We start from the raw sequence: 57,671 nt of genomic DNA on the forward strand, positions 1-57,671 counted from the left end.
CTCAGCAGTCAAGTGCCGCAGCGTCGCCGGATCATGGCGGCCGACCGGGTAGAGCACATCGGCACCGGCCGCCGCGGCCTCTTTCAGCCGCGCCACCGCCCGCTCGACGCGATCGGATTCGTCACCGTCTTGCCGCAGGAACAGATCGGTGCGGGCGTTGATCACCACATGCACGTCGGCCGCATCGGCAGCCGCGCGCAGTGCACCGACCAGCTCGGCGTGTTCACCGGCGGACCGCAGCCGCTTGCCCTCGCTGTGTACGGAGTCCTCGATGTTCAGGCCCACCCCGCCCGCACCGAGCAGCCCTTCGATGAGCCGCGACGGCGACAGCCCGTAACCCGATTCGATATCCACCGAAACCGGGACGTCCACCGCAGCGGTGATCTGCGCGACCCGGCCGAGCAGGTTGTCGAACGACATGCCTTCGTTGTCCGATTTGCCGACCGAATCGGCGACGGGATGGCTGCCGACGGTCAGCGCGGCGAATCCCGCTTCGGTGGCCAACCGCGCCGACCAGGCATCCCACACCGTCGGCAGAATCACTGGGTTGCCGGGCTGGTGCAGTGCCAGTAACACGTTCGCCCGATCGACCGGTGTGCTGTCTGCTGGCATCTGTGCTGAGCCTCTCGTCGAGGACGTGACCTGTCTCACGCCGGCTGTGTGCGGTGGATAGTATCGAGGCACGTACTGTGATCCATGACACCTCGGCCCAGGGAGCTCCGTTGTCGACCACTACTGAACTCGCCGAATTGCACGACCTGATCGGTGGCCTGCGCCGGTGCGTGACGTCGTTGAGGTCGCGATACGCCGACACCCCGGCGATGCGGCGCATTGTCAACGACGCCGAGCGGATCCTCAACGATGTCGAGTTGCTCGACATCGACGCCGGCGAGCTGGAGCTGGCCGGTCCGCTGCCGCATCCGGGCGAGAAGATCTCCATCCCCGACACCCAATACGACGCCGAGTTCTGGCGTGACGTGGACGACGAGGGTGTCGGCGGCCATAGTCGGTCCTGACCACCCCCGCGGTCCGGGTGCAGCTGTGTGACTTAGTACTCTCCAACGAGCCCCACGCGAAGAGGATCACATCAGATGAGCGCACCCACGGCGAACCGTCCTGCCACCGGCGTCTTCTCAGCCACCCGCGCCAACGTGCCGCAGTCGAACCTGCGCACCGACAAGTGGTGGTTTCCGCCGCTGATGACCGACATCGGTTTGGCCGCGTTCATCATCTACGCGACCATCCGGGCGTTCTGGGGTAGCGCCTACTGGGTGGACAAATACCACTACCTGACGCCGTTCTACTCGCCGTGCATCAGCAAGTCATGTGTCCCGCACGCCAGCCATCTGGGCGTCTGGCTGCCGGAATTTCCCCGCTGGATTCCACTGGGAATGCTGGTATTACCGTTCCTGCTCGCATTCCGCATCACTTGCTACTACTACCGCAAGGCCTACTACCGCTCGGTGTGGTTGTCTCCGGCGGGCTGCGCTGTACCCGAGCCGCGCGCCGGATACACCGGTGAGACGCGGCTGCCGCTGATCTTTCAGAACAGCCACCGTTACTTCTTCTACGCCGCGTCGCTGCTGGCGCTGCTCAACACCTACGACGCCGTCGTCGCCTTCCATTCCCCGTCCGGGTTCGGATTCGGTTTGGGCAACGTCATTTTGGTGGTCAACGTGATCTTGCTGTGGGCCTACACCGGCGGATGCCACTCCTGCCGGCACCTCACCGGCGGACGGCTCAAGCACTTCTCCAAGCACCCGGTGCGGTACTGGATCTGGACCCAGGTGACGAAGCTGAACACCAGGCACATGCAGTTCGCGTGGGTCACGCTGGCCAGCCTGGCGCTCACCGACTTCTACATCATGCTGGTGGCCAGCGGCACCATTACGGACCTGAGATTCATCGGCTGACAAGCAGATTCAGTCGGGACAATCAGCAAGAGTTGAGTGAGGTTTCATGGTTGAGGTCGAACGGCACGCGTACGACGTCGTCGTAATCGGTGCCGGCGGCGCGGGGCTGCGCGCAGTCATCGAGGCACGCGAGCGTGGCTTGAAAGTTGCGGTGGTATCTAAATCCCTGTTCGGCAAAGCCCACACGGTGATGGCCGAAGGTGGCTGCGCCGCGTCGATGGGCAACGCCAATCCCAAAGACAACTGGCAGGTCCATTACCGCGACACCATGCGCGGCGGGAAGTTCCTGAACAACTGGCGAATGGCTGAACTGCACGCCAAAGAGGCGCCCGACCGGGTCTGGGAATTGGAGACCTACGGCGCACTGTTCGACCGCACCAAAGACGGCAAGATCAGCCAGCGCAACTTCGGTGGCCATACCTACGCGCGGCTGGCGCACGTCGGTGACCGCACCGGCCTCGAATTGATCCGCACCATGCAGCAGAAGATCGTCTCGCTGCAGCAGGAGGATTACGCCGAATCCGGCGACTACGAAGCGCGGATCAAGGTGTTCGCCGAGTGCACGATCACCGAGCTGCTCAAGGACGGCGACGCGATCGCCGGTGCGTTCGGGTACTGGCGGGAGAGCGGCCGGTTCGTGCTGTTCGAAGCCCCCGCGGTGGTAATGGCCACCGGCGGCATCGGCAAGTCGTTCAAGGTGACCTCCAACTCGTGGGAGTACACCGGCGACGGCCACGCGCTGGCGCTGCGCGCCGGGGCGACGCTGATCAACATGGAGTTCGTCCAGTTCCACCCGACGGGCATGGTGTGGCCGCCCAGCGTGAAGGGGATCCTGGTCACCGAGGGTGTCCGCGGTGACGGCGGTGTATTGAAAAACTCCGAGGACACCCGGTTCATGTTCGACTACATCCCACCGGTGTTCAAAGGGCAGTACGCCGAGACCGCGCAAGAGGCCGACCAGTGGCTCAAAGACAACGACTCGGCCCGTCGCACCCCTGACCTGCTGCCCCGTGACGAGGTGGCTCGCGCGATCAACTCGGAGGTCAAGGCCGGCCGTGGCACCCCGCACGGCGGGGTCTACCTGGATATCGCGTCGCGGCTGACGCCCGCGGAGATCAAGCGGCGGCTGCCGTCGATGTATCACCAGTTCATGGAGCTGGCCGGAGTCGACATCACCAAGGAGCCGATGGAAGTCGGGCCGACCTGTCACTACGTGATGGGCGGTATCGAGGTCGACCCGGACACCGGTGCGGCGACGGTACCGGGGCTCTTCGCCGCCGGCGAGTGCTCCGGCGGAATGCACGGTTCCAACCGGCTGGGCGGCAACTCGCTGTCGGATCTGCTGGTGTTCGGCCGGCGCGCCGGTCTCGGCGCCGCGGATTACGTGCGGGCCCTACCCAGCCGTCCGGCGGTTTCCCAGGAGGCCGTCGACGCCGCAGCGAAAATGGCGCTGGCGCCGTTCGACGGGCCCGAAGACGGTTCGGCAGCGGAGAATCCCTACAAACTGCAGATCGACTTGCAGGACGCGATGAACGAGTTGGTCGGGATCATCCGCAAGTCCGACGAGATCTCCGAGGCGCTGTCGCGCTTGGAGGACCTTCGGACCCGGTTCACCAAGGTGCAGGTCGAAGGACACCGCCAGTACAACCCGGGGTGGAACCTCGCCATCGACCTGCGCAACATGCTGATGGTCAGCGAATGCGTGGCCCGGGCGGCGTTGGAGCGCACCGAGAGCCGCGGCGGCCATACCCGCGACGACCATCCCGCCATGGAAGCCGATTGGCGGAATACGTTGTTGGTCTGCCGGGCCGACAGTGGGGCCGGCCACGTCAACGTTCCGCACATCAGTGTCAGCCGCCAGGAGCAGGTCCCGATGCGGGCCGACTTGCTGGAGCTCTTCGAGATCTCCGAGCTGGAGAAGTACTACACCGACGGAGAGCTGGCCGACCACCCAGGACGGAGAAGCTAGATGACGTACAAGGGCACCATGCGGGTGTGGCGCGGCGACACCGACGGCGGCGGCCTGGAGGACTTCACCGTCGAGGTCAACGAGGGTGAGGTGGTGCTCGACGTCATCCACCGGTTGCAGCAGACCCAGACGCCCGACCTCGCGGTGCGGTGGAACTGCAAGGCCGGCAAGTGCGGATCGTGTTCGGCGGAAATCAACGGCCGGCCCCGGCTGATGTGCATGACCCGGATGTCGACCTTCGCCGAGGACGAGGTCGTCACCGTGACACCGCTGCGGACGTTCCCGGTGATCCGCGATCTGGTCACCGACGTGTCGTTCAACTACGAAAAGGCGCGTGAGATCCCGTCGTTCACCCCGCCCAAGGATCTGCAGCCCGGCGAATACCGGATGGCACAGGTCGACGTTGCGCGCTCACAGGAATTCCGCAAGTGCATCGAATGCTTCCTGTGCCAAAACGTCTGCCACGTGATTCGCGACCACGAAGAAAACAAGGAGGCGTTCGCCGGTCCGCGCTTTTTCATCCGCCTCGCCGAGCTGGAAATGCATCCACTCGACACCGCTGACCGGCGCGACCTCGCCCAAGAGGAAGCCGGCCTCGGGCTGTGCAACATCACCAAGTGCTGCACCGAAGTCTGTCCCGAAGGCATCAAGATCACCGACAACGCCATCATCCCGATGAAGGAGCGTGTCGCGGGTCGCAAATACGACCCGGTGGTCTGGCTGGGCAACAAGCTGTTCCGCCGATAGATCGCCGGGTCGAGCTTTAGCTCCCGTCCGGCGCGGGTACTCCAAGCAGAGCCGAACCCGACGGGAAAGGCGGCAGCGATGGCAATCCGAGAACCTGCCAGCCCCAACGACATTCGAACCGCGATCCGCGAGTTGTCCACGCGTGCCGACATCGCCCACAAGGAGGGCAGGCACTACGAGGCCACCGAGATCGAGCAACGTATCCAGGGGTACCGCGACGAGCTCGGCGAACGTCCGTAAGCCGGCGAGCTAATCAGACGCCGAGGCGACGAAAAACGCTGCGATGAAACACGATCGGAGCCACTTCAGGATCCACCTGGACGTCGATCACGCGCAGCACGACGATGGTGTGGTCTCCCGCCGCTACCAGTTGCTCGACGGCGCTTTCCAACCACACGCTGGTGCCCTTGATGAAGACGGCTCCGCTGCCGTTGGATACCGTTTCGAGGCCGGCGAACCTATCTCCGGTCTTGGCGGCCAGGGTGCGAACTGCCTCGTCGTGAGCCTCTCCCAGCACGCTGATGCCCAGCGACGGCACATCTTTGAGTTTCGGCCAGGTCGCCGACGTGTTCTGCACGCAGAACGAGACCAACGGCGGATCCAGCGACACCGGGACAAAGGTGCTGGCCGCCAGCCCCTCCCGGACACCGCCGACTTCAGCGGCAATGGCGATGACGCCGGACGGGAAATGACCGAAGGCTTCGCGCAGAGACGACGGCGTCAGCTTGTCGGGTGAGTTCACCGGGCTTCATTCGGATCGACGGATTTTCGCATCTCTGACCCTACTCGGCGGGCCGGGTGACCTCAGCGGTGCCCGAGGATGTATGCGCAGGGGCCCGCGGATGTTCGCAGAGCTCGAGCAGGGGAAGTCGGTGACGCTGGACACAAAACGCGTCCATTCATTATCGCCGCAGGTCACAGCACCGAGAACACGCGGCCCAACCGGTTGGTTGCTTAGGTTATGAAATTTAGCTCACAGTCGCTTGCGTTGCAGTTACCGAACCGTTAAGTTTGGCGCTGTTACTGGTGGGTAACTTAGCCCTAGTACCCAACCACGAGTGGCATTCTCATCGAGGAGGAGCACGTGAGCCACTACAAGAGCAACGTCCGCGACCAGGTATTCAACCTTTTCGAGGTCTTAGGCGTGGACAAGGCGTTCGGGGAAGGCGACTTCAGCGATCTGGATGTCGACACCGCCCGCGAGATGCTGGACGAGATCAGCCGGTTGGCCGCGGGGCCGATCGCCGACTCGTTCGTCGAGGGGGACCGTAATCCGCCGACCTTCGACCCGGAAACGCATTCCGTGACCTTGCCCGAGTCGTTCAAGAAATCGGTGCGCGCGGTTACCGAGGCCGGTTGGGACCGAGTTGGACTCGACGAGGCACTGGGCGGTATGCCGATGCCCAAGGCGATGATGTGGGCGCTGCACGAGCACCTGCTGGGCGCCAACCCAGCGGTGTGGATGTACGCAGGCGGCGCAGGTTTCGCCAACATCCTCTACCACCTGGGCACCGAGGAGCAGAAGAAGTGGGCCGTGCTGGCCGCCGAGCGCGGCTGGGGCTCGACCATGGTGTTGACCGAGCCGGACGCCGGCTCAGATGTGGGCGCTGCCCGCACCAAGGCCGTGCAGCAGGACGACGGCTCCTGGCACATCGACGGGGTCAAGCGGTTCATCACCTCCGCCGACTCCGGTGACCTGTTCGAGAACATCTTCCACCTGGTGCTGGCCCGCCCCGAGGGCGCTGGCCCCGGCACCAAGGGCCTGTCGCTGTTTTTCGTGCCGAAGTTCCACTTCGACCCTGAGACGGGTGAACCGGGCGAGCGCAACGGCGTATTCGTGACCAACGTCGAGCACAAGATGGGTCTGAAGGTCTCGGCGACCTGTGAGCTGTCTTTCGGTCAGCACGACGTGCCGGCCAAGGGCTGGTTGGTCGGCGAGGTGCACAACGGCATCGCGCAGATGTTCGACGTCATCGAGCAGGCGCGGATGATGGTCGGCACCAAGGCCATTGCGACGCTGTCGACTGGTTACCTGAACGCGCTGGCGTACGCCAAGGAGCGGGTGCAGGGCGCCGATCTGACCCAGATGACTGACAAGACCGCACCGCGGGTGTCGATCACTCACCACCCCGATGTGCGTCGTTCCCTGATGACCCAGAAGGCCTACGCCGAGGGTCTGCGTGCGCTTTACCTCTACACCGCGACCTACCAGGACGCCGGGGTGGCCAAGGCGGTGCACGATGTGGACGCCGATCTGGCAGTCAAGGTCAACGACCTGATGCTGCCGGTGGTCAAAGGAGTGGGCTCTGAGCAGGCTTACGCCAAGCTCACCGAGAGCCTGCAGACCCTCGGTGGGTCCGGCTTCCTGCAGGATTACCCGATCGAGCAATACATCCGCGACGCCAAGATCGATTCGCTGTACGAAGGCACCACCGCCATCCAGGCGCAGGACTTCTTCTTCCGCAAGATCGTCCGGGACAAAGGTGTGGCGCTGGCCCACGTGGCAGGCCAGATCGAGCAATTCGTCAAGAACGAGTCCGGCAACGGCAGGCTGAAGGCCGAGCGCGCGCTGCTGGCCACCGCGTTGACCGACGTGCAGGCCATGGCAGCCGCGCTGACCGGCTACCTGATGGCCGCGCAGGAGGACATCTCCAGCATCTACCGGGTGGGCCTGGGTTCGGTGCGCTTCCTGATGAGCGTCGGCGACCTGGTGATCGGCTGGTTGTTGCTGCGTCAGGCCGCGGTGGCCGTCGAGGCGCTCGACGCCGGGGCCAGCGACAGCGATCGGGCCTTCTACGAGGGCAAGATCGCGGTGGCGTCGTTCTTCGCGAAGAACTTCCTGCCGCTGCTGACCAGCACTCGCCAGGTGGTCGAAACGATCGACAACGACATCATGGAGCTTGACGAAGCCGCCTTCTGATGATCAGGCGTTAAGACGCAACAGTCCCCCGTTTCGCTGCCGCGAAACGGGGGACTCTGCGATTGCGAGCCACCCCGAACTGAAATGACCGCCGCTAAGTCCCCTCATCCCCACGGCGTGCCTCGTTAATTCAGGGAAGCTCCGCATTGCCATCGGGTCGGGGGGTCGGACGACAACGCGGAGCTATCCGGCACGTCGCATACCCGCGCCCCAGTGTTACAAAACAATCCGAGGCAGAAATTCTCCGCCGCCCGATCAAGCCTCCAGAATTGCGGCGACGCCTTGGCCGCCGGCCGCGCAAATCGAGATCAGGGCGCGCAACGGCTTGCCGCCGCTTCCCTTCTGCTCGGCCTTCTTTTCCGCCAGCTGCTTGGCAGTCTGTGCGAGGATCCGTCCGCCGGTGGCGGCGAACGGATGACCGGCAGCCAGCGACGAGCCATTGACATTGAGCTTGGTCCGGTCGATCGGTCCCAGCGCGGCATCCAGGCCAAGCCGTTCCTTGCAGTACTCCTCGGACTCCAAGGCCTGCAGATGGGCGAGCACCACCGACGCGAAGGCCTCGTGGATCTCGTAGAAATCAAAATCTTGCAGTCCCAGTCCGTTTCTCGCCAGCAGCCGCGGTATCGCATACGTCGGCGCCATCAGGAGGCCGTCGGCACCGTTGACGTAGTCCACGGCTGCGGTCTCGGCGTCGACGAAGTAGGCCAACGGAGTCAGCGAATGTTCGGCGGCCCATTCTTCACTGGACAGCAGCGCGACCGAGGCGCCGTCGGTCAGCGGCGTCGAATTGCCCGCCGTCATCGTGGCGTCGCCGGCTTTGACGCCGAACACCGGCTTGAGTTTGGCCAGCTTCTCCACCGACGCGTCCGGCCGCAGGTTGTCGTCCCGGTACAGCCCTAGAAACGGTGTGACCAGGTCGTCGAAGAAGCCCCGGTCGTAGGCGGCCGCCATGTTGCGGTGGCTGGCAACAGCCAACTCGTCCTGGTCGACTCGCTTGATGCCCATCTGCTTGGCGGTGATGGCCTGGTGTTCGCCCATAGACAGTCCGGTGCGCGGTTCGCTGTTCACCGGAATCTCCACCCCGAGGCTGGCCGGCAGTTTGCCCACCAACTTCAGCCGCTGGACATTGGACTTCGACCGGCGCAGCCCGAGCAAGGTGCGGCGCAGGTTGTCGCCCAGGCCGATCGGCGCATCGGACGTGGTGTCCACCCCGCCGGCGGCGGCGACCGCGTAACGGCCCGCGGCGATGCCGTCGGCCGCCGCGATCGCCGCTTGCAGCCCGGTGCCACAGGCTTGCTGCATGTCGAAGGCCGGCGTGTAGGACGACAGCGCCGACCCCAGCACGCATTCACGCATCAGGTTGAAGTCGCGGCTGTGCTTGAGCACGGCGCCGCCGATCACCGCCCCCAGCCGCTCACCGGACAGGCCGAACCGGTCGACCAGGCCGCCCAGGGCTGCGGTGAACATGTCCTGGTTGGATGCCTCGGCGTACGCGCGGTCGGAACGCCCGAAGGGGATGCGGTTGCCGCCCAACACGGCAACACGCCGTCGGGACTGCGTCGCCTCCTTCGAGGGCTGCTCGCCGATCTTGGAACTTGCAGAGGAATTTGCAGGGGCCACGTTTGTCTCCGTCAGTAGGGGTTATCCGCGGTTAAGGTCATAGTACCCACGGTTCTTACTCTGGAGTAAGTTCGATCTCGTTACGGTTGTCGATAGATGGCACGCTCGATATGGAAGGCAACTTCAGTGGCCCCCACGGATCTATTCTCTCAGGTCGTCAACTCCGGCCCCGGGTCGTTTCTGGCCAAACAACTCGGAGTCCCCCAGCCCGAGCCGCTGCGCCGCTACCGCGCCAGCGATCCGCCACTGGCCGGGTCGCTCTTGATCGGTGGCGAGGGCCGGGTGGTGGAACCGCTACGTGCAGCATTGGACAAGGACTACGACGTGGTCGGGGCCAACCTCGGCGGTCGCTGGGTCGACTCGTTCGGCGGATTGGTCTTCGACGCCACGGCAATCACCAGTCCGGCCGGCCTGACGGCGCTGCATGAATTCTTCACTCCACTGCTACGCAACCTCGGTCCCTCCGGCCGCATCGTCGTGGTAGGGACTACTCCCGAGGCAGCCGGCAGCACCGACGAGCGGATTGCGCAGCGCGCGCTGGAGGGCTTCACCCGCTCACTGGGCAAGGAGTTGCGCCGGGGAGCCACCGTCGCGCTGGTCTACCTGGCTCCCGACGCCAAACCCGCGGCCACCGGACTTGAGTCGACGATGCGCTTCATCCTGTCGGCCAAATCCGCCTATGTCGACGGCCAGGTGTTTTATGTCGGGGCCGAGGATTCCACCCCGCCGGCCGACTGGGACCGGCCGCTGGACGGCAAGGTCGCCATCGTGACCGGCGCCGCACGGGGTATCGGCGCGACCATCGCCGAGGTGTTCGCCCGTGACGGCGCCCGGGTGGTGGCGATCGACGTCGAAGGCGCCCGCGAGGCACTCGGCGAGACGGCCACCAAGGTCGGCGGCACTGCGCTGACCCTCGACGTCACCGCCGACGATGCCGTCGACAAGATCACCGAGCACCTGCGTGAGCACTACGACGGACGGGCCGACGTGCTGGTCAACAACGCCGGCATCACCCGCGACAAGCTGCTGGCCAACATGGACGACGACCGCTGGAACGCGGTCCTGGCCGTCAATCTGCTTGCGCCGAAACGACTTACCGAAGGATTGGTCGGTAACGGCAGCATCGGCGAAGGGGGCCGCGTGATTGGCCTCTCCTCGATGGCCGGTATCGCCGGCAACCGCGGGCAGACCAATTACGCCGCCACCAAGGCCGGCATGATCGGGCTGACTCAGGCGCTGGCGCCGGAACTGGCTAAGAAGGGCATCACGATCAACGCGGTCGCGCCGGGATTCATCGAAACCCAGATGACCGCCGCGATCCCGCTGGCCACTCGCGAGGTGGGCCGACGGCTGAACTCGCTGTATCAGGGCGGCCAGCCGGTCGATGTGGCCGAAACCATCGCCTACTTCGCCAGCCCCGCGTCGAACGCCGTGACGGGCAACGTGATTCGCGTCTGCGGCCAAGCGATGTTAGGGGCGTAACCGGTGACCCAACCCAGTGGCCTGAAGAACCTGGTCCGCGCCGCAGCCGGGGCGTTGCCGTTCGTACCGCGCAGCGATCATCTGTCCAACCGGACGGTGACGGTGCAGGACGTGCCCATCGACCGTACGAATGTCGCCGCTTACGCCGGGGTCACCGGACTGATCTACGGCGACAACGTGCCGCTGACCTACCCGTTCGCGCTGACCTTCCCGACCATGATGTCGTTGGTAACCGCCTTCGACTTTCCGTTTCCCGCAATGGGTTCGGTTCACATCGAAAACCACATCACGCAGTACCGGCCGATCAAAGTGACCGATACCGTGGGCATCGCGGTGCACGCAGAAAACATCCGCGAACACCGTAAGGGTCTGCTGGTAGACCTGGTGACCGATGTCAGCGTCGGCAACGACACCGCGTGGCATCAAGTGACGACCTTCCTACATCAGCAGCGCACCAGCCTCTCGGACGAGCCCAAGTCGCCGCCGCAGAAGCAGCCCAAGCTGCCTCCCCCGAATGCTGTCCTGCCGATCAGCGCCGGGCAGATTCGCCGCTACGCCGCCATCGGCGGCGATCACAACCCGATTCACACCAATCCCATCGGCGCCAAATTGTTCGGGTTCCCGACGGTTATCGCGCATGGGATGTTCAGCGCAGCAGCGGTATTGGTCAACCTCGAGGGCCGTCTGCCCGACGCGGTGAAGTATTCGGTGCGGTTCGGCAAGCCACTGGTACTGCCTGCCAAGGCCGGGCTCTACGTTGACCAGGTTAATGACGGCTGGGATCTGAGCCTACGCAATATCGCCAAGGGCTACCCGTATCTCACGGGCACGCTGCGGGCGGCGTAGGACGATTCGACTGTGCATCGTTGGATTTCAGTGTGAATCCTGGGCGGGAAAATCGCCGGAATCCCGCCCGGTGTTCACACTCGAAGCCAAGGTTTCACGCTCAACGGTCGTGAGGGTGGGTGTCGCGTCGCTGGGCGCCCCTTTCAAGCCGCGCCAGAACAGGTTGATCATCAGCTCGGCGGCTTCGTCGACGTCGGTGTCACCGGTGCTGAGTCGCGTGGCCACCGCCTCGCCCGCCCCCACCAGGGCCACGGCCATCATGTCGAAGTTGGTGCCGGGCTCGGGGTTTCGGGTGCCGGACCGAAGCAGGCGCGCCACCAGCTCGATAATTCGCTCGCGGCCCTCACGCAGCGTGTGAGCGAATGCCTGCGAGCTGGTGGCCTGCGTATACATCACGATCCACGACGCCCGGTTCGTATCGATGTAGCGCATGAAAGACACGATGGTGTTGCGCAGCAAGTCTTTCGGACTCTGCTGAAGCTCGATGTCTTCACGTACGCCGTCGATGAAGCGGGACAGCTCGCGGTTCAGACACGCGCCGAAGAGTTCTTCCTTGGAGCCGTAGTACAGGTACAGCATCGGTTTGGAGATCTCTGCTTTGGCTGCGATCGCATCCATCGAGGTTTCGTGGTAGCCGTTGATCGAGAACATCTCGACGGCGGCGTCGAGCATCTGCTGCTCGCGGACGGCACGCGGCAGCCGCTTGGTACCACCTGCCATCGTCTGCCCTTCGTCTGCAGCCAGATATCTGACTCCAGAGTAGGCAATGTGCGTTTAGCGCACACCCGCTATCGACCGCACCCCGCTGGCCGGCCCTTCACCGCTGCCATTCGCAGTACCGAGGCGTCCACCGCCGGCTGCGCCAACTCCCCTGCGGCCAGCGCCTTCTCCAGCCGGTCGAGCACCGCGGGCACCTCGTCGGTGGTGACCCACAGCGCGATGTCGCTGCCCGCCTGCAGCGCGCGTAGCACCGCCTCGGGCACCCCGTAGCGCTCGTTGATCGCGGCCATGCTGGACAGGTCGTCGCTGAACACCGGGCCGTCGAACGGCGGCCCGCCGTAGCCGTCGCCGGTGCGCAGCAAGTGCACAGCCGCCGGGCTCAGGCTGGCCGGCTGGTCGTTCGTCAGGCCGGGAACCTGCAAATGACCGATCATCACCCCGACCGGCGTCGCACTCACCAGCGTCCGGTAGGGCACCAAGTCGTCGTGCTGCAACTGGTCCAGCGGTGGCGTGGCCACACCGCCGGTGTGTGAGTCGCCCGAACCGTGTCCGTGGCCGGGGAAATGCTTGAGCACCGGCAGCAGCCCGGCATCACGCAGGCCGCGGGCATAGGCTCCGGCGTATTCGGTGACCACCCCGGGATCCGCGCCGAACGAGCGGTCGCCGATGACCGTGTCGTCGGCGGCGTCGGTGACATCGACGACCGGTGCGAAGTCGACGGTGATACCCAGCCCACGCATCTTGTGGCCACGGTCCAACGCGGTCGCGTAAACGTCGTCGACACTAAGCGTCTGCGCCAGCGTCCGCGCCGACGGCGCCGATCCGATCAGCGACGAAAGCCGCGATACCCGGCCGCCCTCCTCATCGACGCTGACTGCCAGCGGCAGCCGTCCCGCGCTACCGGCGATGCCGCGCAGTGAACCATCAGTCAACATCGATAGCTCGGTCCAGCTGCCGATGAAGATGCCACCGACGTGGTGGTCGGCCACGACCGCTCGCGCGTCGTCGGCATTGCGTACCCCCACCATCAGCAACTGAGCCAGCTTGTCGCGGCCCGACATTGCCGCCAGCATGGCCGTCCCTTCACCGCAAGCCGGCTGACGGGGTGCGGGCGACGATGCGCTCGGAGATTCCGGCGGCTTGGCAGTGGTGCCACATGACGCGATCAGCGCTGACACCGCAGCAAGCACGGCCAGGACGCGTAAGAGGGCCATCGGCCCATGCTGTCACGGGACGCATCAGCGACGGCGCCGCCCCGCCCGGTCGTAGTGCTAGGTTGGGCGACTAGGTCCGGCAATCACCAGTCCGCACTCTCAAGGAGCCCCCCGATGAACCGGTTCGTTGCGCCCGCCGCAGCCAGCATCGTGGTCGGTCTGCTGCTGGGTGCCGCCGCCATCTTCGGGATCACCCTGATGGTGCAGCAGGACACCAAGCCGCCGCTGCCCGGCGGCGACCCGCAGTCCTCGGTACTCAACCGGGTTGAGTACGGCAACCGCACCTGAGCCGAGTACGTCGACGCCGGCCGCCTCACAGGAGGCGGCGTCTTTGACGGTGGTGGGCCTGTCGCGGCGGTGGCTGTGGTTGGTCGCGGCGCTGGCGCTGACATTGACCTTCGCCCAGTCGCCCGGGCAGATCTCCCCCGACACCAAGCTCGACCTCACCGCCAACCCGCTGCGGTTCCTGGTGCGGGCAACCAACCTGTGGAACAGCGAACTGCCGTTCGGACAGGCACAGAATCAGGCCTACGGCTACCTCTTTCCGCACGGCACGTTTTTCCTGGCCGGCCACCTGCTGGGGCTGCCCGGTTGGGTGACTCAGCGGCTGTGGTGGGCGCTACTGCTCACCGTCGGCTTCTGGGGACTGCTGCGGGTGGCCGAGGCGCTGGGCATCGGAAGCCCGGCGTCGCGGGTGATCGCCGCGGCGGCGTTTGCGCTGTCGCCGCGGGTGCTGACCACGCTCGGGTCGATCTCCTCGGAAATGCTGCCGATCATGTTGGCGCCGTGGGTGCTACTGCCCACCATCCTGGCGCTGCGCGGCGATGCAGGCCGGTCCGTGCGCAGACTGGCCGGGCAGGCCGGGCTGGCGGTGGCGTTGATGGGGGCAGTCAACGCCATCGCGACGCTGGCTGGCTGCTTGCCGGCGGTGATCTGGTGGGCATGTCATCGGCCCAACCGGTTGTGGTGGCGCTACACCGCGTGGTGGCTGCTGGCGCTGATCCTGGCGATGTCGTGGTGGATGGTGGCATTGATTCTGATGGCCCGGATCAGTCCGCCGTTCTTGGATTTCATCGAATCCTCCGGTGTCACCACGCGATGGTCGTCGCTGGTGGAGGTACTGCGCGGCACCGACAGCTGGACGCCGTTCGTGGCGCCCGACGCCACCGCGGGTGCTCCGCTGGTCACCGGGTCGGTGATGATCCTGGCCACCTGCCTGGTTGCCGCGGCGGGTCTGGCCGGCCTCGCCATGCGCGGCATGCCGGTACGCGGGCGGCTGGTGACGATGCTGCTGGTTGGGGTGACCCTGATCGCCGTCGGCTACTCCGGCGGGCTCGGCTCGCCGGTGGCGCACCAAGTGCAGGCCTTCTTGGATGCCGGCGGGGCGCCGCTGCGCAACGTGCACAAGCTGGAGTCGCTGATCCGGATCCCGCTGGTGCTGGGTTTGGCCCAGCTGCTGGGTCGGGTGCCACTCCCGGGCAGCACACCGGCGCCGGCGTGGGTTCGCGCGCTAGCCCACCCCGAACGCGACAAACGCATGGCAACCGGGATCGTGGTGTTGACCGCGCTGATGGTCGCCACCTCGCTGGCCTGGACCGGTCGGATGACTCCGCCCGGCGCATTCCGCGCGATACCTCAGTATTGGCACGACGCCGCCGACTGGCTGACCGAGCACAACACGGGTACGCCGACGCCGGGGCGCGTGTTGGTGGTCCCAGGTGCCCCGTTCGCCACTCAGGTGTGGGGCACCAGCCACGACGAGCCGCTGCAGGTGCTCGGCGACAGCCCGTGGGGGGTGCGGGACTCGATTCCGCTGACCCCACCGCAAACCATCCGCGCGCTGGACTCGGTACAACGGCTGATCGCGGCCGGCCGCCCGTCGGCCGGTCTCGCCGATACCCTGGCCCGCCAAGGTATTTCCTATGTGGTGCTGCGCAACGACCTCGATCCGGACACGTCACGCTCGGCCCGGCCGATCCTGGTGCACCGGGCTATCGCGGGTTCGCCGCGGCTGCAGAAGGTGGCCCAGTTCGGCGCGCCGATCGGCCCCGGGCCGGTGTCGGGGTTCATCAGCGACAGCGGCCTGCGGCCGCGGTATCCCGCCGTGGAGATCTACCGGGTCGCGTCCGGCGAGGGCGACCCGGCTGCTCCCTACTTCGCCGACACCGACCAGTTGACCCGGGTCGACGGCGGCCCCGAGGTGCTGTTGCGCCTCGATGAACGCCGTCGCCTCCTGGGGCGGCCGGCACTGGGACCGGTGCTGATGACCGCCGACGCCCAGCGTGCAAGGCTGCCGATACCCGCTGGGCAAGGGGTCACCGTCACCGACACTCCGGCTGCCCGGGAGACCGACTACGGCCGGGTCGATGATCACTCGTCGGCGATCCGGGCCGTTGGCGACGCCCGGCACACCCACAACCGGGTGCCGGACTACCCCACGCCGGGCGCGGAAACTGTCTACGGCGGCTGGACAGCCGGTCGGCTCACCGCATCGAGCTCCTCGTCGGATGCCACCGCCTTGCCCGACGTCGCGCCGGCGACCTCTCCGGCCGCCGCAGTCGACGGCGACCCGGGGACGGCATGGGTGTCCAACGGACTGCAGTCGGCGGTCGGCCAATGGCTGCAGGTGGATTTCGACCATCCGGTGACCAACAGCGTGATCACCTTGACGCCCAGCCCGACTGCGGTCGGCGCCCAGGTCCGCCGGATCCAGATCGAAACCGTCAACGGCACGACCACGTTGCGGTTCGACGAAGCCGGTAAGCCGCTCACCGCGGCGCTGCCCTACGGCGAAACCCCGTGGGTGCGCGTCACCGCGATCGGCACCGACGACGGGTCCGGCGGTGTGCAGTTCGGCATCACCGATCTGTCCATCACCCAGTACGACGCCAACGGCTTCGCCCACCCGATCGACCTACGGCATACCGTGCGAGTGCCCGGCCCGCCGCCGGGCTCAGCGGTGGCCCGTTGGGATCTGGGGTCGGAGCTGCTGGGCCGGCCCGGCTGCGCCGAAGGTCCGCAGGACATGCGCTGCGCGGCGTCGATGGCGTTGGCCCCGGAAGTGCCAACCACCCTGAGCCGCACGTTGAGCGTGCCGCAGCAGGTGTCGGTCACTCCCGCGGTGTGGGTGCGGTCCCGGCAGGGCCCCAAACTGGCCGATCTGATCGCCGAACCGCACACCACCCGCGCCCGCGGCGACTCCGATCTCCTCGATGTCTCCGGCTCGGCATATGCGGTCACCGACGGTGATCCGGCCACCGCGTGGACGGCGCCGCAACGGGTTGTGCAGCACAAGACGCCGCCGACGCTGACATTGACGCTGCCCCGGCCAGCTGAGGTGACCGGATTGCGGCTCACCGCCGGACGGTCGGCCGTGCCCACGCATCCAACCCTGGTCGCCGTGGATCTCGGCGACGGCCCACAGATCCGGGAACTGAACGCGGACGCCGACGGCGGAGCGCAGCTCGTCGCGCTGAAACCGCGGCTGACCGACAGCGTCATCGTCAGCCTGCTCGACTGGGACGACGTCATCGACCGCACTGCGCTGGGATTTGATCAACTAAAACCACCGGGCCTGGCCGAGATTACGGTGATCGGCGCCGACGGCAATCCGGTGGCGGCCGCTGACGCCGCCCGCAACCGCTCGCGCGAGGTCACCGTCGACTGCAGCCGCGGCCCGATCGTCGCGATCGCCGGCCGCTTTGTGCACACCACGATCACCACCACAGTGGGTGCGCTGCTGGACGGCGAGCCGGTGGCCGCCCAGCCGTGCGAGCGCCAGCCGATCGCGCTACCGGCCGGTCAGCAGGAGCTGCTGATCAGTCCCGGTGAGCAGTTCAGCGTCGACGGCGTTCAGCTATCGGGTCCCCTCGCTGACCAATTAGCCAGCGCGACAACGATTCCCGCCGTCACTGGAATGTGGCGCGCGGCGCACCGCGAAGTACGGGCGCCTGAGGCGGCGGTCTCGCGGGTGCTTGTTGTGCCGGAAAGCATCAATCGCGGTTGGCGGGCGCACACCGCTGCCGGGGCGCTGCTGGATCCGGTGGCCGTCAACGGGTGGCAGCAGGGCTGGATAGTGCCGGCGGGGACGTCGGGCACTCTGACGCTGACCTTTGCGCCGAACTCGGCCTACCGCGCCGGGCTGGGTGGCGGATTGGCGTTGCTGCCGCTGCTGGTTTTGCTGGTTGCGTGGCCGGCCCGCCGCAACCCGGGCCGCCGCGATCCGCCTGCCCGTCCGTGGGCTCCCGGGCCGTCGGCGGCGGTGGCGCTGCTGGGGGCCGGCGGGCTGGTCGCGGGTCCGGCGGGGATCGCGGTGTTCGCCGCCGCGCTGGGACTGCAGTGGGCGCTGCGCGATCGACACCGGTGGCGGGATGCGGTCACCATCAACGCGAGTGCCGGCGGTTTGATTCTGGCCGGTGCCATGCTGTCCCGGCATCCGTGGCGTTCGGTCGACGGTTATGCCGGACATTCCGCGGGCGTGCAACTGTTGGCGCTGGTTTCGCTGGCAGTGCTGGCGGCCTCGGTGGTTGCGCTGCGACGCGAGCCGTTTCGCCGCTGACTGGCGGGGTAAGCGGGACAATAAGCATCCACCGTCCGAGAGGCAGCGGGGATGGGATGGTTCAGCGCACCTGAATACTGGTTGGGCCGGCTGGTGCTGGAGCGCGGGATTGCCATTGTCTACCTGCTGGCGTTCGTCGCCGCCGCGCAACAGTCCCGGGCGCTGATCGGGGAAGACGGGATGCTGCCGGTGCCCCGGTATCTGGCTGCCGTGTCGTTCCGGCGGGTGCCAAGCATTTTCCACATCCACTATTCCGATCGGTTCTTCGCCGCGGTTGCCTGGTTCGGCGCCGCGCTGTCGGCTGCAATCGCCGCCGGACTAGCCGGCCTGGTGCCGCTGTGGGCGGCCATGCTGATGTGGCTGCTGCTGTGGGTTCTCTACCTGTCGATCGTCAACGTCGGGCAGACCTGGTACTCGTTCGGCTGGGAGTCGTTGCTGCTCGAAACCGGCTTTCTGGCGATCTTTCTCGGCAACGACGATATTGCGCCGCCAGTGCTGACGATGTGGCTGGCGCGCCTGCTGCTGTTCCGGCTCGAGTTCGGGGCCGGGCTGATCAAACTGCGCGGCGACCGGTGCTGGCGCGACCTGACCTGCCTGTACTACCACCACGAGACGCAGCCGATGCCCGGCCCGCTCAGCTGGTTCTTTCACCACCTGCCCAAGCCGTTGCACCGAGTTGAGGTGGCCGGCAACCATTTCGCGCAACTCGTCGTGCCGTTCGGATTGTTCGCGCCGCAGCCGATAGCCAGTGTGGCAGCAGCGATTATCGTCATCACCCAGCTGTGGCTGGTGGCCTCCGGAAACTTCGCCTGGCTCAACTGGTTGACGATCCTGTTGGGCTGCAGCGCGATCGACACGTCATCGGCGGCTGCGGTGCTGCCGGTTCCGCAGCCGCCCGCCTTGGCCGAACCACCGATCTGGTTCGCGGCGCTGGTGATCATATTCGCGGGAGCCACATTGCTTTTGAGCTACTGGCCGATACGCAACATGATCTCGCGACGTCAGCGGATGAACATGTCGTTCAACCCCTTTCATTTGATCAATACCTACGGCGCGTTCGGCAGCGTCGGACGAACCCGCCGGGAGGTGGTGATCGAGGGCACTAGCGACTCCACGATCACCGATGAAACGGTATGGGAAGAGTACGAATTCAAAGGCAAGCCGGGCGCAGTTCGCAGCCTGCCACGGCAATGGGCGCCCTACCATTTGCGGTTGGATTGGTTGATGTGGTTCGCTGCCATATCCCCGAACTACGCATATCCGTGGCTGCGAGAATTTCTGCTGCGGCTGCTGCAAAACGATCGACCGACGCTGCGGCTGCTGCGGCGCAATCCCTTCCCCGAGCGCCCACCCCAGTATGTGCGCGTCCAGCTCTACCGATACCGCTTCACCACATGGCAGGAACTGCGCCACGAGCGGGCCTGGTGGCATCGCACGCTGGAAGGACAGTACGTCCCGCCGATCGCGTTGGAGGAGATGACATTCCCTTCGCGCAAAGCCACCCGGAGCGAGGAGTAGCGACTAGCGTTCAGCGGCGCGGAGGGTCCAGCTGGCACAGGACCAGCGCGGTGACGAGGCCGTAACCGAGGTGCGGAACGACATCGGCAATCCAGCCGGCGGCACCCCAGGTAAGCGGGTTGGTCACTCCGAGGGCGATCATCGGTCCGTTGGTGCCGATCAGAGCACCGGCGGTGGCGACGACTGTGGTGAGTACTTTGCCGGGACGCCAGCCGAGCGAGCGCAGTAGTCCGAGCAGCGCGCCGATGCCGATACCAGCAGCGATACCCATCAGAGCGCCGACGCCGGCGATACGGTTCGGTTGGGTGTCGAGGCCGCCGGGCATCGTCCAGTGCAGCAGCCGCACCAATGCTTTTACGGTTTCTTCGGGCGTCGTGCTTGCGGGCCGACCCCGCAACGCCATATCGAGGTAACCGAGAATATTCAGCGCAGTGGTGCCCGCCGCGCCGGCCGCGGCGCCGACCCAGAGCCCCCACCCGATCCGCAGCGCACGGGCTCTGCTCTGCATTTGGCAATGCTCCTTGGTGCTCGCGCGAGGTTTACATCGCGGCCCGTCGACGCCGGCAGCGGACCGCGACACCCAACACCCAACCATGCGCGGCAGGACTCCGAATAGTTAGTGGCCTGCGACGTCGCGGGGCGGGCTGGGAGGGAGTCGGCAATTCACCAGACACACTGGCGCAACCTGACCCGGGCCCACGAATGAGCGGGACTAGTGGGCTAGGAGTTTCCCGGCCGAGCCTGCTGGTAGGGCTCACCGCGGTGAGTATCGGCCTGATTTCCGGCTATGACGTCTCCAGCGTGGGCGGAGCGTTGCTGTTCATCACCGATGAGTTCCATTTGACCGCAGGCCACCAGGAATTGGTGACGACAGCGCTGGCGGTTGGTGACATGGCCGGAGCAATCGGTGCCGGCGCCCTCGCCAACGCGATTGGACGGCGAAAGTCGCTGATGCTAGTGGTCGCGACCTACGCCGGCTTTGCGGTGCTCGGTGCGGTATCGGGTTCGTTTTCGGTCCTCATCGCGGCGCGACTGTTGGCAGGCTTGTCCATCGGAGCGTCGTATGTGGTGGTTCCGGTGTTTGTGGCCGAGTCAACGCCGGCCGGCGTGCGGGGTTCCTTGCTGGTCGCATATCAGGCTGCCAACGTAACCGGCATGGTCGTCGGCTATCTCGCCGCCTATCTGCTGGCTGGTACGCAAAGCTGGCGGTGGGCGCTCGGGTTGGCTGCCGTTCCAGCCGTGTCGGTGTTGGTGCTGTTGCGGCACGTGAACGACACCCCTCGGTGGTACCTGGTCAAGGGCCGCATTGCCGAGGCGCGGCGCGCCCTGCAGCAGGCGGAGCCTTATGCAGACGTCGCCGCTGGTCTCGCCAGAATCGGCCGGGCACTCGGCGACGAGAAGGCAGAGCGGCGCGCTCATTGAGATGTCGCGAGCACCGTACTTACGGGCGACCGTCTTCGTCATCACTCTCGGGTTCCTGGTTCAGATCACTGGCATCAACGCGATCGTCTCGTACAGCCCGCGTCTCTTCGAGGCGATGGGCATGCGCGGCAATTTCGCCCTGCTGGGTTTGCCCGCGCTCGTCCAAATCTTCGCCTTGGCTGCGGTATTCGTTTCGATGGTGCTCGTCGACCGGGTTGGCCGACGGCCGCTTCTGTTATCTGGAATCGGCATGATGATCGCTGCCAACCTCCTGCTGATCGGCTTTTTCGCACTGGGCGACGGCTCTAGCGGCGCTCTTGCGGTAGTTGGGTTTTTCGGCGTGCTGCTTTTCACGCTGGGCTTCAATGTCGGCTTTGGCCCGTTGGCATGTGTGTATGCCGGTGAGAGTTTGCCGGCGCGGCTGCGGTCGATTGGGTCGGCGGCGATGCACACCGCGAATCTTGGGGCCAATGCGATAGTCGTCGCCGTCTTCCTCACACTGTTGACTTCGCTCGGCGGCGCAGCCACGTTCGCTATCTTTGGCGTCCTGGCGCAATTGAGCTTCGTCTTCGTTTACCGGTTTGCTCCCGAGACCAAAGGCAGGCAACTGGAGGACATCCGGCATTTCTGGGCCAACCGAGGCCAAAGCTTGCCTGCCCTCGGTGCGGTCGACGCGGCGTGACCGCTCGATTACGGTGCGGCTTCCAGCTTTTCGACCTGAGCGTTGAACAGCTTCACCACATTGCTCGCCGCATCGGGGTCGATCGAGGCGCCGCCCGTCGACCGGGGATTGAGCGCGTTGTAGGCAGCGACGACGAATACGCCACGGTAATAGCCTGAAACGGTGGCGGCCGCCATCGTCATGGTGCCGGGGATGCCGGCAGTAGCCGCGGTGGAGCTTTTCATCACCGCGCCAACCGCCCAGCGCGGCACGCCCGACGCGTCAAGAGGGTCGACCTGGGTCTCCAGAGTGATGGTGTGCCCCGGTGCCTCGAACGACGCCGTAAACGTCCGGCATTTCTGCAGAAAATCCTTCAAACTCAGTTTGTCCGCAGTGATGGCCAGGTGCACTTCGACCATGCGCATACCGCTGGGTCCTGCACCGGCGAGCGTCGCGGCCGCGGCTTGGGTGGCTGATTGCGGGTTGCCGTACAAGTTCGCACATTCCCGGGGGTTGATCGTCAGATCCGACGGACCGGACCGCTTCGGCCCGGTGTCGCTGAGTCCGCTGCGCCAGGTAGCGGGACCTCCGGGATCGGGAAACGCCGATTTCCCGAGCAGAAGATCTTGGGTCAGTTGGGTGATATCGGACTTCTTGGACGGTTTCTCACCGCCGGCGGAGGTTGCTCCGCCGCCCGGGCCAAAAACGACTACCGCAACAACCCCGATGGCCACCACAGCGACCGCGGCCACCGACGCCCAGAGCACAATGCGCGCTTTGGGCCTGGCTGCCGGCGGGGGCGGCCATTGCGGCGGGTACATGGGCGGGAATTGGGCTGGATAGTCAACAGCGAACTGCGGCGGATACTGCGGCGCCGCATCGTCGACCCACAATGGCCAGCCGGGCGGCGGTGGCGGCAACGACGGATCCGGGACCCAGTTGCTGTCCGGCGCCCAGCCCGGCGGAACCGGCGGCCAGTTGGGTGGCGGGTTGAAGCGCATCTGGTGTGTCCCCTGCTAAGTCACGCCGTTACAGCGTGGTATCCAATTGGCCGAGCCGGTCGGTCAATCGCAAATTCTCCGAGTAATCGACTGGGCAGGAGATCAGCGACACGCCGTCGTCGTCGAGGGCGGTTTTCAGCGTCGGCAACAACTCGTCGGCACTGCTGATGCGATAACCCTTTGCGCCGAAGCTTTCCGCGTAACTCACCACATCGGGATTGCCGAACTTGACGTAGTAGTGGTCGCCGAGTTCGAGGTCCATCTTCCACTCGATGAGCCCGTAGCCGCCGTCGTCCCAGATCAGCACCACCAGCGGTATCCGCTCCCGCACGGCGGTCTCGATCTCCTGAGAGTTCATCAAAAAGGCGCCGTCCCCGACGACAGCCAGCACCTTGGACTCCGGCCGCGCCAGCTTGACTCCGAGAGCGCCAGGCAAGGCAAAGGACATGGTCGACAACCCATTCGAGATCAGACAGGTATTCCGTTGGTAAGTCGGGTACAGGCGGGCCATCCACATCTTGGTGGCGCCGGTGTCCACCAGCACGATGTCGCTGCGGCCCAGCGCCGCACGGGTATCGGCGACCACCCGCTGCGGCGACAGCGGAAACCGCGAATCCTGTTGTCCGCGAGCGAATTCCTCCGTCAGGAGGTGGCACCCCGGCGCGGTGCCGTCGGTGGCGAAGCGCTGCCCCGCCAGTGCGTCGGTCAGCGCGTTCACCGACGCGCTGATGTCCCCGATGATCCCGACGTCAACCGAATAGTGCACGTCGACCTCGGCGGGGAAGCGATGCACATGGATGATTTTCTTGTCGGCGCTGGGGTTGATCTGGACGGGATCGAACTCCTGCAGCTCGTAGCCGACCGCGATGACGACGTCGGCGTTGTCGAAGCCGAAGTTGACGTAGTCATGGGCCATGAAACCCATGGTCCCGATGGCGTTGGGATGGTCATCGGGCATCACACCCTTGCCGTGGAAAGTGTTGGCAACCGGGATGGCCAGCTCGTCGGAGAACCGGACCAGCGCCGCGGTGGCGTCATTGCGCGCAGCTCCGTGGCCGGCCAGCACCACTGGCCGCCGCGCGGTGCGCAGGATCTCGACCGCGCGCTCGATTTGACCGGCGGCCGGCGCATCGGCGCGCACCACGTTGCGGGGCAGCGGCGTCAAGTCGTAGTCGGTCTCGTCGACGTCGATGTGTTCGGGCACCGCCAGGTAAACGGCGGCCGGGCGCTCGGTCTGGGCGACCTTGAACGCCTTGCGGAACATCTCCGGTATTGCGCGCGCGGTGGGAACGCTGTCGGCCCAGCGGGTGATCGGGGTGAACATCGAGACCAGGTCGACGTACTGGTGGGACTCTTTGTACTGGCGGTCTTGGCCGACCTGGGCTGAAATCGCGACCATAGGCGTGCTGTTGGTGGTGGCGTCGGCCACCCCGAGTTGCATGTTGATCGCACCGGGCCCCAGTGTGGCCGACACCACGGCCGCGCGGCCGGTGACCCGACCGTACATCTCGGCCATGAATGCCGCCGCCTGCTCGTGGCGGGTGAGCACATAGCGGATGTCGGATCCGGCGAGAGCTCGGACGAACCGGATGTTCTCCTCGCCGGGCAGCCCGAAGACCACCGACACACCCTCGTTTTCCAGGCACTTCACCATCAACTCAGCGGCTGTACTCACAGCCGCCACTGTAGTGGCAGGCTGGATGGTGAACATTCCGCCAGACCAGCCAGCAGAGGAAGTCAGCGTGTCCATCGCCACGATCAACCCGGCCACCGGAGAGACAGTCAAAACCTTCACGCCCGCCACCGCCGAGGAGATCGACGCCGCGATCGCCCGTGCCCATGACCGCTTTGTCGACTACCGCCGCACCAGCTACGCACAGCGCGTCGAGTGGACGAATGCGACTGCCGATTTACTGGAGGCTGAGGCCGACGAGGTCGCGGCGATGATGACCCTGGAGATGGGCAAGACGCTGTCGTCGGCGAAGGCTGAAGTGCTCAAGTGCGCCAAGGGCTTTCGGTTCTACGCTGAGCATGCCGAGCGGCTTTTGGCCGACGAGCCGGCCGATGCGGCGGCGGTGAAAGCGGCCAAGGCTTACACCCGGTATCAGCCGCTCGGGGTGGTGCTGGCCGTGATGCCGTGGAACTTTCCGCTGTGGCAGGCCGTGCGGTTCGCTGCGCCGGCGTTGATGGCCGGCAACGTCGGCATCCTCAAGCACGCGTCCAACGTGCCGCAAACCGCGCTCTACCTCTCCGACGTGATCGCGCGCGGCGGGTTCCCGGACGGCTGTTTCCAGACGCTGCTGGTCCCGTCGAGCGCGGTGGAAGACATTCTGCGCGACCCGCGGGTTGCGGCGGCCACCCTGACCGGCAGCGAACCGGCCGGCCAGTCGGTTGCCGCCATCGCCGGCGACGAGATCAAGCCCACGGTGCTGGAACTCGGCGGCAGCGACCCGTTCATCGTGATGCCGTCGGCCGATCTCGACGCGGCGGTCAGCACCGCGGTCACCGCGCGGGTGCAGAACAACGGCCAATCCTGCATCGCTGCGAAACGCTTCATTGCGCACGCCGACATCTACGACGAGTTCGTGGACAAGTTCGTCGAAAAGATGGCCGCGCTGCGAGTGGGTGACCCGACCGACCCGGACACCGACGTCGGCCCGCTGGCCACCGAGTCCGGCCGCGCTGACGTCGAAAAGCTGGTCGACGAGGCGGCCGCCGCCGGTGCAGTGATCCGGTGCGGCGGGAAGCGGGTCGACGGGCCCGGTTGGTTCTACCCGCCGACGGTGATCACCGACATCAGCCGCGATATGCCGCTCTTCTCCGAGGAGGTGTTCGGGCCGGTGGCGTCGGTGTATCGCGCCGCGGATATCGATGAGGCGATCGAGATTGCCAACGCCACTACCTTCGGGCTGGGGTCCAACGCGTGGACCAGCGACGAGGCCGAGCAACAGCGTTTCATCGACGACATCGAAGCCGGCCAGGTCTTCATCAACGGGATGACGGTGTCCTATCCCGAGCTGCCGTTCGGTGGTGTCAAGCGGTCTGGCTACGGGCGCGAACTCGCGGGCATGGGCATCCGCGAATTCTGCAACGCCAAAACCGTGTGGGTCGGATAGTTAGCTCCTACACGCGCCGAGATCGACGTTAGAGCGCAAATCGGCGAGTTTTTCCGCGCTGGCGTCAATCTCGGCGACGGTGCTCGCGTCGCTAGACCGCCGCGAGCGCCTTCCTGTCCTCGTCGGCGAAGCTGTCCTCCAGGTCCACCGGCGAGTAGTCCAGGTCGATTTCTTCGACGGGCCGGCCGCGGGCGCTGCTGATGGTGCCGAACCGTCGCATCCCCTTGTCGCTGGCGTAGGCCACGAACTCGGCGGGATTCAGCCCGAAGGGCACGTCGTCGCCGTAGATCGCAAAACCCTCTTCGGTGAGCCGTAGGGCCAGCGGCATGAGCTCGTTCATCCGTGTTTCGAACACCGTCCAGTTGGCGTCGTCGGCGGCGACGTGGCGCCGGCAGGTGAAGGTGCCCCATGCCATGTGGCGTCGCTCGTCGTCGCCGATGTGCCGGACCAGCGCCTGCATGCCGGGCAAGATGCCACGCTCCACGCAGATCTTGTGCCAAGCGTGATAGCCGGTCAGCGCCAACATGCCCTCGACGATGTGGTTGTACGTCACCGAGGCCCGCACCTGGGCCGCCGGTGAGGCATCGCTCGATAACGTGGCCAGCGACGCGGGCAGTTCGTCGTTGAACATCTGCCCATACGCCGGAAGTTCGTCGAGGAAACTGTGCAGGTCGTCTTCGATGCCGACGGCGTCGAGCCACATGCGGAACACCTGGGTGTGTTTGGCTTCTTCGAACGCGAACTGGGTCAGGTACATCTCGTCGCCCAACCGGCCTTCGCTGCGCATTGCGGCCATGAACGGCTGGATGTCTTGAGTGACCGCTTCCTCGCCCGCAATGAATTGGGCGCACAGCCGGGTGGCTTGATCGCGTTCTCGGTCGGTCAACGCTTCCCAGTCCGCACGGTCGCGGGAGAAGTCGATATCGGCGGGGTTCCAGAACTTCGCGTTGCCGCCGGCGAAAAGCTTGAGCGGCAGACTGCTCCAGTTGAGCCCGCCCGCACCGAGCGAGCCGTAGCGGGTCCGTGTCATGAGTTGACCTCCTTCAGGTCATTCCGGTGGGCTTGCGGCAGCCCGGAGAATGCGGCCGCCAACACGGCAACGAGCCGGCGCACAGCCAGGGCGGGCTGTTCGGGCGTGGGTTCGTCGAGCCCGAGGATCGGATCCATCCCGCGCACATAGGGGGCCAGCGCCAGGTGCGGAAAGATCAGCAGCAGCAGCGACAACAACGCCTCGGTATCGGAATCGGGACGCAGATCGCCACGGGCCTGCGCATCGCGCACTAGCGGCCTCAGCACCTCCAAGTAGTGGCGGTGGATCACGGATCGCACGCTGATGCGGGCGTCGGTGTCAACCTCCAAGCTCGCCGCAGCATGCAGCGAACGCTCCCGGGGATGATCGGCGAAATACCTGACCCAGTCGTCGAGCAGATCAGTGAGAAAGTCGAAGAACGGTCTGCTGGCGTTCAATTCACGGATGCGGTCCTCCATGTAGGCACGCACTCGCTGGCTGCCGACGTCGGCGATGAACGCATAGAGGTCGCGCTTGTCGGCGAAGTACTGGAACAGGCTGCCTTTGGCGACCCCGGCGCGCCGGGCGATGACGTTGAGGCTGCCGCGGGAGAACCCGTGCGCGCCGAACTCGGCCTCGGCGGCTTCTATCACCGCGGCCCGGCGAGCCGGGTCGACGCGGGCCCACGTCACCGTTGGCATTGGCCCTCCTCACGTCGATGACCACTGGTCACTTTACTGTGAGGCGCGTCACTCCTCAAGGGGAAGAGTGACTACTGACCAGTGGGCCGCGTGCCAGGCCGTCTATTGATTCGGCTGCAGGCCACCGGGCGAATACGGTCCGACGATCATCGACGGGCATGGTTGATAGATGCTGCCCCACTGGCCGGTGTCCGGGCAGTAATGCACGTCTCCCGCACCGCACTGCTCCGCAACCCGCGCCCAATTGCATTGGCCGGGGGCCGCGTCAACCGGCGGAGCTGCCACCGATACGGCGGCGATCGCCGCGGCTAACCCCGTCACGATTCGTACAGCTTTCACTTGAATTCCTTCAGCTTGGTCCGTGCATATTCGCACGGGCCACCGACAGGTCGACCCGACCGCGCGATTCGCCCGACGGCAACGCGCCACCGCCCTAGCATCGATGGCGTGTCGCAACTGAATACCGCACGAGGATCGATCGATACCGCCGACCTTGGTGTCACGCTCATGCACGAGCACGTGTTCATCATGACCACCGAGATAGCGCTGAACTATCCCGAAGCCTGGGGTGACGAAGAACAGCGGGTGGCCGACGCCATCAGCCGGCTCAACGAGCTGAAAGCCCGCGGCGTGGACGCCATCGTGGACCTGACCGTGATTGGGCTGGGCCGCTATATTCCGCGGATCGCGCGGGTGGCCGCCGCCACCGAGCTGAACATCGTTGTCGCAACCGGGCTTTACACCTACAACGATGTGCCGTTTCGTTTTCACTACGAGGGCCCGGGCGGCATGCTCGACGGCCCCGAGATCATGACCGAGATGTTCGTCCGCGACATCGAACAGGGCATCGCCGACACCGGTATCAAAGCCGGCATTCTCAAATGCGCCACCGACGAACCCGGCATCACCCCGGGTGTGGAGCGGGTGCTGCGCGCGGTTGCCCAGGCGCACAAACGCACCGGGGTGCCGATCTCCACGCACACCCATGCCGGGCTGCGCCGCGGGCTCGAGCAGCAACGCATCTTCGAAGAGGAAGGCGTCGATCTGAGCCGGGTGGTCATCGGGCACTCGGGCGACAGCACCGACGTCGGCTACCTCGAGGAGCTCATCTCCGCGGGCTCATACCTGGGCATGGACCGCTTCGGCATCGACGTGATCCTGCCCTTCGAGGAGCGCGTCAAGATCGTGGCGACGATGTGCGAGCGCGGGCACGCCGACAAGATGGTGCTATCGCACGACGCCAACTGCTACTTCGACGCGCTGCCCGAAGCCCTCATGCCACAGATGGCGCCGAATTGGCACTACCTGCATATCCACAACGACGTGATCCCTGCGCTCAAGCAGCGCGGCGTCACCGACGAACAGTTGCACACCATGCTCGTCGACAATCCGCGCCGCATCTTCGAACGGCAGGGCGGCTATGAGTGAGGCTGGGATGACCCCAGAGTTGGTCCCGCCGATCGGCACCCAGATCTCACAGCTGGCCCAGTTGGCCCCTGACGCGCCGGCCGTTACCTGCGACGGGCGCACGATTACCCGCGCCGAACTCGACACATCGACCAACCGGCTGGCCCGCGCGTATGCCGAGCGCGGCGTCGGCCTCGGCGACTACGTGACGATCGTGCTACCCAACTCGATCGAATGGATCCAGGCCACGGTGGCGTGCTGGAAGCTGGGCGCCGTGCCGCAACCGCTGTCCGCCCGGTTGCCGGCCGCGGAGTTGCAGGGCCTGCTGGACTTGCGACCGCCCGCCTTGCTGGTGGGTCGCGACCATCCCGATTTGCCTAGTGTGCCAGCAGATTTCATTCCGGACCCGGCATTGTCTGACGCCGCATTGCCCGAGGCGGTCTCGCCGGTGTGGAAAGCAATGGGTTCGGGCGGCAGCACCGGTCGACCCAAGCTCATCGAAGCCGGCGGCGACAGCCGGATACCGGCCATCATCGGCTATCCACTCGGTGCGCAAGAAGGCGATACCACGCTGGTGGCCATACCGCTGAGCCACAACACCGGCTTCACCACCGCGACAATCGCTTTGCTGATGCGCCATCACCTGGTGCTGATGAGCCGATTCGAGCCGCATGAATATCTGCGGTTGCTGACCGATCACCGGGTGAGCTTCCTGACCACCGTGCCCACCATCATGCAGCGGCTGCTGCCGATCTACCGCGCCGACCCGGACGCCTACGACCTGACCTCGATCCGGCGGTTCTGGCATTTAGGCGCGCCGTGCCCGCCGGCGATCAAACAGGCCTGGATCGACATCCTCGGCCCCGAGGTGATCTGGGAACTGTACGGCGGCACCGAACTTCAAGCGCTGACTTTCATCTCCGGCGATCAGTGGCTGACCCATCCGGGATCCGTCGGCGTCGTCGTGGCCGGCGAGATGAAGGTGCTCGACGACACCGGCCAGCCGTGCCCGCCCGGCGTGGAAGGCGAGATCTACATGCGTCCCAGCCCGGGCACCCCGCCGACCTACCGCTACGTCGGCGTCACCGCGAAATCGCGCGACGGCTGGGACTCGCTGGGCGATCTGGGTTACTTCGATGAGGACGGGTTCCTCTATCTGTCCGACCGTCGCGTCGACATGTTCACCGTCGGCGGGCGCAACGTCTATCCGGCCGAAATCGAGGGGGCGCTGTCGGCACATCCAGATGTGTTGTCCTGCTTGGTGGTCGGCATACCTCATGAAGATCTGGGTCAGGTGCCGCACGCCCTGGTGCAGACGACCGCCGGCTCGGCGCTCGACGAGGACGGCGTGCGCGCGTTTCTGGCCGAACGCATCGCGTCCTACAAAGTGCCGCGCAGCGTGGAACTGGTCGACACCCCACTGCGCGACGACGCGGGCAAGGCTCGTCGCACGGCGGTGCGCGACGCCGTCATGGCGCGCCTCCTCATCGCTTCGCTCTGCATCGTCGGCTGCGCGGTCATGGCGCGATTGCGTCCTCTTGGCGCGAGCTGACCGCATCGCGTCGCCGGATTTCCCACTGCCGCAAGGCTTCCCGGCATGGTGATTCGACCAGCGCGTAGCTCACCGCCGCGATCGCGATCGCAAAGATCAGCGTCAGCGCCAGCACCAGCGGCATGTGGCCCCGGAACGAGAACTCGCCGATCACCGGGAACACCATGGTCAGCGCGGCCAAATGCCAGATAAATATCCCGTAGGACCAGCGTCCCAACGTCACCATGGGCGCGGTTGCCAGGATCCGGTGGCTGGCATCGGGCCGATCGAGCACCAACGGCGCGACCAGCGCGGCCGCCAGCAGCGCGCCCATCGCGGTCTTCACCGCGAATTGGCCGGCGGTGCTCGGTGTCAGCCCCGCGGGGCCGGCCAGCGGAGAGGCGGCCACCAGATAAGCCGTCACCGCGACGAGGGCCATCAGGACCCGACGCCGCGCCAACCGATGCGGCAGTGCGGTCGGGCTGTAGACCCACTCGGCCAGCAGCATGCCGGCGGCGAACCAGGAGAAGAAGGCCGGCGGCCAGTTCAACGGGTTGAGCCCGGCGGGGGCGTGGAACGGAATCCATCCCCAGAACCAGCTGGCGATCCCCAGACCCGCGATCACCGGCACCCGCGCCCGGACCGGTATCCGGCCGGCCAGCAGCGCAAGGATCGGCAATGCCAGGTAGAAGGTGACTTCCACGGACAGACTCCACATTTGGGTCAGCCCGGCGGTCAGCGTCAGCGGCACGTAAACCTGAGTGAGTGAGAGATTGGCCAGCCACACGGTAAGGCTGGGATGGTCGGCGTCGGGCAGCAAGGTCAGGATGACGACGACCGCCACCACATAGGCGGGCATGATGCGGACCACGCGTGATCGCAGATAGTGACCGGTCGACGGGCTGGATCCCAGGCCGCGGGCCGCCGCGGCGTGCCCGCGCCACAGCAAGAATCCGGACAACGCAAAGAACACCGCCACCGCCAGGTCGAAGCGTCCGAACAGCCGGCCGTCGACACCGCTGGAGTGCCCGGTCTGGAACGCGACATGGGTGACAAGGACACCGATGGCCGCGCATGCCCGCATGCCCTCGACGGCGGGCAGGAACCGGCGCGTGCCGCCCACCGCGTCGCTCTGGTCCATCAGGACAGTCTGCCGTGAGGCATTGCGCAGCGAAGTGGGTACATCCAGAAGGGCGCCGCCAGAGCGCATAAACCTGAGCCTTGAATCGTGCTGTTAGGGTCAACTGGGTTTTGCGTCGCCACCAGGCCGGGGCCCGATCGTTCCAGAAGGAGGTCACGGCGAGTGAACCGAGCAGTGATGTTGCGGATCGCCGCGTGCGGAATCATGGGTCTCGGCGCCGCCCTGCTGATCGCCGCGCTGCTGTTGTGGACCTATACGGCCAGCAGGGTCAGCAAAATCCCCCTCGATCTCGACACCACCCTGGTCAGCGACGGCAGCGGAGCTGCCCTCGACTCGGGATCATTGTCCAGCGAGCGCGTCGTCGTCGACCAGAATGTTCCGCTGGTGTCTCAGCAGCAGATCAGCGTCGAATCGCCGGCCAACGCCGATGTGGTCACCCTGCAGGTGGGCACCTCGGTTCGGCGCACCGACAGGCAAAAGGACAGCGGACTGCTGCTGGCGATCGTCGACACCGTCACCATGAACCGCAAAACCGCGGAGGCCGTCTCCGACGAGACCCATCCGGGTGGCGCGGTGCAGAAGCCCCGCAGCGTCAATGACGAAAGCCCGCCCACCAACATCGCGTTGCCGCACGAGGGGCTGTCCTACCGGTTCCCGTTTAACACCGAAAAGCAGACCTACCCCTTCTTCGATCCGATCGCGCAGAAGGCGTTCGACGCCAACTACTCCGGTGAGGAAGACGTCAACGGGCTGACCACCTACCGGTTCACCCAGAACGTCGGCTACGACGCGGACGGCAAGTTGGTCGACCCGGTCAAGTACCCCTCGCTCTACGCCCACGACGAGGACAGCAAAGCTGCCGAAACCGCCGGCAGGTGGGGAATTGAAGGCGACCCGGAGGAGAAGGTCAGCATGACCCGCTATTACGCGGCGCAGCGGACCTTCTGGGTGGACCCCGAATCGGGCATCATCGTCAAGGAAAAAGAGCGCGCCAATCACTACTTCGCCCGCGACGCGCTGAAGCCGGAAAAGGCGGTGGCCGACTACACGGTCACCTTCACCGAAGAGACGATCGAGGCGCAGGTCAACGCCGCTCGCAACGAGCGCGATCGGCTCGCGTTGTGGTCGCGGGTGCTGCCGATCACGTTCACCGCGACCGGCTTGGTCGCACTGATCGGCGGGGTGCTGCTGGGCATGTTCAGCCTGCGGACCGAGGCGGCGTTGCTCGACCCCGGTCTGGACACCGCCGACCACGGTTTCTTCGGCCGTGGCGGACCGCCACGCGAACCGGTGCCCGGCGCCGAGGCCGAGACCGAGAAGCTGCCCACGCCGCCCCCTGACTTACAGGGCGGCACTGGCCCGCCTAATCCGCCCGGCTCGGGCCCGCCGCCCGCAGGTCCGCCCGACCGCCCCTGATCGCTCGAGTGGCCGGGACAGGCCGCTGGGTCCTGCAATGGTGCCGCCCCGGGTACGCACTGGCGTTGGCGCTGCTGGTGACCGCGCCGCTGCTGGCCCCCGGTTATCTGCTGCTGCGTGATGCGGTCTCCACTCCGCGGTCCTATCTGACCGACAGTGCGCTCGGACTGATGTCCGCGCCGCGGGCGGTGCCGCAAGATTTCGCGGTGGCATTGGCCGCACGCGGCATCGATGGAGGCGTCGTGGTGAAGGCGCTGCTTATCGCCGCGCTGTGGCTGGCAGGTTGGGGTGCTGCCCGACTGGTCGCGACGGTGCTTCCGCAGGCGGGGGCAAGCGGCCAGTTCGTCGCGATCACGCTGGCGATCTGGAATCCCTATGTCGCGGAACGGTTATTGCAGGGCCATTGGAGCCTGCTGGTCGGCTACGGCTGCCTGCCCTGGGTGGCGACGACGATGCTGATGCTGCGGTCGGAGACAACGCCGGCCCGGTCGCGGTATTTCGCGCTGGCGTGGTGGATCGCGTTGGCCGGGCTGACGCCGACCGGGCTGATGCTGGCGGCGACGGTGGCGCTGGTCTGTGTGGCAGCGCCGGGTGCGGGGCGCCCGCGTTGGCTGTGTGCCGCCGTCGCGCTGGCCGCTGCCGTGGTGGCGGCGCTGCCGTGGTTGACGGCCTCGGCGCTGAGCTCCACGCTGCCTGCACAACAGGATTCGGCGGTCAGCGCGTTCGCGGCGCGTGCCGAACCCGGGCTGGGGACGCTCGGCAGCCTGGCCGGCCTGGGTGGAATCTGGAATGCCGAGGCGGTGCCGGATTCCCGCACAACGCTTTTCGCGGCGCTGGGCACCGCGGTGTTGCTCGGCGTGGTTGTCACCGGGCTGCCGGTCTTGCGGCAACACCGGGCGGCGCTGCCGCTGATCGTCGTGGCAGCGGTGGCGGTGCTGGTGCCCGCGGGCCTGGCCACCGGTCCGGGGCTGGCCGTGCTGCGCGCCGTGGTCGATGCCGCGCCCGGGCTTGGTGTCGTGCGCGACGCGCAGAAATGGGTGGCGCTGGCGATGCCCGGGTACGCGCTGGCCGGCGCGGCTGCGGTGCAGACATTACGGCGGTGGGTGCATCCGGCGGTGACAGCGCTGATCTGCTGCACGGCACTGATATTGGTGCTACCCGACCTGGCGTGGGGCGGCTGGGACAAAGTCGAACCGGTGCATTACCCGTCAGAGTGGCGTGCGGTGGCCGCAGCGATCAACGCCGACGCCGGGCCGGTGGCGGTGTTGCCGGCCGGCACCATGCGCCGCTTCGCCTGGTCGGGTCCGCAACCGGTGCTGGATCCACTGCCGCGATGGTTGCGCGCCGACGTGCTGACCACCGGTGACCTGACCGTTTCCGGGGTTACCGTTCCAGGCGAAGGCCGCCGGGCCCGGGCCGTCGAGCAGCTACTGCTGTCGGGAGCCGACCGCGATGCGCTGGCCCGAGCGGGCGTGCGGTGGCTGGTTGTCGAAGGCCGAACTCCCGGCGAACTAGGCGCGGCCGCAAGGGTTTTCGAACAACTGCCTACCGTCTACCGGGATGGCGACCTGGCGTTATACAGCGTCGGCGGCGACGCTCCCGGCGCCTCTACGGGCCGCCGGTCGGCCGTGCTGATCGCGCATCTGGCTTGGCTGGCGATGCTGGGTGTCGGAGCCGTCGGTATGGCGGCTGCGGGATGGCGCCGGCACGGACCGATCACCCTGGCCGGGCCAACGATGCGCCGCCGCTAGAACGCCAAGGTCTGGTGCGTGCTCTGACGGCGTTTACCGCCGCCGTCAGTGATCCCGCCTACCTCGACGTTGACTCGTAGGGGTTGGCACGGCGGCGGTCAATCCTGCCGCGCGATCGTGCACGGACAGAACCTTAAGGCGTGCCGATTGACGAGTCGATAAGTTGTATCTCTGCGTCATGCCCGTGGGATTGTGCGAGTCGCCCGTCGCAGGTGATGAGCGGCGCAGCAAGGCCCTCAGCGAGCGCAACGTACACGCCGTCGGCTACGGTGTGGGTACTGCGCAGGTGGTAGGCGCGCTGGACGAAAGGCTTTGTAGGCCAACGCCGGAGCGGTAGGCTCTGGAAGTCGGCAACAGCCACGAGCCCCTCATGATCGCTGATTAACTGGCGCACGACCGCTCGACGGATGGCACCAATCACCTCGACGTCGAAGTGAGCAGGGGCATGCACTGTTTCGCCCCGCAAGCGCCGAGCCACCGCCGCCCCCGGCGGCGTCGCGAGGACGAGTTCGACAGCCGCCGAGGCGTCCAACACGATCACTCGGACCGAGCTTCGTCAAGTAGTTCAGCCGCGGTCACGCCGAGTTCCCGGCGCGGCAACGCGGCGAGGCGATCGAGAACTTCGTCGAGGGTCGGTTCTTCAGCGATTTCGCCCAGTCGGGCAAGCAGGAAATCGCTGAGGCTCATCCGGTGCGCTGCGGCCCGGGCCTTCAACTCGTGGACAAGTCCATCAGGTACGTTCCGAATCTGAACCATTGTTGACATGCTACAAACATAGCTCGCATGCGCCTAACATGCATTCTCCATCTACAGATTTCGCCCAGACCCAGGTCGAATTCGTCACACTTCGGCTCGGCTAACGGTCAGGTCCTTACCGGTTAGAGTCGGCGCCGTCTGCGTTGGGTTCATCGGTCTCAGCACCCCAACTGCTCGGCATCATCGGCATGGTCGGTCTGCTACCGGATGGGTCACCGGCCATCGTGGTCAGTCCCGCCGCCGGCCGGGCACCGGCCTTGTCGGCGGTTCCGGCGAACCCCAGCGGGCCCGCGCCCTGATCCGAGGGCGCTATCGCGGCAACCCGCTCCGCGGGGCCCGGTGATCCGTCGGAGTCCGCGTCCAGGAATTCGTAGCGATGCCCGCGGTCGATCACTCCCGCCCGTTGCCGTCGGCGCCGGACCAGTTCGCCCGTGGTCGCAGCGGCTGCCGCCGCGGCGGTGTCGGGGGCCGTCGCCGTCTGCTTGGCGCTGGCGCTGACGCTCATCGCCGCGCCGAATCCAATCCCGGGCGGACCGACCACGTAGGGGTAGGCAAAACCTTCGCCGCCAGTGGCGTGCGCCAGCGGCGCTGCGGTGCCGGCTACCGCCGGTGCGGTTGGGGCGGGCACGGGCGCGGGTGCGGGCGCAGGGGCGGCAGCGGGCGCGGCCAGCGCCGGTGCCATCGCGGCGACCGGTGGCGTGCTGGGCGCGGTTGGGACGGGTGCCGGCTCCACGGTGGGAATCGACTCGGGTTGGGGCAGGCCGGCCAGCCCGGCCAGGCCGAGGAAGCCGGTCAGCGCTCCTGCGGGGGAGATGGCGGGGGCGATCAGGCTGAATGAGCTCTGCGTCAATTGCGGCGCTTGGGGAAAGAATGCGTTGTAAGCCTCGCCCAACCAGTGCGGGACCTCGGACCAGGCCTGCGGGTTGGTCATCACTTCGTGTATTCGAGTTGTCCACCAGCTCAGCTGGTGTGGGTTGCCCTCGTCTTGGTTTCCGCCGCCGGACTCGTTGGCTTTCTGGATCTGCGGCGCCGGGGTGGTTTGCGGTGTCGACGCCACCGCGGCGCTGGCCGCGACTTGATAAGTCGTCATTGTGGTGGCCGCCTGCAGCCACATCCGCGCATAGTCGGCTTCGTTGAGCGCGATCGGAATAGCGTTGATCCCAAAGAAATTCGTTGCCACCAATACCGCGTGAGTGGCATGGTTGGCCGCCAGTTCGGCCAGGGTCGGCATGGCCGCCAGCGCCGCGGTATAGGCGGTGGCCACCACCTCATGGCTGGCGGCCGCCGCCGCGCTGTCCGCGCTGGCCTGCATCAGCCATGCGAGGTACGGAACATGCGCGGCCACATACGATTCCGCGCTGGGGCCTTGCCAGACACCTGTCTGCACCGCCGCCAGTAGTGCGCTGAGTTCTTCTGCCACGGAGACGTATTCGGCGCTGAGTGAGTTCCACGCCGCCGCCGCAGCCAGCAACGAACCCGGCCCGGGTCCACTGCTCAACAGCGCCGAGTGCACTTCCGGCGGAGAGGCAAACCAGATTGGCGCCGTCACCGTCAACCGCCCGTGAGCGGATACACCGCTGTACTGGCCGGGGCAGAACCATCGAACACGACGTACACCGCCATTGTGAAACTCCTCTTGTGCGGTGATTTTTCGCGCGTGCGTCCGCAATGTCAACAAACTTCCCCTGTGAATGTCCTGGTATGAGGAAACAGCCCCGCTGTCGGCGGGGGTCGGTGCCTGGCAGGATTTCCGGCGGCGCTTACGAGTGGTCGGCGAGCCGGTTAAGGAACCCCGTCGCGATCAGCGTTCGCACTAGCTTCGTCTGCTGCGCTGCGCTGAGTCCAGGTAAGTCGCCTACGCGAAACGGCTCGGTACACCCCGACAGGAACCGCATCGCGGCTTCATGGTCGGGCTCTGCGTTTATCGACAGTTGCGCGAACTCCAACACAACGTCAGCGCCGACGTGCGTCACTCTCGAATAGAGCGGGTGATGCTTGACCACCAACGTTTGTTCGTCGACGCCGACGGTGTTTGTGACCGGTCCGACGGGCGGGCATCGGCCGCGCCGGACCAACACCTCCGCCATGGTGTCCAAGCCGTCGGCGATGACGCTCGGGTCGTCGATGGTTCTGACGATGTCGCGCAGCAGGGCGCTCACGCTCGCGTGTGTGGAGGCGTCGTCGAGATGCCGCGGTGGCAGCCGAGTATGGGCGCGGTCATCTCGCAAACTCAACGATCGGAGGGCGTGGGTGATCAGGGTGAGCACGGTGGGCGCGTGGATCCCGACGGTCAAGTGGATCGATGGCTCCGAGTGTGTTCGGGCCGCGTGAACGTGGCCGCGCGGCAGGTAAAGCACGTCGCCGACGTCCAAGCGCAGCTCGGTCGGCAACGAGAACCCGTCGGCAGCCCCTTGCTGGCGCTGCATCTCGTGCGGCGGTATAGCGGCGGCATCGGCCAAATGCCAGGTCTTGGATCCCTGCATCTGCACGATCAAGACGTCATGAGGGTCGTAATGCGGGACGAAGCCGGTCGATTCGGGCGGCGTGACGTAGCCGTTGACTCGGGTCGGGAAGTTCAACTCGACTTCGATGGAGTGGGACAACGCAGCGATCTCGCGCACGTACCGCTCGAGCCCATTCAGGACGATGGTGTAGCCGTCAGCAAAGGCCTCGCGGACGCTGGCGGGATCGAGACTGCCGTCAGCGAGCCGAAAACTGTCAGCATCCTTGCTCTCACCGCCCCGTACCAGACGCACCGCCGACGGCTCTGGCGCAACATGCTCCAACAGCTGGTCGACCGCCGACGGTCCGGGCAGGAGACGATCGAAATAGCCCACGTCGCACCGCTTGACGTGGTGGTGCGTCGCGCCCCAAATTTCGTCAAGAAAGGTCTGCACCGTAAGCGGTTGAAGCAACCAGGCTAGCGAGGACTCGACGGCATCCATAGTTAGACCACGCCGCTGACCAGCTCCCCGGCCAGCACGGACTCGAGTACGGTGCGCATCGCGTCAGCGCTTTGCCGCCAAGAGAATTCAGTGCTGCGCGCCTGCGCCTTGGCGCCGAGCTGCTCGCGCAGTACCGGATCGTCGAGAAGCTGCTGGAGCCGGCTCACCAGTTGGGGCCGGTCGTCAACCAGAACGCCGGTAACCCCGTCGATGATCGAATCGGCCAGGCCACCCGAGGACCGGTAGCCAATGGTGGGCACCGCGTGTTGCGCCGCCTCGACCACAGCCAAACCCCAGCCCTCCTTGCGGGACGGCAACAAATGAACCCAAGACTGTTGCATCACATGGTGTTTGGTGACGTCATCGACGTGGCCGTGAAACGTCACCGCGTCGCTGATGCCGAGTTGCGCCGCGTGCTCGACCAACCGCTGCTGCCACCAGCCGCCGCCGACGATGTCGAGGTGTAAGCCCGGTACCCGCGTCCGCAGCAGCGCGACAGCGTCCAGCGCGTCCTCAATCTGCTTGTGCGGCACCAGACGCGACAACACCACCACCCGCGGCGCAGCCGCCCGGGGGCCGTGCAGCGATGGGGCGGGTGCCTCATCCAAGCCGTTGCGCACCACGGCAATTCGTTCATTACCCACACCCAGAGCCACCAGATCGCGAGCCGACGGCAGCGACACCGTCACATATTGGTTGCGCCGGTGCAGCCGCGGCGACAAACGCGACTCGACGAACCAACCGAACCGACCGAGTACCGGGCCGGCCACCGGCCACTGCTCGCGGTGGCAGTGGTGCACCAACACCGCGACTCGCCGGCCGTACAGCAATCGGGCCAGAAACGGCAGGCCGTTCTGGGTGTCGACGACCACGTCGGGTCGCACCCGTCGCAGCGGGCCCAGCCCCAGCCGGGCCGCGGCCATCGCCAATAGCGCCCACACGTACACCGAATACCGGCCACCGGCGCGGTTGATCCGCACGCCGTCGACCACCTCGTGCCGCGGCGCGCCGGGATAGCGGGCGGTGCGCAGGGTGACGGCAATCCCGGACTGCGCAAGCTGTGCCCCGAGGCGCTGCAAATAGGTTTCGCTGCCGCCGCCCTGGGGGTGGCCGGTGTCGCGCCAGCACAGCAGCAATACCGCGCCGAGACCCCCAGAGTGCTGATCCGTGGGCTGAGTATGCGCGGCAGACATTGCGGTCCAGCCTAATGGCTCACCGTAGGGTGAGGTCGATGGCGGTCACCGATGCGTTCGCGCGTCGGGCGACGCTGTCTCGCTCGCTGCGGCTGTTGTCGGAGTTCCGCTACGAGCAGTCCGATCCCGACCGGTTCTACGGAGCACTGGCCAACGACACCACGCAGCTGGTCGGCGATTTGTGGCGCGGCATTCATGGCACCGGCCCGGCCGGGTGCACGCTGCTCGACGTCGGCGGTGGCCCCGGCTATTTCGCGACGGCTTTTGCCGACGCCGGAATCCGCTACATCGGAGTTGAACCGGATCCGAGCGAGATGCACGCGGCGACGCCGACGAATGCACGTGTGGCGGGCCCATTTGTCCGCGCATCGGGTATGGCGCTGCCGTTCGCCGATGACTCGGTGGACATCTGCCTGTCATCCAATGTCGCCGAGCATGTTCGGCGTCCATGGCAGCTGGGCGGCGAGATGCTGCGGGTGACCCGCCCGGGTGGGCTGGTAGTCCTGTCGTACACGGTGTGGCTGGGCCCGTTCGGCGGACATGAGATGGGCCTCTCCCACTATCTGGGCGGTGCCCGCGCCGCGGCGCGCTACGCCCGCAAACACGGCCATCGGGCGAAGAACGACTACGGGTCGTCGTTGTTTGCGGTGTCAGCGGCCGACGGACTGGACTGGGCGGTCAGTACCGGCGCCCTGGCGGCCGCATTCCCGCGCTACCACCCCCGATGGGCGTGGCGGCTGACGTCGGTCCCGGTGCTGCGCGAGTTCCTGGTGAGCAACTTGGTGCTGGTGCTACGACCGCCGCTCCGCAACGGTGGCACTTGACTGAAACGTGTTCTCGTTTTGCCTGTCGCTGGGTAGGGTGACGCCATGACCATGACCGACAGCCAGACGACCGAATACGACAAGCTGTTCATCGGCGGAAAATGGACCGAACCGTCGACCTCCGACGTCATCGAAGTGCACTGCCCGGCCACCGGCGAATATGTCGGCAAGGTGCCGCTGGCGGCAGCAGCCGACGTCGACGCCGCGGTCGGCGCTGCCCGCGCGGCGTTCGACAGCGGCCCCTGGCCGACCACACCGCCGAAGGAGCGCGCGGCAGTGATCGCCAACGCGCTCACGTTGATGGAGGAGCGCAAGGACCTGTTCACCCAGCTCCTCGCGAACGAGACCGGTCAGCCGCAAATGACCATTGAAACGATGCACTGGATGAGCTCGATGGGTGCGCTGAACTTCTTCGCCGGCCCCGCTGTCGACCAGGTCAAGTGGAAAGAGACCCGCAACGGCGGATACGGGCAGAGCATCGTCCATCGCGAGCCGGTCGGCGTCGTTGGCGCGATCATCGCCTGGAACGTCCCGCTGTTCCTGGCCGTCAACAAGCTGGGTCCGGCGCTGCTGGCCGGCTGCACCGTGGTGCTCAAGCCGGCCGCCGAAACCCCGTTGAGCGCAAACGCTTTGGCGGAAGTGTTCGCCGAAGCCGGTTTGCCTGAGGGTGTGCTGTCGATAGTGCCGGGCGGAATCGAGACCGGGCAGGCGCTGACGTCCAACCGCGACGTCGACATCTTCACCTTCACCGGCAGCTCGGGAGTCGGCAAGGAGATCGGTCGACGTGCGGCGGACCTGCTCAAGCCGTGCACATTGGAGCTCGGCGGGAAGTCAGCGGCGATCGTCCTCGATGATGTCGACCTCGCCTCGGCCATCCCGATGTTGGTGTTCTCCGGGATCATGAACACCGGGCAGGCCTGCGTAGCCCAGACCCGCATCCTGGCTCCGCGCTCGCGATACGACGAAATCGTGGATGCTGTAAGCGCTTTCGTACAAGCACTGCCCGTGGGGCTGCCGTCGGACCCCTCGGCCCAGATCGGTTCGCTGATCTCAGAAAAGCAGCGTGCCCGGGTGGAGGGCTACATCGCCAAGGGCATCGAGGAGGGCGCCCGGCTGGTGTGTGGCGGCGGCCGCCCGCACGATCTGGACACCGGCTTCTTCGTGCAACCCACGGTGTTCGCCGACGTCAACAACGAGATGACGATCGCCCAGGAGGAGATCTTCGGGCCGGTGCTGAGCATCATTCCCTACGACACCGAGGAAGACGCGATCAAGATCGCCAACGACTCGGTGTATGGCCTGGCCGGCAGCGTGTGGACCGCCAATGTGCCGCGCGGCATCGAGATCTCGGAGAAGATCCGCACCGGGACGTACGCCATCAACTGGTATGCGTTCGATCCCTGCTGTCCGTTCGGCGGCTACAAGAACTCGGGCATCGGGCGCGAAAACGGGCCGGAGGGTGTGGAGCACTTCACCCAGCAGAAGAGTGTGCTGATGCCGATGGGTTATACCTCCGACAGTTAGCAGCCGCCCTCGAGCATGAAGCTGGCTCAGCGGCCTTCGAAGCGCGCCTGCCGGCGCTCGACGAACGACTGCACGCCCTCGGCGGCATCCGCGGTGGCGAACAACTCGACCACCGTGGGCCGCAGTCGCTCGATGGCGGCGGCTTCGCCTTCCGTGCGAGCCAGGTGCGCTGACGCGAGCGTGGCCCGCACACCCAGCGGCGCAGCACGATCCGCGATCGTGTGCGCGATCTCGCGAGCCCGAGCCAGTGCCGTCGTCGCGTCGCCGGCCACCTCTTGAACCAGCCCGATGCGGTGCGCCTCGGCGGCGTCGAACTCGTCACCGGTAAGCAGCCAGCGCATGGCATTGCCCCAGCCCGCCTCGCGCGGTAGCCGGATCGTCGCGCCGCCGAATGGATAGATCCCCCGCTGCACCTCAAGCTGCGTGAATCTCGTTCCGGCAGCGGCGATTCGGATGTCGGCGGCCAGTAGCAATTCGATGCCTAATGTCATGCACCAGCCCTGCGCGACCGCGACCAGCGGTGTGGTCCAGGTACCGTCGAGGCGGAAAGGGTCTGCGCCGTCATCGGGAAACGGGCTCTGTCCGGTTGCGATGCCCGGGCCCACGTCGACGAGGTCCAGGCCGCCGGTGAAGTGGTCGCCGTGTGCGAACAGCACGCCGGCGCGGACGCCGGGGTCGGACTCCAGCACACCGTAGGCGCGGGACAGATCGGCCAGCATCGTCCGGTTGAAGGCGTTGCGCTTGTCCGGCCGGTTCAGGCCGATCAGCAGGACGTGGCCGTCGCGTTCGAGCGACACGGTCTCCAGGGTTGGGAGCGAGGTGTCAGACATTGGCCAAGTACACCCCAACGCTAGGTAATATGCAATACAGCATAATATTTCGCAGGCATTAGCGGGAGCCTGGACACCAATGTGGGCCGCTGAAATGGGGTTTTGCCGTGAAGCGCCTATCGTTCTTGTGTCAAAGAAACCGCTTGTTATATGCTGACCGGCATAATCATGAGCCGGTGAGCCGGCGCATGAGGCAGGAGAAGATCATGTGGATCGTCGAGCTCAACATCGCCGGCTATCGGTTCACCCGCCAGATTCCCGACTTGCGTAGCGCATCGTTGCGCTCGGTACGGCTGCAACCGCCTAGCCTGCACCGGCGGGTCCCGCAGCCGCCTTCCCCGCACGCTGCCTAGGTATCGCGATGACCCCAATGGCCACCAGTGCCAAGCGCGGTAAAACCCGCACCAAGATGCTGATCAGCGCCGCCGAGGTGATGCGTGAACGCGGCGCCGCCGGGGTGACCATCGACGAGGTGCTCACCCGCAGCGGTGCGCCGCGGGGATCGGTCTACTACCACTTTCCCGACGGCCGTAACCAGATCCTGACCGAAGCGCTGCGCTACGCCGGCGATGCGATCACGGCCACTATCGATGATTCCATCGAGCTGGGCGCGATGGCGCTGTTGCGCGACTTCGTCGAGTTCTGGGAACGCCTGTTGGACGGCAGCGACTTCAACGCCGGCTGCCCGGTGGTGGCGGCAGCGATCGGCTCGGCCGACGAGGAACCGCAGTTGACCGCCGAGGCCGGACAGATCTTCGGCCGTTGGTGTACCGCCCTGTCGCGGGCGTTCGTTGCCGACGGCTTTCCCGAGTCGGACGCGGCCTCGCTGGCGGTGATGTCGATCGCCACACTGGAGGGCGCGGTGGTGCTATGCCGCTCGACGCGCAGCGCCGAGCCGCTGCGCGAGGTCCACAATCAACTCGAATTCTTGATCAAGGCAAGGGAATTCGTTCGCCGTAACGGTCTTCCCGAGCGTTAGTCGCTGGCCGGCAGCGGCTTGGCTTCCTTGAGGCTCAGCGCGGTCTGGCCGATCGCCAGTGTCCCTGCGCCGGCTTTGGTCACCAGCACCTCGGCGCCGGTCTCGTCGACGTAGCGCTTGCCCATCACGTTGCCGTCGGCGAACGCCGGGTCCAGGTCTCCGGAACGCTCGGCGTCCAACGCCACCATCGGCGCGCCGCCGCAGCGCAGATCGTCGAGACTGTCGGCGCTGCGCACGACGATGACCTGGGTGTCGCACACCTGGCTGGCCAGACGGGTTCCGTTCTTGATCATGATTTCGATCCTAATGTTCCTAGGGTTGCAAGGGATTCGACGATCTCGCGACGAAGCACCTTGCCGGTCGCGTTGGTGGGCAGCTCGTCGCGGAACACGACGCGGTCGGGGGTACGCGAGCCGCGCAAGCTCTTGCGGACATGCTCGCGGAGCTCATCGGGGTCCGGCTCGGCGCCGGGAGCGGGCACCACCACCGCGACGATGGCCTGGCCCCACTGCGGGTCGTCGACGCCGACCACCGCGACATCACGCACGTGGGCATGTTCGATCAGCACATCTTCCAACTCGGCGGGTGCGATATTCTCCCCGCCGCGGATGATGGTGTCGTCGCTGCGCCCGCCGATGAACAGGTAGCCGCCTTCGTCGAGCGTGGCGATGTCGCGGGTCGGGAACCACCCTTGGTCGTCGAGCACCGACCCGATCCCGGTGTAGCGGCCAGAAACCTGCTCACCGCGGACGAACAGCTCACCGGTTTGTCCCGCCGGCAGCAGCACGCCGTTCTCGTCGCGGATCTGCACCTCGATGCTGGGCACCGGTTGACCCACCGAAGCCAGGCGTTTGATGACGGCGGGGTCCGACGCCGACTGGGCGGCGCGGTGGTCTTCCGGAGTCAGCACAGCGATGGTCGAACTCGTCTCGGTCAGTCCATAGGCGTTGACAAACCCCACGTCGGGCAACAACTCCAGCGCCCGGCGCACCAGCGGTAACCCCACCTTCGAGCCGCCGTAGGCCAGGCTGCGCAGCGACGCCAGCTCGTGGCGGCCGCTCTCCAGTACGGTGACGATCCGGTCGAGCATGGTCGGGACCACCGTCGCCGTGGTGACGTGCTCGGCGTTGATCAGGCGCACCCACTCCTCGGCGTCGAAGACCGGCAGGTACACCATCGTTCGGCCCGCATACAGATTCGACAGCGCCGCGCTGACACCGGCAATGTGGTAGGGCGGCACACAGATCAGCGCCGCATCGGTCGGCTCGGCCAACCCGAACTCCACGGTTCCGGTGATGTAGCTAGTCAGGTTGTTGTGTGACAACTCGACGGCCTTGGGCTGCGACGTGGTGCCCGAGGTGAACAGGACGATCGCGGTCGACTCCGGGTCGGCGAACTCCGCGGCGGGTTCCGCGGTGCCGGCGCTGGCCAGAAACTCCTCGGAGCCGATCACCTGCTTACCGGTGTCCCCGACCATCTCCCGGTAACGGCTGTCGACGATCACCAGCGGATCGGGCAACCGGCGGATCAGGGTCTGGATGCCTTCGGTCGAAAGCCGGTAGTTGATCGGGGTGAATGTCACTCCCGCGCGCGCCGACGCGAAGATCAGCAGCGGCAACATCGCCCCGCCGGTGCCGACGTAGGCGACATGCTGCGCGTTCGAGCCCGCGATGACGCCCGCGCCACCGTCGGCGAGGTCGCTGAGCTGCTGGGTTGTCAATCGGGTGTCGCCGGAGACAACGGCGGTTCGGTCAGGGTTGCTCGACACAGCCATCTCGAGCAGTAACGAAATGCTCAATCGTCGAACTTTCTGTGGTGCCAGCGCGTTACAAAGACCGTCAAAAGTGTCATGCCTGGCTGTAGTTTAGATCAACTAGTTGTCGAGAACCTCGGCGACCCGAGCCTCCACATCGCCGAGACCCGACACGTCGATGCCGAACCGATTGGCCAGCGCGTCGAGCACCTGTCCGGCGTCGTCGAACCGAATCCGCTCGGTGCCCCCGTCGGAGTGGATGGCGAGGTTGCGGCCGCGCAGGTTCCATCGCGCCTCGTCGGTGACCAGCGCAGCGCTGAGCCCGACGACGAAGGTCGACGCCGGATGCGTCGACACGTACCAACTTCCGACTTCCATATCGATCAGCGGACGCGGATCTGCGCCGAAGGTGTACAGCGGCTGCCATTCACCCCGGACCAGCGCCTCCAAGACGTAGTCGCGACCGTGGGTGCGCAACCGGTACGGCTCGTGACGGGTCTGCTGGACCGGCCCGACGGTGAGCCGAATCGGCGACGACAGCGTCTGCCCACCGAACCCGACGTCGACCAGATACGGTTCGTCGACGCCGGGAATGCGTACCGCGAGCGCTTGATGTGTCTCGGCGTGCGGTGGCCCATCCAGCCCGGCCGGATTCATCCACACCACCCGGCCGGCCAGCCGGTCGCTCTCGAACCCTAGATCGGCGAGCACGTATCGCATCAGGTTGTTGTGCTCGTAGCAGTAGCCGCCCCGGTGGCGATCCACCAGCTTGTCGGTCAGCGCAGCTGGGCTCAGGTCCGCCACCGGCACACCCAGCAGCGGGTCGAGGTTCTCGAACGGAATGTGGCGGGTATGGGCGGCCACCACACCGGCCAACGTCTCCAGCGTCGGCGCTGTCGATCCGGTGTAGCCGATGCGGGCGAAATACGCCGGGAGATCCATTAGCGGTGACCCGCTGCGACTCAGCTGCCCGTCCAGCGCGGGGGTCGCTTCTCGGCGAACGCGATCGCGCCTTCCTTGGCGTCGTTGGAGGCAAAGACCGGCATCAGAATCTTCAGCTGCTCGCCGAACATGGCCTCCGGGCTCCAACCGCGGGATTCGACGATGATCCGCTTGGTGGCGGCCACCGCCAGCGGACCGTTGGCGGTGATCTTCTCGGCCAGCGCGATGGCCGCGTCCAGCGCCGTCCCGGGTTCCGCCAGCACATTGACCAGCCCCAGCGCGTGCGCTCGCTCGGCGGACAGGTTGTCGCCGGTCAGAGCGAGTTCCATCGCGATGGCGTAGGGGATGCGGTGCGGCAGCCGCAGCAACCCCCCACCGCCGGCAACCAACCCGCGTTTGACTTCGGGGATACCGAAGGCCGACTCCTTGGACGCCACGATCAGGTCGGTGGCCAGCGCCAGTTCGGTGCCGCCGGCCAACGCGTAGCCCTCGACGGCGGCGATCAGCGGCTTGGTCGGTGGGCGTTCGGTGAAGCCCATCCCGCGACCTTCGACGACGACGTTCTCGCCCCGCGCGAATGCCTTGAGATCCATGCCCGCGCAAAAGGATCCGCCGGCACCGGTCAGAATTGCCACCGACAAGCCCGCGTCGCTGTCGAGCCGGTCCATCGCATCGGCCAGGCCCTTGCTGACCGCGGCGTTCACCGCGTTCTTGGCCTTGGGCCGGTTGATCGTGATGATCAGGATCCGGTCGCGCTGTTCGACCAGAACTTCGGGTTCGGTGTTGCCGGCATCTTCGCTCACGACGCTGTGTGCTCCTTCGAATGTCAGTGACATCTGTCGAGGAGATCGTAACGACCTTGTCCGAGTGGCTTCGGCCGGAAGGCGCTGGGCTAGCATCACAGCCAAATCGGCACAAAATCCCAGGGGGACCGTTGACCGCCACCGATATCGAACCAACCGAAATATCGAAGTGGGATCCCGGCCTCACCGAACGCGTGATCGGATGGCTCCGTCCACTGATCAAGGGCTACCACCGCGCGGAGGTCCGCGGGCTGGAGACCTTCCCGTCGGGCGGCGCCCTGGTGGTGTCCAACCACTCGGGTGGGCTGTTCCCGATGGATGTTCCGGTTTTCGCCACCGGGTTCTACGAAAAGTTCGGCTATGACCGGCCGGTCTACACGCTGAGCCACGACGTCTTACACACCGGTCCCACCGCCGACTTCTTCATCCGGGCCGGCTTCATCCGCGCCAACCACGAGAACGCCGACGAGGCGCTGCGGTCCGGTGGCGTGGTGGTGGTGTTCCCCGGCGGTGACTACGACGTCTACCGGCCCACCCTGTCGGAGAACACCATCGATTTCGACGGGCGCACCGGGTATGTGCGCGCGGCGATCAACGCCGGGGTGCCGATCGTTCCCGCGGTGGCCGTCGGCGGACAGGAAAGCCAGCTTTACCTGTCGCGTGGCACGTGGCTGGCCAAGGCGCTGCGGTTGGACAAGCTGATGCGAGTGAAGATCCTGCCGATCTCGGTCGGCTTTCCGTTCGGGCTTTCCGCAGTGGTGCCACCCAACCTGCCGCTGCCGACCAAGATCGTCATGCAGGTGCTCGAGCCGATCCACATAACCGCCCAGTTCGGTGAGGAGCCCGACGTCGACGAGGTCGACGCCCACGTCCGCCATGTCATGCAAAAGGCGCTCGACAAGTTGGCCAAAGCGCGCCGCCTCCCGATCATCGGCTAGTACCGGTGGCACCGTTCGGCCTGTTGGCCAGCATGGTCCGCGCAGGAATCATCGCACCCCTGCGACCTGACAAGTACCTGCGAATCACCGCAGCTGTCGCCCGCGAAGGCCTCACCGTCACAAGCGGATTCGCGATGTCGGCGCAGCGCTGTCCCAACCGCGCCGCCTTGATCGACGAGTTGGGGACGCTGACCTACCGCGAGCTCGACCGGCGCGGCGACGCGTTGGCGGCGGCCTTGCAGGCGCTGCCCGCCGGGCCGCCGGCGGTAGTCGGGATCATGTGCCGCAACCACCGCGGCTTTGTCGAGACGTTGGTGGCGGCCAACCGGATCGGCGCCGACGTGTTGCTGCTCAACACCTCGTTCGCCGGGCCGGCGCTGGCCGAGGTGGTCGACCGCGAGGGCGTGGACGCGGTGATCTACGACGAGGAGTTCACCGATTCGGTGGACCGCGCACTGCTCGACCGACCCAACACCGTCCGCATCGTCGCCTGGACCGAGCAACCACACGACCTCACCGTTGAGAAGCTCATCGCCACCCACGCCGGCCGCCGCCCCACCAAGCCGGGACGCAAGGGCAAGCTGATTCTGCTGACCTCCGGGACCACCGGAAACCCCAAGGGCGCCAAGCATTCCGGCGGCGGTGCCAACGAACTGAAGGCGATCCTGGATCGGGTGCCGTGGCACACCGAGGAGACGATCGTGGTGGTCGCGCCGATGTTTCACGCCTGGGGCTTTTCCCAGTTGGTGTTCGCCGCCTCACTGGGCTGCACGGTGGTGACGCGGCGCAAATTCGACCCCGAAGCCACTCTCGAACTCATCGACCGTCACCAGGCCGCCGGCTTGTCCGTGGTGCCGGTGATGTTCGACCGGATCATGGACTTGCCCGACGACGTGCGGCGGAAGTACAGCGGACGCTCGCTGCGATTCGCCACCGCGTCGGGCTCACGGATGCGCCCCGACGTGGTCACCCGATTCATGGACGAATTCGGCGACGTGATCTACAACAACTACAACGCCACCGAGGCGGGCATGATCGCCACCGCCACCCCCGAGGACCTACGGGCCGCCCCCGACACCGCCGGCAAGCCCGCCGTCGGAACCGAGATCCGCATCCTCGACAGCGAATTCCGCGAGGTGCCCACCGGCGAGGTCGGCCAGATTTTCGTGCGTAACACCAACCGCTTCGACGGCTATACCTCCGGTACGACCAAGGACTTTCACGAGGGCTTCATGGCATCCGGCGATGTCGGCCGGCTCGACGAGGCCGGCCGACTCTACGTGGTCGGGCGCGACGACGAGATGATCGTCTCCGGCGGCGAGAACGTCTACCCCATCGAGGTGGAGAAGACGCTGATGACCCATCCCGACGTCGCTGAGGCCGCGGTGCTCGGAGTCGACGACGAGCAGTACGGCCAGCGCTTGGCGGCGTTCGTCGTGCTTGCGGGGTCGGCAACCCCTGAGGCCCTCAAGCAGCATGTCCGCGACAATCTGGCCAATTACAAAGTGCCGCGCGAGATCGTCGTGCTTTCGGAGTTGCCGCGCAGCAGTACCGGCAAGATCGCCCGGCGCGATCTGCTGGCTCGGCTCGATTAGTTGACTGACGGTGGCCTACGCGCCGAACGTGAAGCCATTGCGAAAAAATCACGGAAAACTCGCAACAGTTTCACGCTCGGCGCAAAGAGCTCAGGCTTGCGCCATCGCGATCTCGACCACGGTGAGCTTCTCGGAAAGCCCTGCGGCCCGCCGTATTTCGATGAGCTCCTCGATCATGGCATCGGTCACCTCGTGCGGGTCCTCGACGGTCGTGCCGTCGGCCAGCACCGAAATGTTGAGCTGGTCGACGTAGCTCCACACGGTGATGTTCAGTCCGCTGCCGGCGGTCAACGGGCCCACCGAATAGATCTCGGTGACCAGCGCGCCGCCGACGCGGCCACGCTCGCGCGGTCCGGGAACGTTGGAGATGTTGAGGTTGAGCACCTTGTTCTGTCCGTCGCGGCCGGCCAGCCATCGGAAGAGCGACTCTGCGGGGGCCGGCGGAAAGTACGCCGCCCACCGGCTGATCAGTTCCGGACCGATGAGTTGGTGGCTTTCCTTGGCGGACACCGCGAAATCGTGCGAGAGCCGTACCCGCTCCAGCGGATCGTCGACGTCGACGGGTAGCGCCACCAGTACACCGCTGAAACGGTTTCCCGAGATCCGGTCCGGTGAGAAATCGAAACTCATCGGCACCGAGGCCAATAGCGGATGGTCGGCCTTGCCGTCATAGTGCAGCGACAGTTTGCGCAACGCACCGCTGGACAGGGCCAGCACCAGGTCGTTGATCGTGACGCCGAGCGCCTTGCCAGTCTCCTTGATGTCGGACAATGCCAGGGTGGCGGTGGCGAATGTGCGCTGCGGCGTGAGCATGTGGTTCATGAAGCTCGGCGGCGGGGTAAACGGCCGGGTCAACTCTGGTGACAGTTTGCGTGAACTGCGGCGCACCCGACTGACCCCCTCGGCGGTGTAGCGGACGGTCGCCGGGATCCGCCCGAGGTGACGCAGGTGATCACCGAACGCCGATCGCACCAGCTCGCCCGCCGACGGCGCAGGGTCGGGCGTAAACCGGCTGCGTCCGGTCTGCGGACCGGACGCCAAATCCATGCCGCGCGCCAGCAGGTTCGCCGCGGCGACCCCATCGGCGAGCGCGTGGTGAATCTTGCCGACCACCGCGATGCGGTCGTCGGCCAGGCCCTCGACGAAATACATCTCCCACAACGGGCGGCTGCGGTCCAGCGGCGTGCTGGCGATCTCGCCGATCGCCTCGTCGAGCTCACGGCGACCACCCGGCGCGGGCAGCCGCCACGGACGGATGTGGTAGGTCAGGTCTACTTCGCAGCTTTCCCGCCACATCGGGTGGTGGAATTTCATCGGAATGTCGACGAGCTGGTAGCAGAACGGTTCCAGCTTGTAGAGCCGGCTGTGGATGACCCGGCGGAACGTGTCGATATCGAAGTCCCGACGCTCGGCGTCCAGTTCGATCACCGCGACCTTGAGGGTGTGCATGTGCACATTCGGCGTCTCGCTGTACAGCAGCACCGCGTCCCAGCCGCTGAGCCTCTTCACCGCCCCACCTCCCTGTGCAGGCGACCTTACAGTCGGCCGGTGTTCAGATGACCTCTTTGGCTCCGATCAGCGCATGGTTGCGGTGGACTTGGTTGAGGAACAGTCCGATGGTGGTGGCCATCGCGCCGGTGCGGGCGCCGTCGGTCAGGTCGAAGCCATGGCCGGCGCCGGGCAGCTCCACGTAGCTGACCACCGAGCGGGACACCGCTCGAAGCCGCTCGACGAAGCTGCGCGCCTGCGCCACCGGGATCACCGTGTCGTTGCTGCCGTGAATCACCAGGAACGGCGGGGCATCCGGATGCACCCGGGCGATCGGCGAGGCCTTGCGGAACACGTCGGGATGACGGTCGATGCGCCGGTTGACCACCACCCGCTCCAGAAAATCGACGAACCGGACCCGCTCGGCGGTCGAGCGGTCCTCCCAGTCGTAGCGGCCATAAACCCCGACCACCGCGTCGACCGCGGTGTCGGAGCCCGGCGCCAATTCAGCCTGCAGCTCAGGGTCGTTGCCGGTCAGCCCGGCCAACGCAGACAGATGGCCACCGGCCGAAGAACCCGCTACCGCAACGAAATTGCGGTCGCCGCCGAATTTGTCGACATTGGCGCGTGCCCATGCGATCGCGGATTTGACATCGGTGATGTGGCTCGGCCAGCGGTGGTGCGGCGCGACCCGATAGTCGATCGACAGGCATACCCAGCCCAATTCGGCCAGGTGCGACATCAGCGCGTAGCCCTGCAGGGTGCGGCTCCCGTGCACCCAAGCCCCGCCGGGCACAAAGATCAGCACCGGCGCGGGTCGGGCCGGCAAGTCTTTACGACGCCACACGTCGAGCAGTTGGGCCGGGTGTTCCCCGTACCGGACACCGGCGCGGTAGAGGTGACGTCGGTGCCGTAGCGCTTGCCACACCGGCGGAGTTCGTTCGGGTTGGGGCCATTCGATGTCCAGGTCTTTCGCGGACACGATGCCGCGCAGCGCGGCGGTGGAGACCGCCTGCGTTTGGTCGCGGTCACGTTTGCGGATTTCCACCACGCCCGGAGTAAGCCACGCCTTGGCGGTCGTGGAGAGGAATTCCGGCAGCACCCGGCAGCCCCAGACGCCCATCGCAGTCACACCGCCCAGCGGCTCCAGATGCCTGCCCACCACGGGTAACGACGTCGTTGCGACGCTCAGGGCCAGCATGTAGTCGGCAGGGCGGGCACGCAGCAACCATCTCGCGCGGCTAGCCATCGTCGGACCGGGATATCGGGTCGCAGGGCGCACCATCCCGGGAGCGTACCTCGCAAGGGGTCAGTCCAAACGGTGATCACCGCCGAGCCGTCGTCTTGGTGTCGTCGTCATACTGGTTCGATGCCGAGCACCGATTTCCACCCTGACCTCCGCAGAATCGCCCGCGTTGCGCCGCGAACACTGGTCACACCTCAGACGTTGCGCCTGGTCCGTGCGTTGTCGGGACTGATCCGGCGAGGCCGCGTCGACGGCGTCGAAGCACTCACCCTCGAGTCGGGTGCGGGTGTGCGGCTGTACCGACCGGTCGGGCTCACCCAGCAGGCGCCCGCGCTGCTGTGGATTCACGGCGGCGGCTACGTGATGGGCACCGCGCGGCAAGACGACCGGCTGTGCCGGCGGTTCAGCGATGAGCTGGGGATCACGGTCGCTTCGGTGGACTACCGGTTGGCACCCGAACATCCCTACCCGGTGCCGCTGGAGGACTGCTATTCGGCGTTGACCTGGCTGGCCCGGCTGCCGACGGTAGATCCGGCGCGGGTGGCGATCGGCGGCGCCAGCGCCGGCGGCGGGTTGGCGGCGGCGCTGGCACTGCTGGCGCGGGACCGCGGCGACGTCACGCCCAGCATGCAGGTGCTGGCCTATCCGATGCTCGATGATCGCAGCGTCAACAGCCCGAAGAACTGCAACTATCGGCTGTGGAGTCCCGACAGCAATCGGTTCGGCTGGGCCGCCTATCTCGGCGGCGCCGACCCGCAGGTCGCCGTTCCGGCACGCCGCGACGACCTGAGCGGGCTGGCTCCGGCCTGGATCGGCGTCGGCACGCACGACCTGTTCTACGACGAGGATCTGGCCTACGCGGAGCGCCTCCGCGCCGCCGGGGTGCCATGCGAGGTCGAGGAAATCGCCGGGGCGTTCCACGGCTTCGACCTGATAGCTCCGAACGCACAAGTGTCTAAGGCCTTTTTCGCCAGTCAGCGCGACGTCATGCGAGCATCCCTCTTTTGAGGCAGGCCCTTGGCGCGAGCGTGCGTGTCCCCGGCCGACACGCCGGGCCGAGAACCGTTTTTGCGCACGCTCGCGGCTCAGGAACGCGAGTAGACGATCTCGCCACCGATGATGGTGGCGGCGACGAGATCGGCGTCCAGCTCGGCCAGCGCGGCTTCGGGTGGGGCAGTCAGCAGGCACAAGTCGCCCGGCTGTCCCGGTTCGACGGTGCGCACGCGGGTGGGATGTTCGGGCCAGCCCAAAAACATCATCACCGCCCGTCGCTCCGGGATGCATTCGCCGGCGTTGAGCACAGCGCCGCTTTCGGTGGTGCGGTGTACCGCGGCACGCATGGCCGCCCACGGGTCACCATCGCCGAAGGGCATGTCTGTCGACAGCGCGACGGGGACACCGGCTAGCAGCAGCGACGCCACCCGCCACAGTTGGTGATGCTCGTCGGCGGGCACCTCGGCGAGGTACTGGTCGCCGCGCTCGGCGACGAAGTTGGGTTGGGTCACCACCGTCGCGCCGAGCTCAGCGAGATCGTCGAGGGCATCGGACGGCACCACCGCGGCGTGTTCGATGCGGTCACGTGGATGCGCGCCGGCCTGACGCAGCGCCGCGATCGTCACGATCAATTGGGCGGCCGTCACGCAGTGAACGGCGACCGGGGCGCCGGTGCGGTGCCGTTCGGCAATCCAGCGGGCCAGCTCGTCGAGGTCGAGGTTGTCGTCGCGCAGGATGCGTTTGCCCGGTGACAGGCAATGCACACGTTGACCCAGGATGCCCCGGCGATGCAACTCTTTCAGTTGCACGACATCCGCGATCTCGAGATCCGGTGTGGCGTCAGTGATTCCGGTAACGCCGTAGCGGCTCAACCGACGGCTGAGGTCAGCGAGATCGGTCTGCCGCCGGCTCAGCGCGTTCGACCAGACCGGGTCGGCGCTGCGCACCCGACCGTCGGGATGCTCGGACAGCCCGATGCGGGCCAGACCTGCCGAGTTGAGGATCCACAGCAGGCCGCTGCGGTGCTGTATCCGCAGCGGCACGCTCGGCGCCAGAGCATCGAGCGTCGTCCGGTCCAGCGGTCCGGCAACCGAGTCGTGGTAGCCCACGGCACGGATCCAACCGTCGTCACCGACTTCGGCGGTGGCCAGCGCGTCGGCGAGGGCTTGGCGGTCCCGCACTCGCGGCGGCCCAACGTGCACCGATGTCTCGGCTGCAGCGGCGGAGTGCAGGTGGACGTGGTGATCGTGTAGGCCGGGTAGCACGGTTCCGCCGCGTGCGTCGAAGACGTCTTCGCCGGGCAGCGGTGTGAGTTGTTCATCCACCTCGTTGATCGCAGCGCCGACCCGGATGTCGAGCATGGCGCCGTCCAGCCGGGTAGCTCCTCGAATTAGCATGGCGCACCGCTCTTTTCTCTGAGGATGCGCTGCACGGCGGCGTTGTCTGCGCCCAACGGCGATGCCGACGGCACCGGTGGCGGTGGCCGCGGAGGAGCGACGGGCGCCTCGCAGGCCGAGGGTGCTTGCGGCAGTGCGGCATACCGCGCGGCCACGCCGGCCATCGACACCTCGATCAGTTCCCCGCCGCCCCGGCGCAGTGACTGCGCCACCGCCCGCGCCGCCTCTAGGCCGCTGAGCGGGTCGGCGATGGCGTCGCCGCAAAACACCGGCCCGTCGGTGCCCACGCCGACGAGCCCACCGGCGACCGCGGCGTCGTCGCCGAACGCCGGCCGGTCCGGCTGTCCGGCATAACCACCGATGCGTAGCCAGACCCGGCCGGGCCGGGCGGGTATGTCGTCGACGCTGAGCCGGCGCCGTCGTAGCGCAGCCGGGCGTGAACCCTCGATCACGACGTCGGCCGCTGACAGCAGATCACGCAGCGCCGGCACGTCATTATCGAAATCGAGGCCATAGCACAGTTTTCCGAAGTTCATCCAATCGAAGAACGCCGGTTCTCCACGGCGGGTGCCATCGGGGCGGGCCAACGTTTCCACTTTGATAACGACGGCGCCGGCGCGAGCGAGCAACTGGGCGCACAGCGGTCCCGCCCACAGCGACGACAGGTCGGCGACCAGCAATCCGTCCGGCGCGCGTGGCGCGGTGCCGCTACCGATCGGCTGCACCGCCGGTCCCGTCGGCGCGGACTCGCTCAGTGCCGCTGCGGCGATATCCAGCAGCTGGGCGCGCGCGACAATAGCCTGCGCGGAACGTACTGCGGCCCAATCTGTTAACGCCGGCCACGGGTCGGCGGGAACCGCGTCAGTTTCCAGCAGCGCGGGCAACGCCTCGATGTCGTCGGCGCGAGGCAGTGCGATCGCACACCAGCCGTCGGCGGCGCACAGCAGCCGAGTCGCACCGCCCGCCGAGATGCGGCCCCGCCGGGTCAGCCCGAGCAGCGCCGCGCGGCCGGCCAATACGGCGGCGGCGTCAACCTCGACAGCAGTGAGTTCAGCGATGTCCGCGGTTACCCGACGGGCCTCGGCCAGCACCGCCGAACGGGAGAAGTCAGCTCGACCGTCAGGCTGACCGGTCAGCTGGGCCAGCCCGCTGCCGGCCCAGTCCGTCGAGGCCGAATCCACTTCCCCATTGTCCTTTTCCGCCACCAGCTGACGCAAAGGTGCCCCTGCGGGTCAGAACTGCAGCGCGGTAAACCGCCAATCCAGCACCTGGCGGTCGGCATCCGCTTCGCCCGCGGCGTAGACCACCGACCGCAGTCCCAGCATGCCACCATGATCGGTAGCTTCGGCGGATTCCACATGCAGCTCGCTGTACAGGGTGTCGCCCTCGTACACCGGACCGCTGTGGTCACAGGACTGCCAGCTCAACACGGTGACCAGGTTCGGCAGCAACCGGGTGGCCTGCGCCAAAGCCAGCCCAATCGTGTGCCCGCCGTATACCAGACGGCGCCCGCCGACACGCGAATCATGGTGTACCGCAGCAATATTCAGGGTCAGCCGGGCCAGTTCGGGCGCGCTGCTGACGACGTCGCCGCTGCTGCGCAGCGTCGTCCCGGCCATGGCGGGTTCGAAATGCGGGCCCGGGATGCGCCGGCGGAACACATCGCCGTTCCATTCGTCGGTGGCGGGCGGCGGCGGCGCCAGATCGGCGCCAATTGTGGACAGGTCGTCGGTGTGCTCCGCGGCGTTCGGTTCGGCCTCCGGACTCAACGGCAGCATGGCGCAGCGATAAAAGTCGAGGACCAAGCGGTCGGCCTGGTCGATGGTGGTCATCCGCAAGGCCACCAGCCCGGTGGGCGCCCGTCCGGGTTTGGCCGAGTTCTTCTTCAGACCCACGACCTCGGTGCGGGTGAACAAGCTGTCGCCGATGGCCGGAAAGCGGTAGAACACCAGCCCGCGATAGAACAAATTGGCCTTGACGTGCTGGGTCACCAATGTCGACTGCCCGATGGCGACGTCGCAGACCAGACCGGGGTGGGCCAGCGGTGTCGTCGACCCGGTGACGGCCAGCGACAATTCGGCATCCAGCGGCAACCGCAGCCGATCGCCCAGGATGCTCTGATGGACGGCGGCCGCTCCGGGGGTCAGCGTCATCGCGGGGGCGGCGGGAAACACCTGGCCGGCGTGCAGGTCGTCGAAGTACGGGCCGCCGGTCATCGGGTTTCCAGCCATGTCAGCATGGCCGTATGAACAGCGGGCTCAACGACGAAGAGGCGATGCTGGTCGACACGGTGCGGGAATTCGTCGACAAAGAGGTCAAGCCGACGGTGCGCGAAGTCGAGCATGCCAATGAGTATCCCGAAGCGTGGATCGAGCAGATGAAGCGCATCGGCATCTACGGTCTGGCCATCCCCGAGGAGTACGGCGGGTCCCCGGTGTCGATGCCGTGCTACGTGCTGGTCACCCAGGAGCTGGCGCGCGGCTGGATGAGCCTGGCCGGCGCGATGGGTGGGCACACCGTCGTCGCCAAGCTGCTCACCCAATTCGGCACCGAGGAACAGAAGCGCCGCTATCTGCCGGCGATGGCGACCGGCGAGCTTCGGGCCACGATGGCGCTCACTGAGCCGGGTGGCGGCTCGGATCTGCAGAACATGTCGACGGCCGCCCTGCGCGACGGGGACGAGCTGGTGATCAACGGGTCCAAGACCTGGATCAGCAACGCCCGCCGTTCGGGTCTCATCGCGTTGCTGTGTAAGACCGATCCACAAGCGACACCGCGCCACGCAGGTATCTCGGTGGTCCT

51 protein-coding genes and 1 pseudogene (2 of these 52 running past the window's edge) are annotated in these 57,671 nt (G+C 66.4%); 25 read left to right on the forward strand and 27 right to left on the reverse strand.

Going from position 1 to position 57,671, the window contains the following annotated elements; genetic code table 11:
* Positions 1–612, reverse strand: partial view of an isocitrate lyase/PEP mutase family protein gene (locus AC5Y49_RS13710; protein WP_499887788.1) — the 5' portion only. The gene continues 150 nt to the left of window position 1, outside the view; the window shows 612 of its 762 coding nt (coding positions 1–612); it begins with the start codon at positions 610–612; its stop codon lies beyond the left edge, outside the window.
* A gap of 110 nt (positions 613–722) precedes the next feature.
* Between AC5Y49_RS13710 and AC5Y49_RS13715 the strand changes: the two genes are divergently transcribed.
* The 5 genes from AC5Y49_RS13715 to AC5Y49_RS13735 all read left to right on the forward strand — a co-directional run bounded on the left by AC5Y49_RS13715 (position 723) and on the right by AC5Y49_RS13735 (position 4,869).
* Positions 723–1,016: an Rv0250c family protein gene (locus tag AC5Y49_RS13715; protein ID WP_499887789.1), complete on the forward strand. Its 294-nt coding sequence runs from the start codon at positions 723–725 to the stop codon at positions 1,014–1,016.
* A 75-nt stretch (positions 1,017–1,091) separates the two neighbouring features.
* Complete coding sequence (gene sdhC / locus AC5Y49_RS13720; protein ID WP_499887790.1) at positions 1,092–1,913, forward strand: succinate dehydrogenase subunit SdhC; 822 nt, start codon at positions 1,092–1,094, stop codon at positions 1,911–1,913.
* A gap of 46 nt (positions 1,914–1,959) precedes the next feature.
* Complete coding sequence (locus AC5Y49_RS13725; RefSeq protein ID WP_499887793.1) at positions 1,960–3,882, forward strand: fumarate reductase/succinate dehydrogenase flavoprotein subunit; 1,923 nt, start codon at positions 1,960–1,962, stop codon at positions 3,880–3,882.
* Positions 3,883–4,629, forward strand: a complete 747-nt coding sequence (locus tag AC5Y49_RS13730) for a succinate dehydrogenase/fumarate reductase iron-sulfur subunit (protein ID WP_499887795.1) — start codon at positions 3,883–3,885, stop codon at positions 4,627–4,629.
* 78 nt (positions 4,630–4,707) lie between these two features.
* Complete coding sequence (locus AC5Y49_RS13735) at positions 4,708–4,869, forward strand: hypothetical protein (protein WP_499887797.1); 162 nt, start codon at positions 4,708–4,710, stop codon at positions 4,867–4,869.
* A 13-nt stretch (positions 4,870–4,882) separates the two neighbouring features.
* Here the strand turns inward: AC5Y49_RS13735 and AC5Y49_RS13740 are convergent, their stop codons facing one another.
* Positions 4,883–5,371 (reverse strand): flavin reductase family protein, encoded by a 489-nt coding sequence (locus AC5Y49_RS13740; protein WP_499887798.1) that lies wholly within the window; start codon positions 5,369–5,371, stop codon positions 4,883–4,885.
* A gap of 342 nt (positions 5,372–5,713) precedes the next feature.
* On the opposite strand from AC5Y49_RS13740, the gene AC5Y49_RS13745 reads away from it, so the two are divergent.
* Positions 5,714–7,549 carry an acyl-CoA dehydrogenase gene (locus tag AC5Y49_RS13745; protein WP_499887799.1) on the forward strand — a complete coding sequence of 612 codons (1,836 nt, stop codon included), beginning with the start codon at positions 5,714–5,716 and terminating at the stop codon, positions 7,547–7,549.
* Between the two features lie 255 nt (positions 7,550–7,804).
* Here AC5Y49_RS13745 and AC5Y49_RS13750 read toward each other — a convergent pair whose 3' ends face one another.
* Positions 7,805–9,136 (reverse strand): acetyl-CoA C-acetyltransferase, encoded by a 1,332-nt coding sequence (locus tag AC5Y49_RS13750; RefSeq protein WP_499888020.1) that lies wholly within the window; start codon positions 9,134–9,136, stop codon positions 7,805–7,807.
* A gap of 159 nt (positions 9,137–9,295) precedes the next feature.
* Between AC5Y49_RS13750 and AC5Y49_RS13755 the strand changes: the two genes are divergently transcribed.
* The gene (locus tag AC5Y49_RS13755; RefSeq protein WP_499887801.1) at positions 9,296–10,651 is read left to right on the forward strand and encodes a 3-oxoacyl-ACP reductase; all 1,356 of its coding nucleotides are present in this window, start codon (positions 9,296–9,298) and stop codon (positions 10,649–10,651) included.
* Between the two features lie 3 nt (positions 10,652–10,654).
* A complete protein-coding gene (locus AC5Y49_RS13760) occupies positions 10,655–11,497 on the forward strand; it encodes a MaoC/PaaZ C-terminal domain-containing protein (protein ID WP_499887802.1) in 843 nt (280 codons plus the stop codon).
* A gap of 27 nt (positions 11,498–11,524) precedes the next feature.
* Here AC5Y49_RS13760 and AC5Y49_RS13765 read toward each other — a convergent pair whose 3' ends face one another.
* Both AC5Y49_RS13765 and AC5Y49_RS13770 read right to left on the reverse strand, forming a co-directional pair.
* Positions 11,525–12,217, reverse strand: a complete 693-nt coding sequence (locus AC5Y49_RS13765; protein WP_499887803.1) for a TetR/AcrR family transcriptional regulator — start codon at positions 12,215–12,217, stop codon at positions 11,525–11,527.
* 68 nt (positions 12,218–12,285) lie between these two features.
* Complete coding sequence (locus AC5Y49_RS13770; protein ID WP_499887805.1) at positions 12,286–13,431, reverse strand: glycoside hydrolase family 3 N-terminal domain-containing protein; 1,146 nt, start codon at positions 13,429–13,431, stop codon at positions 12,286–12,288.
* 114 nt (positions 13,432–13,545) lie between these two features.
* Here AC5Y49_RS13770 and AC5Y49_RS13775 point away from each other — a divergent pair, with 114 nt between their 5' ends.
* From AC5Y49_RS13775 to AC5Y49_RS13785, 3 genes are read left to right on the forward strand one after another with little or no spacing between them, the layout of a single operon-like run.
* Entirely contained in the window at positions 13,546–13,719 is a 174-nt protein-coding gene (locus AC5Y49_RS13775; RefSeq protein ID WP_065013670.1) for a DUF2613 domain-containing protein, read from the forward strand.
* 49 nt (positions 13,720–13,768) lie between these two features.
* A complete protein-coding gene (locus AC5Y49_RS13780) occupies positions 13,769–17,989 on the forward strand; it encodes an alpha-(1->3)-arabinofuranosyltransferase (protein WP_499888022.1) in 4,221 nt (1,406 codons plus the stop codon).
* A 51-nt stretch (positions 17,990–18,040) separates the two neighbouring features.
* Positions 18,041–19,507, forward strand: a complete 1,467-nt coding sequence (locus AC5Y49_RS13785; protein WP_499887807.1) for a lipase maturation factor family protein — start codon at positions 18,041–18,043, stop codon at positions 19,505–19,507.
* 10 nt (positions 19,508–19,517) lie between these two features.
* Here the strand turns inward: AC5Y49_RS13785 and AC5Y49_RS13790 are convergent, their stop codons facing one another.
* On the reverse strand, positions 19,518–20,015 hold the full coding sequence (locus AC5Y49_RS13790; protein ID WP_499887809.1) for a hypothetical protein: 498 nt from the start codon (positions 20,013–20,015) through the stop codon (positions 19,518–19,520).
* A 194-nt stretch (positions 20,016–20,209) separates the two neighbouring features.
* Here AC5Y49_RS13790 and AC5Y49_RS13795 point away from each other — a divergent pair.
* Positions 20,210–21,611: pseudogene (locus AC5Y49_RS13795) on the forward strand (sugar porter family MFS transporter).
* Between the two features lie 8 nt (positions 21,612–21,619).
* Here AC5Y49_RS13795 and AC5Y49_RS13800 read toward each other — a convergent pair.
* Both AC5Y49_RS13800 and AC5Y49_RS13805 read right to left on the reverse strand, forming a co-directional pair.
* Positions 21,620–22,591: a hypothetical protein gene (locus AC5Y49_RS13800; RefSeq protein WP_499887811.1), complete on the reverse strand. Its 972-nt coding sequence runs from the start codon at positions 22,589–22,591 to the stop codon at positions 21,620–21,622.
* A 28-nt stretch (positions 22,592–22,619) separates the two neighbouring features.
* Positions 22,620–24,266, reverse strand: coding sequence for an acetolactate synthase large subunit (locus AC5Y49_RS13805; RefSeq protein ID WP_499887812.1), 1,647 nt, complete (start codon positions 24,264–24,266; stop codon positions 22,620–22,622).
* Positions 24,267–24,333: 67 nt separating this feature from the next.
* Here AC5Y49_RS13805 and AC5Y49_RS13810 point away from each other — a divergent pair, with 67 nt between their 5' ends.
* A complete protein-coding gene (locus tag AC5Y49_RS13810) occupies positions 24,334–25,707 on the forward strand; it encodes an NADP-dependent succinic semialdehyde dehydrogenase (protein WP_499887814.1) in 1,374 nt (457 codons plus the stop codon).
* A 91-nt stretch (positions 25,708–25,798) separates the two neighbouring features.
* Here AC5Y49_RS13810 and AC5Y49_RS13815 read toward each other — a convergent pair whose 3' ends face one another.
* From AC5Y49_RS13815 to AC5Y49_RS13825, 3 genes are all read right to left on the reverse strand, one after another.
* On the reverse strand, positions 25,799–26,737 hold the full coding sequence (locus AC5Y49_RS13815; RefSeq protein WP_499887816.1) for a R2-like ligand-binding oxidase: 939 nt from the start codon (positions 26,735–26,737) through the stop codon (positions 25,799–25,801).
* Positions 26,734–27,417: a TetR family transcriptional regulator gene (locus AC5Y49_RS13820; protein ID WP_499887818.1), complete on the reverse strand. Its 684-nt coding sequence runs from the start codon at positions 27,415–27,417 to the stop codon at positions 26,734–26,736. Before AC5Y49_RS13820 ends, AC5Y49_RS13815 begins: the two co-directional genes overlap by 4 nt.
* A 102-nt stretch (positions 27,418–27,519) precedes the next feature.
* A complete protein-coding gene (locus AC5Y49_RS13825; protein WP_499887820.1) occupies positions 27,520–27,756 on the reverse strand; it encodes a hypothetical protein in 237 nt (78 codons plus the stop codon).
* A 108-nt stretch (positions 27,757–27,864) separates the two neighbouring features.
* On the opposite strand from AC5Y49_RS13825, the gene AC5Y49_RS13830 reads away from it, so the two are divergent.
* Both AC5Y49_RS13830 and AC5Y49_RS13835 read left to right on the forward strand, forming a co-directional pair.
* Complete coding sequence (locus AC5Y49_RS13830; RefSeq protein WP_499887822.1) at positions 27,865–28,845, forward strand: phosphotriesterase family protein; 981 nt, start codon at positions 27,865–27,867, stop codon at positions 28,843–28,845.
* 7 nt (positions 28,846–28,852) lie between these two features.
* Positions 28,853–30,376, forward strand: a complete 1,524-nt coding sequence (locus tag AC5Y49_RS13835) for an AMP-binding protein (protein ID WP_499887824.1) — start codon at positions 28,853–28,855, stop codon at positions 30,374–30,376.
* Here AC5Y49_RS13835 and AC5Y49_RS13840 read toward each other — a convergent pair.
* On the reverse strand, positions 30,342–31,496 hold the full coding sequence (locus tag AC5Y49_RS13840; protein ID WP_499887826.1) for an acyltransferase family protein: 1,155 nt from the start codon (positions 31,494–31,496) through the stop codon (positions 30,342–30,344). The two genes, AC5Y49_RS13835 and AC5Y49_RS13840, sit on opposite strands and share 35 nt — an antisense overlap.
* Positions 31,497–31,658: 162 nt before the next feature.
* On the opposite strand from AC5Y49_RS13840, the gene pgfA reads away from it, so the two are divergent.
* Together pgfA and AC5Y49_RS13850 are read left to right on the forward strand one after the other, a co-directional pair.
* Positions 31,659–32,912, forward strand: coding sequence for a cell envelope lipid trafficking protein PgfA (gene pgfA, locus AC5Y49_RS13845; RefSeq protein ID WP_499887828.1), 1,254 nt, complete (start codon positions 31,659–31,661; stop codon positions 32,910–32,912).
* A gap of 32 nt (positions 32,913–32,944) precedes the next feature.
* Positions 32,945–34,663 (forward strand): MmpA family trehalose lipid delivery protein, encoded by a 1,719-nt coding sequence (locus AC5Y49_RS13850; RefSeq protein WP_499888023.1) that lies wholly within the window; start codon positions 32,945–32,947, stop codon positions 34,661–34,663.
* A gap of 133 nt (positions 34,664–34,796) precedes the next feature.
* Here AC5Y49_RS13850 and AC5Y49_RS13855 read toward each other — a convergent pair whose 3' ends face one another.
* From AC5Y49_RS13855 to AC5Y49_RS13875, 5 genes are all read right to left on the reverse strand, one after another.
* Positions 34,797–35,204: a type II toxin-antitoxin system VapC family toxin gene (locus tag AC5Y49_RS13855; RefSeq protein ID WP_499887829.1), complete on the reverse strand. Its 408-nt coding sequence runs from the start codon at positions 35,202–35,204 to the stop codon at positions 34,797–34,799.
* A complete protein-coding gene (locus tag AC5Y49_RS13860; protein WP_499887830.1) occupies positions 35,201–35,428 on the reverse strand; it encodes a FitA-like ribbon-helix-helix domain-containing protein in 228 nt (75 codons plus the stop codon). The genes AC5Y49_RS13855 and AC5Y49_RS13860 overlap by 4 nt, the downstream gene beginning before the upstream one ends.
* Positions 35,429–35,534: 106 nt before the next feature.
* Complete coding sequence (locus tag AC5Y49_RS13865) at positions 35,535–36,968, reverse strand: PPE family protein (protein ID WP_499887832.1); 1,434 nt, start codon at positions 36,966–36,968, stop codon at positions 35,535–35,537.
* A gap of 211 nt (positions 36,969–37,179) precedes the next feature.
* Complete coding sequence (locus tag AC5Y49_RS13870; RefSeq protein ID WP_499887834.1) at positions 37,180–38,364, reverse strand: cupin domain-containing protein; 1,185 nt, start codon at positions 38,362–38,364, stop codon at positions 37,180–37,182.
* A gap of 2 nt (positions 38,365–38,366) precedes the next feature.
* On the reverse strand, positions 38,367–39,557 hold the full coding sequence (locus AC5Y49_RS13875; RefSeq protein ID WP_499887836.1) for a glycosyltransferase family 4 protein: 1,191 nt from the start codon (positions 39,555–39,557) through the stop codon (positions 38,367–38,369).
* Between the two features lie 38 nt (positions 39,558–39,595).
* Between AC5Y49_RS13875 and AC5Y49_RS13880 the strand changes: the two genes are divergently transcribed.
* Together AC5Y49_RS13880 and AC5Y49_RS13885 are read left to right on the forward strand one after the other, a co-directional pair.
* Complete coding sequence (locus tag AC5Y49_RS13880) at positions 39,596–40,381, forward strand: class I SAM-dependent methyltransferase (RefSeq protein WP_499887838.1); 786 nt, start codon at positions 39,596–39,598, stop codon at positions 40,379–40,381.
* Positions 40,382–40,432: 51 nt separating this feature from the next.
* The gene (locus AC5Y49_RS13885) at positions 40,433–41,905 is read left to right on the forward strand and encodes an aldehyde dehydrogenase (protein ID WP_499888025.1); all 1,473 of its coding nucleotides are present in this window, start codon (positions 40,433–40,435) and stop codon (positions 41,903–41,905) included.
* A 26-nt stretch (positions 41,906–41,931) separates the two neighbouring features.
* Here the strand turns inward: AC5Y49_RS13885 and AC5Y49_RS13890 are convergent, their stop codons facing one another.
* On the reverse strand, positions 41,932–42,735 hold the full coding sequence (locus AC5Y49_RS13890) for a crotonase/enoyl-CoA hydratase family protein (protein WP_499887840.1): 804 nt from the start codon (positions 42,733–42,735) through the stop codon (positions 41,932–41,934).
* Between the two features lie 176 nt (positions 42,736–42,911).
* Between AC5Y49_RS13890 and AC5Y49_RS13895 the strand changes: the two genes are divergently transcribed.
* Both AC5Y49_RS13895 and AC5Y49_RS13900 read left to right on the forward strand, forming a co-directional pair.
* On the forward strand, positions 42,912–43,088 hold the full coding sequence (locus AC5Y49_RS13895; RefSeq protein ID WP_499887842.1) for a hypothetical protein: 177 nt from the start codon (positions 42,912–42,914) through the stop codon (positions 43,086–43,088).
* Positions 43,089–43,096: 8 nt separating this feature from the next.
* Positions 43,097–43,714: a TetR/AcrR family transcriptional regulator gene (locus AC5Y49_RS13900; protein ID WP_499887843.1), complete on the forward strand. Its 618-nt coding sequence runs from the start codon at positions 43,097–43,099 to the stop codon at positions 43,712–43,714.
* Here AC5Y49_RS13900 and AC5Y49_RS13905 read toward each other — a convergent pair.
* The 4 genes from AC5Y49_RS13905 to AC5Y49_RS13920 form a co-directional block, all read right to left on the reverse strand.
* Entirely contained in the window at positions 43,711–44,007 is a 297-nt protein-coding gene (locus tag AC5Y49_RS13905) for a hypothetical protein (RefSeq protein WP_499887845.1), read from the reverse strand. The genes AC5Y49_RS13900 and AC5Y49_RS13905 overlap by 4 nt on opposite strands.
* The gene (locus tag AC5Y49_RS13910; protein ID WP_499887847.1) at positions 44,004–45,512 is read right to left on the reverse strand and encodes a class I adenylate-forming enzyme family protein; all 1,509 of its coding nucleotides are present in this window, start codon (positions 45,510–45,512) and stop codon (positions 44,004–44,006) included. Before AC5Y49_RS13910 ends, AC5Y49_RS13905 begins: the two co-directional genes overlap by 4 nt.
* A gap of 75 nt (positions 45,513–45,587) precedes the next feature.
* On the reverse strand, positions 45,588–46,409 hold the full coding sequence (locus tag AC5Y49_RS13915) for an arylamine N-acetyltransferase family protein (protein ID WP_499887849.1): 822 nt from the start codon (positions 46,407–46,409) through the stop codon (positions 45,588–45,590).
* 20 nt (positions 46,410–46,429) lie between these two features.
* Positions 46,430–47,245: a crotonase/enoyl-CoA hydratase family protein gene (locus AC5Y49_RS13920; protein WP_499887851.1), complete on the reverse strand. Its 816-nt coding sequence runs from the start codon at positions 47,243–47,245 to the stop codon at positions 46,430–46,432.
* A gap of 98 nt (positions 47,246–47,343) precedes the next feature.
* Between AC5Y49_RS13920 and AC5Y49_RS13925 the strand changes: the two genes are divergently transcribed.
* Both AC5Y49_RS13925 and fadD12 read left to right on the forward strand, forming a co-directional pair.
* The gene (locus tag AC5Y49_RS13925; protein WP_499887853.1) at positions 47,344–48,150 is read left to right on the forward strand and encodes a 1-acyl-sn-glycerol-3-phosphate acyltransferase; all 807 of its coding nucleotides are present in this window, start codon (positions 47,344–47,346) and stop codon (positions 48,148–48,150) included.
* A 5-nt stretch (positions 48,151–48,155) separates the two neighbouring features.
* Complete coding sequence (gene fadD12 / locus AC5Y49_RS13930; protein ID WP_499887855.1) at positions 48,156–49,745, forward strand: acyl-CoA ligase FadD12; 1,590 nt, start codon at positions 48,156–48,158, stop codon at positions 49,743–49,745.
* A gap of 90 nt (positions 49,746–49,835) precedes the next feature.
* Here fadD12 and AC5Y49_RS13935 read toward each other — a convergent pair whose 3' ends face one another.
* Together AC5Y49_RS13935 and AC5Y49_RS13940 are read right to left on the reverse strand one after the other, a co-directional pair.
* The gene (locus tag AC5Y49_RS13935; protein ID WP_499887857.1) at positions 49,836–51,254 is read right to left on the reverse strand and encodes a WS/DGAT/MGAT family O-acyltransferase; all 1,419 of its coding nucleotides are present in this window, start codon (positions 51,252–51,254) and stop codon (positions 49,836–49,838) included.
* Between the two features lie 43 nt (positions 51,255–51,297).
* Positions 51,298–52,482: an alpha/beta hydrolase fold domain-containing protein gene (locus AC5Y49_RS13940; protein ID WP_499888026.1), complete on the reverse strand. Its 1,185-nt coding sequence runs from the start codon at positions 52,480–52,482 to the stop codon at positions 51,298–51,300.
* 120 nt (positions 52,483–52,602) lie between these two features.
* On the opposite strand from AC5Y49_RS13940, the gene AC5Y49_RS13945 reads away from it, so the two are divergent.
* Positions 52,603–53,487: an alpha/beta hydrolase gene (locus AC5Y49_RS13945; protein WP_499887859.1), complete on the forward strand. Its 885-nt coding sequence runs from the start codon at positions 52,603–52,605 to the stop codon at positions 53,485–53,487.
* A gap of 77 nt (positions 53,488–53,564) precedes the next feature.
* Here the strand turns inward: AC5Y49_RS13945 and AC5Y49_RS13950 are convergent, their stop codons facing one another.
* Genes AC5Y49_RS13950 through AC5Y49_RS13960 form a run of 3 tightly spaced genes read right to left on the reverse strand, consistent with a single transcriptional unit; the run spans position 53,565 to position 57,085 of the window.
* Positions 53,565–54,869 carry an amidohydrolase family protein gene (locus AC5Y49_RS13950; RefSeq protein ID WP_499887860.1) on the reverse strand — a complete coding sequence of 435 codons (1,305 nt, stop codon included), beginning with the start codon at positions 54,867–54,869 and terminating at the stop codon, positions 53,565–53,567.
* A complete protein-coding gene (locus tag AC5Y49_RS13955) occupies positions 54,863–56,050 on the reverse strand; it encodes a CoA transferase (protein ID WP_499887862.1) in 1,188 nt (395 codons plus the stop codon). The genes AC5Y49_RS13950 and AC5Y49_RS13955 overlap by 7 nt, the downstream gene beginning before the upstream one ends.
* A 51-nt stretch (positions 56,051–56,101) precedes the next feature.
* The gene (locus AC5Y49_RS13960) at positions 56,102–57,085 is read right to left on the reverse strand and encodes a MaoC family dehydratase (RefSeq protein ID WP_499888028.1); all 984 of its coding nucleotides are present in this window, start codon (positions 57,083–57,085) and stop codon (positions 56,102–56,104) included.
* A gap of 29 nt (positions 57,086–57,114) precedes the next feature.
* Between AC5Y49_RS13960 and AC5Y49_RS13965 the strand changes: the two genes are divergently transcribed.
* On the forward strand, positions 57,115–57,671 hold the 5' end (the start) of the coding sequence (locus AC5Y49_RS13965) for an acyl-CoA dehydrogenase family protein (RefSeq protein WP_499887864.1). It continues 598 nt past the right edge of the window; only the first 557 of its 1,155 coding nucleotides appear in the window; the start codon lies at positions 57,115–57,117; its stop codon lies off the right edge, out of view.

It is taken from the genome of Mycobacterium sp. NGS62 (assembly GCF_059812285.1).

Excerpts from the sequence above, each read along its gene's own strand:
- AC5Y49_RS13735 (WP_499887797.1), top strand. The coding sequence starts at position 4,708 with ATGGCAATCCGAGAACCTGCCAGCCCCAACGACATTCGAACCGCGATC.
- AC5Y49_RS13950 (WP_499887860.1), bottom strand. The coding sequence starts at position 54,869 with ATGCTAATTCGAGGAGCTACCCGGCTGGACGGCGCCATGCTCGACATC.
- AC5Y49_RS13860 (WP_499887830.1), bottom strand. The coding sequence starts at position 35,428 with ATGTCAACAATGGTTCAGATTCGGAACGTACCTGATGGACTTGTCCAC.
- AC5Y49_RS13835 (WP_499887824.1), top strand. The coding sequence starts at position 28,853 with ATGACCCCAGAGTTGGTCCCGCCGATCGGCACCCAGATCTCACAGCTG.
- AC5Y49_RS13880 (WP_499887838.1), top strand. The coding sequence starts at position 39,596 with ATGGCGGTCACCGATGCGTTCGCGCGTCGGGCGACGCTGTCTCGCTCG.
- AC5Y49_RS13820 (WP_499887818.1), bottom strand. The coding sequence starts at position 27,417 with ATGCCAACGGTGACGTGGGCCCGCGTCGACCCGGCTCGCCGGGCCGCG.
- AC5Y49_RS13775 (WP_065013670.1), top strand. The coding sequence starts at position 13,546 with ATGAACCGGTTCGTTGCGCCCGCCGCAGCCAGCATCGTGGTCGGTCTG.
- sdhC (WP_499887790.1), top strand. The coding sequence starts at position 1,092 with ATGAGCGCACCCACGGCGAACCGTCCTGCCACCGGCGTCTTCTCAGCC.
- AC5Y49_RS13940 (WP_499888026.1), bottom strand. The coding sequence starts at position 52,482 with ATGGCTAGCCGCGCGAGATGGTTGCTGCGTGCCCGCCCTGCCGACTAC.
- AC5Y49_RS13730 (WP_499887795.1), top strand. The coding sequence starts at position 3,883 with ATGACGTACAAGGGCACCATGCGGGTGTGGCGCGGCGACACCGACGGC.
- AC5Y49_RS13905 (WP_499887845.1), bottom strand. The coding sequence starts at position 44,007 with ATGATCAAGAACGGAACCCGTCTGGCCAGCCAGGTGTGCGACACCCAG.
- AC5Y49_RS13915 (WP_499887849.1), bottom strand. The coding sequence starts at position 46,409 with ATGGATCTCCCGGCGTATTTCGCCCGCATCGGCTACACCGGATCGACA.
- AC5Y49_RS13840 (WP_499887826.1), bottom strand. The coding sequence starts at position 31,496 with ATGGACCAGAGCGACGCGGTGGGCGGCACGCGCCGGTTCCTGCCCGCC.
- AC5Y49_RS13920 (WP_499887851.1), bottom strand. The coding sequence starts at position 47,245 with ATGTCACTGACATTCGAAGGAGCACACAGCGTCGTGAGCGAAGATGCC.
- AC5Y49_RS13900 (WP_499887843.1), top strand. The coding sequence starts at position 43,097 with ATGACCCCAATGGCCACCAGTGCCAAGCGCGGTAAAACCCGCACCAAG.
- AC5Y49_RS13725 (WP_499887793.1), top strand. The coding sequence starts at position 1,960 with ATGGTTGAGGTCGAACGGCACGCGTACGACGTCGTCGTAATCGGTGCC.
- AC5Y49_RS13770 (WP_499887805.1), bottom strand. The coding sequence starts at position 13,431 with ATGGCCCTCTTACGCGTCCTGGCCGTGCTTGCTGCGGTGTCAGCGCTG.
- AC5Y49_RS13885 (WP_499888025.1), top strand. The coding sequence starts at position 40,433 with ATGACCGACAGCCAGACGACCGAATACGACAAGCTGTTCATCGGCGGA.
- AC5Y49_RS13785 (WP_499887807.1), top strand. The coding sequence starts at position 18,041 with ATGGGATGGTTCAGCGCACCTGAATACTGGTTGGGCCGGCTGGTGCTG.
- AC5Y49_RS13815 (WP_499887816.1), bottom strand. The coding sequence starts at position 26,737 with ATGACACGGACCCGCTACGGCTCGCTCGGTGCGGGCGGGCTCAACTGG.
- AC5Y49_RS13790 (WP_499887809.1), bottom strand. The coding sequence starts at position 20,015 with ATGCAGAGCAGAGCCCGTGCGCTGCGGATCGGGTGGGGGCTCTGGGTC.
- AC5Y49_RS13960 (WP_499888028.1), bottom strand. The coding sequence starts at position 57,085 with ATGACCGGCGGCCCGTACTTCGACGACCTGCACGCCGGCCAGGTGTTT.
- AC5Y49_RS13800 (WP_499887811.1), bottom strand. The coding sequence starts at position 22,591 with ATGCGCTTCAACCCGCCACCCAACTGGCCGCCGGTTCCGCCGGGCTGG.
- AC5Y49_RS13890 (WP_499887840.1), bottom strand. The coding sequence starts at position 42,735 with ATGTCTGACACCTCGCTCCCAACCCTGGAGACCGTGTCGCTCGAACGC.
- AC5Y49_RS13765 (WP_499887803.1), bottom strand. The coding sequence starts at position 12,217 with ATGGCAGGTGGTACCAAGCGGCTGCCGCGTGCCGTCCGCGAGCAGCAG.
- AC5Y49_RS13870 (WP_499887834.1), bottom strand. The coding sequence starts at position 38,364 with ATGGATGCCGTCGAGTCCTCGCTAGCCTGGTTGCTTCAACCGCTTACG.
- AC5Y49_RS13875 (WP_499887836.1), bottom strand. The coding sequence starts at position 39,557 with ATGTCTGCCGCGCATACTCAGCCCACGGATCAGCACTCTGGGGGTCTC.
- AC5Y49_RS13945 (WP_499887859.1), top strand. The coding sequence starts at position 52,603 with ATGCCGAGCACCGATTTCCACCCTGACCTCCGCAGAATCGCCCGCGTT.